Origin of the sequence: Streptococcus sanguinis (genome assembly GCF_013343115.1) — a bacterium.
GTDB lineage: Bacteria > Bacillota > Bacilli > Lactobacillales > Streptococcaceae > Streptococcus > Streptococcus sanguinis_H.
In genome coordinates this window covers 1-57,671 of record NZ_CP054570.1, presented here as the reverse complement: position 1 = coordinate 57,671, position 57,671 = coordinate 1, and the positions used below count along the sequence as shown (strand labels likewise).

The window sequence follows — 57,671 nt, the reverse complement described above, 5'->3', positions numbered from 1 at the left end:
TACGTCACCGAATTGACCTTTACCACCAGATTGGCGTTTGAAGAATCCACGAGCTTGAGTAGAAGCACGGAAAGTTTCACGGTAAGATACTTGAGGAGCACCTACGTTTGCTTCAACCTTGAACTCACGACGCATACGGTCAACAAGGACATCCAAGTGAAGTTCACCCATACCAGAGATAACTGTTTCACCAGTTTCAACGTTTGTTTCAACGCGGAAAGTTGGATCTTCTTCAGCCAGTTTTTGCAGGGCAATACCCATCTTGTCTTGGTCAGCCTTAGACTTAGGCTCAACCATCAATTGGATAACTGGTTCTGGAACGTTGATAGACTCAAGGATGATTTTAGCTTTTTCATCAGTCAGTGAGTCACCAGTAGTTGTATCTTTCAAACCTACGGCAGCAGCGATATCACCAGCGTATACTGTTTCGATTTCGTTACGGCTGTTGGCATGCATTTGCAGGATACGTCCGATACGCTCACGTTTACCTTTAGAAGTGTTCAATACGTATGAACCGCTGTTCAAGACACCTGAGTAAACACGGAAGAAAGTCAAACGACCTACGAATGGGTCAGTCATAATCTTGAAGGCAAGAGCTGCAAATGGCTCTTCATCAGATGCAGGACGAGTTTCTTCTTCTTCAGTGTCTGGGTTGATACCTTTGATTGCTGGGATGTCAAGTGGGCTTGGCAAGTAGTCAATAACTGCATCAAGCATCAATTGAACACCTTTGTTCTTGAAGGCTGAACCACACAATACTGGGAAGAATTCAACGTTGATAGTCGCTTTACGGATACCAGCTTTCAATTCTTCGTTAGTGATTTCTTCACCTTCAAGGTATTTCATCATCAAGTCTTCATCAGTTTCCGCAACTGCTTCCACCAATTTTTCACGGTATTCTTGAGCTTGCTCAAGGTATTCAGCTGGGATATCTTCTTCCAAAATATCTGTACCAAGGTCGTTAGTATAGATTTCAGCCTTCATCTTGATCAAGTCGATAATTCCGCGGAAGTCATCTTCTGAACCAATTGGCAATTGGATTGGATGAGCATTTGCTTGAAGACGATCATGCAAAGTGCTTACTGAGTAAAGGAAGTCAGCACCAATCTTGTCCATCTTGTTAGCAAATACGATACGAGGAACTCCGTACTCAGTTGCTTGGCGCCAAACTGTTTCAGTTTGAGGCTCAACACCTGATTGTGAGTCAAGAACGGTAACCGCACCATCCAAGACACGAAGAGAACGTTGTACTTCGATTGTAAAGTCCACGTGTCCTGGTGTGTCGATGATGTTTACACGGTGGTTGTTCCATTGAGCAGTTGTCGCAGCAGATGTGATAGTGATACCACGCTCTTGCTCTTGCTCCATCCAGTCCATTTGTGACGCACCTTCGTGAGTTTCACCGATTTTGTGGATTTTACCAGTGTAGTAAAGAATACGCTCAGTTGTTGTTGTTTTACCAGCATCGACGTGGGCCATGATACCGATATTACGAGTTTTTTCAAGTGAAAATTCGCGAGCCATTTGGTTATTTCTCCTATTAATTTATTTTACAGTTTATTATAACATTATTTAGCAAAAACGGATAGGCAGGACCTACCCGTTCTCAATGCTTATCTTGTTTTTGTTGGTCTCAACTTGTGAGACAATCAGTTGAATTATAGCTAAGAGCTGACTGAGCTCAATTGAACTCGGGCTAAAAGCTCGGAAAATAGATAAACTTTCCTAATTTTCAGTCGCTTTTTTAACGCCCTTAGTATCTTATTCTTACCAACGGAAGTGTGCGAAGGCACGGTTAGCTTCTGCCATACGGTGAGTGTCTTCACGTTTCTTAACAGCTGCACCAGTGTTGTTAGATGCATCCAAGATTTCTTTTGCAAGGCGGTCAACCATTGTGTGCTCACCACGTTGACGAGCAATAGTTACCAACCAGCGAAGTCCAAGTGTTGTACGACGTTCTGGACGAACTTCAACCGGAACTTGGTAGTTTGAACCACCGACACGGCGAGCACGAACTTCAAGTACAGGCATGATGTTTTCCATAGCTGTTTCAAATACTTCCAGCGCATCGTTTCCAGTTGCTTCTTTGATTTGGTCAAAAGCTCCGTAAACGATAGAAGCCGCTGTACCACGCTTACCATCAAGCATAACGCGGTTGATAAGACGAGTAACTAATTTTGAATTGTAAAGCGGATCTGGCAATACTTCGCGCTTAGGCGCTTGGTTTTTACGACTCATTTATCTTTCTCCCCTTTCCTTATGCTTTTGGTTTTTTAGTACCGTATTTAGAACGGCCTTGTTTACGATCAGTAACACCTGCTGTATCAAGTGCACCGCGGACGATATGGTAACGTACCCCTGGAAGGTCTTTTACACGTCCACCACGAAGAAGCACCACGCTGTGCTCTTGCAGGTTGTGTCCGATACCTGGGATGTAAGCTGTAACTTCAATCAAGTTGCTCAGACGTACACGGGCAAACTTACGAAGGGCAGAGTTCGGTTTTTTAGGTGTCATAGTTCCGACACGAGTTGCAACTCCACGTTTTTGTGGTGAAGATACGTTTGTTTGAACTTTTTTATGGCTGTTGTAACCAACGTTCAAAGCTGGTGATTTAGATTTTTCTACTTTTGATTTACGCGGTTTGCGAACCAATTGGTTAATTGTAGGCATCTACATTCTCCTGTATTTTTTTAATTTTGGTGATGATACACTTGGTGACAGCTACCATCTGCGTGTACTTTTGCAACATTTGTCAGCACGTCTCTGTACACTTTTGAGAGACCAAAAGTAAAAAGTACCGTCTATCATTATAGCACGACGATACTTTTGTGTCAATACATTTTTTCTATTTTAAGCTTATCTCTGCTTATTAGATTGCTGCCAACTTATTGCTGCGGCTGAGCTACTGCTTCTTCTGATGCAGCAGCTGGATTTTCATAAACACCAGCCTGAGCCCCTTCTGGGTCAATCAGGACAGCTATTGCATGAATACGGCTTTGGAATCTAGCCTTAGTAGCTGCATCCTTGACCTTCTCTGCTGCAGTCTTAGCTAGCTGCAAATCTTCCAAAGTTTGCATGGTTTCAAGCTGTTTAACTGCTGCTTCTCCGTCCTGAACTGCTTGCTCCTCTTCCTGAATTTCTTTTTCCTGTGCTTCTTTTTGCGCAGAAGACAGTTGTAAGGAAGAGCTGCTTGATGCGATGCTGGCAGCTGAACTAACAGAATTCCTGTTGGAATTAGACTGTCCCTGCACAAAAATCATGCCAGTAATTAGAATCCCAAATAAAATCGACAATACTCCTAAACGAATCCACAGCGGACTGTGGTCAAACTTTTCTAAAACTGTTTTCATCTATAATCTCCGCCCTTTTCCCTAATCAAATATATTTCCAATTTCCACATCAATGGTATTCGCCTTGACATCAATATTGGTTACTTTCAAGAGCGATTTATAGTCTAGATAATCGCGATTGGCCTGCGCATTGTCCGCAAAGACAGCTACACCTGCCAACTCAGAGTCAAACTCAGATAAGAGGCTAATCATCCCTGTAATGGTTCCCCCACCTTTGAGGAAGTCATCCACAATCAAGACGCGACTGCCAGCCTTGAGACTGCGCTTGGACAAGAACATCTTTTCAATACGATCTCCGCTGGAGCCCGATACGTAGTTGACACTGACCGTCGATCCTTCTGTAATCTTTAAATCCCGACGAACGATGACAAAAGGTACATTAAGTACGTTGGCTACTGCATTGGCCAAAGGTACACCCTTAGTCGCAACTGTCATGACCGCATCAATCTGTTGATCTTTAAAGCTCTTGGCAATAATTCGTCCGATATTATTCAAAATGGATGGGGTACTGAGCAGATCAGATAGGTAAATGTAGCCCCCCGGAAGAATCCGATTGCTTTCAGACAGCTGATCACAAAGACCTTGTACAATAGTCTTAGCTTCTGTATCGGAGATGGATGGGCTGAAAATCACTCCTCCACCGGCACCAGTAATCGTTTCGATAGTCCCAATTTCAATCTCTTCAAAGGCTCGCTTAATAATGACAATATCTTCTGAAATAGAAGATTTGGCAGATTCGTATTTCTCTGCAAATGTATTTAAGCTCGTTAATTCATAAGGATGGTTAATCAAATAATTGGAGATAACCACCATACGCTCACTTCTTCTTAATTTCATTTTTTCACCAATTAAAGTTATTTTATTCATTATACCATAACAGAAACAAAAAAACGAACATTCTTTTCCAAGTAATGTCCATTTTTCGTATTTTACTGTTCAAGTTTTGGTTTGTAGAAGGAACGGCCTTCAAGAGCGAATATTTTATTGCTCATTTCACCTGGATCTACAAGTCCTAAGGCAGCAGTCATCATCATCATCTCCGCATCCAGATTATCAATCATGTGCAGGATTTCTGCCTCCATAATCTTAGGCCGGACAGGACTGCCGTATTCCAAGAGACCGTGGTGACTGAGAAGCACATGCCGCAGGACGATAACCTCTTCCTTGCTATCATCAATTTTCAGCTCCATCAAGGTCTTGGTCAATTCTTCATCAATCAAAGCAATGTGACCAATCAGATTGCCTCGCACGGTGTACTCTGTATTTTCCGGACCGCTGAGCTCAATAACCTTGGCCAAGTCATGAAGCATGATCCCAGCAAAGAGCAAGCTTTTATTAAGCTGAGGATAAATGTCTCCGATAGCATCTGCCAGCTTGACCATAGTAGCGGTATGAAAGGCTAGGCCAGACTCAAAAGCATGGTGATTGGTCTTGGCAGCTGGATAAGAATAAAACTCCTTGTCGTACTTGCTATAAAGCGAGCGGACCACGCGCTGCCAGACCGAATTCTCAATCTTAAAAATCATCTGAGATAAATAATCTCGGATTTCTTTCTGGTCTACTGGCGGTTTTTCCTTGAAATCCGCTGGATCATTGGGCTCTCCAGCCTTAGGAAGACGCAGGGTCAGTTGATTTACCTGGGGCGTGTTATTGTAGACTTCCCGTCGACCTTGCATGTGCACGACCTTGCCAGCAGTGAATTCTTCAACATTATGTGGCTGCGCATCCCAGAGTTTGCCTTCAATTACCCCTGTATCGTCTTGGAAAGTGAAAGCCAGATAATTTTTCCCAGCCCTTGTCTGACGGACTTCTGCTGACTTGATCAGATAGAAACCTTCAAACAGTTCATCTTTTTTCATTTGATTAATCTTCATTGTTTTCCCTTTCTTCTGAAAAATCAAGTAAGTTCAAATCGAGGTCTTGGTCAGACAGCTCAATATGGCTTAAGGTTCTTTCGATAGCTCCTGTCCTACGGGTTAATAGTTCATCAATATTGCCCGAAGCATGCTGCAAATGTTTCTGTGCCTTGGTCAGAATTCCACCGAACTTGTTAAACTCGGATTTGACAGAACCCAGAACCTTGCTTATGTCGTCCGCACTTTTTTGGATATTGAGCGTTTTAAAGCCGACAGACAGTGAATTGAGCAAGGCAGATAAGGTCGACGGTCCCGCCACCACAATCTGCTCCTCCCGCCGCAAACTGTCAAAAAAGGCTGGGTTGCGGACAACTTCCGAATAGAGACCTTCCGTAGGCAGAAACATGATACCAAAGTTGGTCGTAGCCGGCGGTGCCAGATATTTACTTTTAATATCCTTGGCAAAACGTTTAACACTTGCTAAGAGAGACTTGCGATAGAGCTCAATCTCTTCCTTGCTGCCAGACTCATAAGCATCTTCCAAACGGTAGTAATCAGCCAGAGGAAACTTAGAATCAATGGGCAGATAGACATATTCATGCTCCGTCTGTCCCGGCAGTTTAATAGCATATTCGACACGCTCACTGGAGCCAGCCACCGTCACAAACTCTCGCTCATACTGACTGGCCGTCATAATGTCCTCGATAATCTGGCCTAGCTGAAGCTCCCCTAGAATCCCTCGTGTCTTGGTGTTGGAAAGGACCTTGTTCAGTGTGCCGACATCTCGGGCAACACTCTGCATTTCTCCTAGACCGCGATTAACAGACTCCAATTGCTTAGAAACAGTTTCAAAAGAAGTCTGAAGACGAGTCTGAAGTGTTTTCTCCAGTTTCTCTTCAACAGTCTGCCGCATCTGCTCTAGACGGGTTTCGTTGGACTCTTGGATCTGCCGCATACGCTCGTCAGTTTTATCCCGATTCTTGGTCAGGTTGTCACTGATTTCCAAGCGCAGCTCTGTCAAGTTGCGGTGCAAATCTGTCCTGACCTCGCTCAAACGGTCTCCCAGAGCTAATTCCAGCTCTTTCTGAGACATTTCCTTTTTCTGGCTTTCTTGCTCCAAGCGATAGTCCAACTGATCCGATAGATGATCTGCCTGATTTTCCAAGACTTGCTTTAGCGTCTCGGTCTGCTGACTAAGCTTTTGCCATAAAAGAAAGGTCAGCACTAGATTTCCCAAAAGAATGAGGATGATTATAAACTCCATATCAGCTCCTGTCTTTGCTGTAAATGACGACTGTATAGCCGCTATCAAAGTCCAAATAAATGGGCTTACCTATAAATTCGTTAGAAGCATACACTTTTTTGAAAAAAAAGTTATCTTTATTGAGCGGATATTTGGCGCCCTCAATTGTTAAGGCAGCATCATCCGACGGCAGAAAGGCTAGATAACGCATGCCAGCTACTGGTTTGATTTCATGGCGCCCCTTGGGAACATAGGTCAGCAGATTCTGTTCGTCTTCCAGAAAAATCTTCTCCATATAAGGTGCAATTTTTTCATTACTGGGCAGGAAGACATTGGCCAAGGCATGATCCAGACGGCCTCCAAAGGCGCCGAAAATGGTCAAACGGGCATCTGGATACCGTTCAAAACAAGCCAGAACAGCCAACTCCAGGTCTGTATCATCCTTTTCAGGATGGGCCTGAACGACTTCCTTGACCCTATCTTTTATGCGCAGCAATTCTTCCTTGCTCACAGAGTCAAAATCCCCTACAGCCAAGTCAGGACAAACTCCTTGCTCAAGCAGAAAGAGGCTCCCACGGTCTACTCCGACCAACACATCGAAATCCAAGCTAAAATGCTCCAAGCTTCCGCCAGCAAACAGCGCAACCTTAGTCATGCAGGGCATCCCGTAAGGTCTGAACTTGATGATTGACATCACCCTTGAAGACATAGCTGCCAGCCACGAAAACATTGGCACCAGCCTCTTTAGCAATTCCAATGGTCTTATCGTCAATACCGCCATCCACTTCAATATCAAAATTCAGCTGATTGACTTCGCGCAGAACGACCAGTTCACGAATCTTATCCATGGTTTCTGGCAGAAAGGCCTGACCGCCAAAGCCTGGATTAACTGTCATCACAAGGACTTGATCAACCAAATTCAAAACATTTTTGACTGCTTCAACTGGTGTTCCCGGATTAATCACAACACTAGGTTTGACTCCCGCTGCCCGAATCTTCTGCAGTGCTCCGTGGATATGAGGTGTCGCTTCGGCATGGATGCTGATAATATCTGCACCGGCACGAGCGAATTCTTCAATATGATGTTCAGGATTGGAAACCATCAGATGGCAATCAAAGACTAGCTTGCTGTGAGGACGCATACTGGCAACAACCCCAGCCCCAAAGCTGATATTGGGTACAAAATGACCATCCATAATATCAATATGGGCATACTCAGCGCCTGTTGCTTCTAACTTTTTCAGTTCTGATTCAAAATTAGCATAGTCCGCACTTAAGATTGAAGGGGCAATTTTGAATGAAGTCATAGTTCTTCTCCTTATTTAGAATTTTTTTTGGCAACTTTTTTATAGGTCTCCCGACGATTCTTGATCTCGCTGAGAAACTGCAGGTAATTATCAAAGCGGAATGACGCTATCTGGCCGGACTCGACTGCTGGCTTAACGGCACAAGCTGGCTCGTGAGTATGAGTGCAAGTACGAAACTTACAGGACTGGCTAAACTCAGCAATCTCTGGAAAAGCTTGATTGAGATCTTCAGCTGTGCTCACCTCGTAATCCAAAGACGAAAATCCTGGCGTATCAGCAATCTTCCCACCGTTTAGATTGTAAAAGCTGACAGCCCGCGTCGTATGGCGGCCACGGCCCAGACTTTCAGAAATCTCTCCTGTTTCCAACTGCAGGTCTGGGGCAATTTTATTGAGCAGAGTGGACTTTCCAACCCCAGTCTGTCCCATAAAAACAGTGATTTTCCCTGTCAGCAGCGGCAGCAATTCCTCAGTCGACTTAATGACCTCATAGCCGATGGACTGATAGGCCTGTACATAGACATCCAAGCTCTGCTCATCTCCAAGCAGGTCTAACTTGCTGATGTAGATAATAGGATGAATCCTCTTATGCTCTAAAAGCACCAGAAAACGATCTAACAGATTGGCATTGAAATCTGGCTCTTTCGCGCTCATGATTACAACTGCCTGGTCAATGTTGACAATCGGCGGCCGCACGAGACTGTTCTTTCGCTCTGCTATTTTTAAAATATAGCCTTCCGAGTCTTTTTCAGCTGAAAATTCGACTTCGTCACCGACATAAGGTGTCTGCCCTTTTTTGCGAAAATTACCCCGCGCTCTAGTTTGATAAACCTGTCCGTCCGACTCTACATAATAAAAGCCAGCTAGAGCCTTAATGATTTTTCCTTGCAAGATTGCTCCTTAAAAGTTAATACACTCATTATAACAAAAAATGCAAGATTTAGCTTGCTTGTTTTGCATAGAAGGCATTTCTTAAGGTCAGGTTCATTTTTCATAGAAAGCAGCTACTTTAAAATACTTGAGATGAAACTGACATGATAAAAGCGAACAAGTCCAAAAGAACCTGTTCGCTTTTTTATATCAAATGAGACGCTCACTGTAATTTTCAGTAAGTCTCAAAACTGATTAGCTGCGTTTCGCCTTAGCCATCAGCATTCCTCCTGCGAGAAGCGCTGCTAGGAAGCCAAGAATAGTAACAAGGAGATTTTCTTCCTGACCAGTACGAGGAAGAGTTTTCCCTCCGACTTTCGGAGCTTGAACGCCTGGCTTATTATTTACCGCTCCTTCAACAGCATCTTTCTTAGCAGGGATATGACTGAAGGTCAGCTGAGTACCGTTGATCTCAAGCTTGTAGCCATCAACTGGATCAGCCGCAACACTATAGACAATTTCCTTACCATCCTTGTACTTAGGAAGGTCGCTAAAGTTATACTGCCAACCATTTTCTTCTGACACAACTACTTCTTTGATTCGTTTCCCATCTGCCAAGAGGCGAACAGTAATTTTGGAAGGTCGTACCTTATCTTGATTTTCAGCATCTGACCATACCGCAGTTCCCTTAACAGCAATCTGTGTTGGTTTATAGCTGTTAGTCAAAGTGAAGCTGCCATCTGTTGCTTGTTCTTGGCTACTGCTATAACCCTCAACTGTCACTTCTTCAAGGACTGTATAGTTGATTTTCTTGCCCTTCTTATTCTTAGGCAGATCTTTGGACTCAAACTTCCAGTCAGTAGCGGCTGTCACTTCCAGCTCATCTACTACCTTATCTCCGTCCAAAATCTTGACCTTGATAGATGCTGGGCGCTTGCCATCTTGATTATTAGCATCATCCCAAACCTTTTGACCAGAGACTTTAACAGTTTCTGGAGTGTAGGAGTTGGTAATGGTGAACTTATCAATCTTAGTTTCATACTGAGCAACAGCATCTTCCTTAAGTGTGTAGGCAATCTCTTGACCATTTCTATATTTAGGCAGGTCTTTAGATTCAAACTTCCATCCATTAGCAGCTGTTACTTCAAGTGTATCAACAATAGTGCTTCCATCCATTACCTTAACTGTAATAGATGTTGGGCGTTTGCCGTCTTGATCGTCTGCATCATCCCAGACTTTCTGACCAGAAACTTTAACCTGCTCTGGAGTATGAGAGTTGGTAATCTTCTGACCTTCTACTTTCGGACTGTAACCCTTTTCTTTCAAAGCGGCTACTGTTGCATCATCCTCTTTGACAGAGTAGGTAATCTCCTGTCCCTTGTCAAACTGAGGCAGATTGGTGAAGCTTGCTTTCCAAGTGTTAGCAGCTGCCTCATTATCAGCCGTCAAGGTTAATGTCTTACCTGCGACAGCAACTGGCTCTTCACCGTTTACTGAGCGATACAGCTGTACTGTGATGGAAGCCGGACGCTTACCGTCTTGGTTATTAGCATCATCCCAGACCTTCGTAACAGCATACTCCGTACTTTGAGGAGTGTAAGAATTGGTAATGGTGAACTTATCAATCTTAGTTTGATAGTCCGCAACCGCTTCTTCAGTGACAGTGTAGGCAATCTCTTGGCCTGCTGCATACTTAGGAAGAGCTTTAGACTCAAACTTCCAATCGTTAGCAGCTGTTACTTCCAGCTCATCTACAACAGTATCGCCATTTTTCACCTTAACCTTAACAGAAGCTGGACGCTTGCCGTCTTGGTTATCAGCGTCATCCCAGACTTTTTGACCAGAAATCTTAATCATCTCTGGAGTGTAAGAGTTGGTAACTGTGAAATCTTTGATTTCTTTAGTATAGCCAGCTACATCATCTTCCTCGATAGAGTAATCAATCTTCTGACCATTTTCATAAACTGGCAGATTTTCAAATTTGGTTTGCCATTGATCAGCAGCCGTCACTTCCTTGCTAGCGACTTCTGTCTTTACACCGCCGACTGTCTTCATCAGCTTAATGCTAATCTTAGTTGGACGCTTACCGTCTTGATTATCGCTGTCATTCCATGTCTTGCTGGCAGTGATTTCTGTCTTTTCTGGTGTATAAGAGTTAGTGATATTGTAGCCGTTGAGATTAGTTGAATACCCCGGTACAGATTCTTCCGTCACTGTATAGGTAATCCGTTGGCCATCCTTGTAGACTGGCAAGCCAGTAAAGTTGTAAGACCAACCTTCTGCCTCACTGACTGTTTGGGTATTGACTTTTTGACCGTCAGCTAGCAGATTAACTGTGATAGAAGCTGGACGTTTGCCATCTTGGTTATCGCCATCTTCCCAAGTCTTGCTTCCAGACACAGTCGTTGTCTCTGGAGTGTAAGAATTGGTGATGTTGTAACCATCCACTTTGCTAGTATAACCTGGAACAGCTTCCTCACTTACAGTATAAGTGATTTCTTGGCCTGCTGCGTACTTAGGCAAAGCCTTGGACTCATACTTCCAGTCGTTAGCGGAAGTCACATTTTGCTCATCCACAACCGTATCACCATTCAGAATTTTAACCTTAACAGAAGCTGGACGCTTACCATCTTGGTTTTCCGCATCATCCCATTTCTTCTGACCAGAAACCTTGACCGTTTCTGGGGTGTAAGAGTTGGTGATGTTGTAGCCGTCCACCTTGCTCGTGTAGCCCGGTACAGCTTCTTCTGCAACAGTATAAGCAATTTCTTGGCCTGCTGTATACTTAGGAAGAGGATTAGATTCATATTTCCAACCGTTAGCAGCCGTCACTTCCTGCACATCGACAATATCTTGACCTTTCAAGATCTTGACTCTAACAGCATTTGGACGCTTGCCATCTTGGTTTTCCGCATCATCCCACTTCTTCTGACCGGAAATCTTGATTGTTTCTGGTTTGTAAGTGTTGGTCACTACAAAGCCGTCAGTAGCATTGCCAGTTACCTGAGATTGATAGTGAGGAACCGCGTCTTCTTCCAGAGAATAAACAACTTCTTGTCCCTTTTCATATTTGTTCAAGTTGGCGAACTCGGTTGCCCACTGGTCAGCTTCGGTCAGAGTTCTGTTCGCAACTTCTGATTTCTGACCGCCGACTTCTTTATAAAGTTTGACAACAACATTGGCAGGACGTTTGCCGTCTTGATTCTCGGCATCATCCCATTTCTTGCTGGCTTTGATAGAGATTTTCTCTGGCGTACGAGTATTGGTAACAGTGAGATTCCCCTGATCTACTTCTGGAGCATCGTAGCCATCAAGCTGATCTTCACCGATTGTATAGGTGATTTTTTGTCCGTTGGCATCAAAGATTGGTAAATCAGTTGTCTGAGCTGTCCACTCCGCATCAGTACTACCACCAGTTACGGTCACTGTCTTATCAGCCAGTTTTTGACCGTTAGCGTAGACATCTACAGCAATAGAAGCTGGACGCTTGCCGTCCTGATTGTTTTCATCTTTCCAAATTTTCTTGACTGTCAGCTTTTTGCTGGCATTTGGATCCACCGTATTCTTGACTGTTTTGACTGCACCATCAGCCTTGATAGTCACTTTCATCGGATTGCTGTCCAGTACATAGCCTTCTGGAGCTGTGACTTCTTCTACTGTGAATTGGCCTTTCTTGATTTCTTCACTTGAGAAAGGCTGTGTAGAAACCCGACCGTTAGCATCTGTCGGCGGCAGAGTAATCTCTTGGCCGCTAGGAGTTGTCACCTTAAAGACAGCACCTTCCAGCATTTTACCAGTCTTAGAATCTTGCTTGTAGAGAACCAGACTGTTGCTGATATCTGCTGTGATAACACCGCCTTCTGTAATCCGGCTGCTACGCTCTATCGTAGAGCTCGTCTGACCAGGGCGATCATCTCTGAATGGCAGTTTTGTATTATCAACTTCCATCTCAGCCGTATTGGATACCAAAGAACCATCAGCTGGTGAAGTTGTCATATAATTCAACATAAAGGCACGATTGCCTGGGTTATTGATAGTTAGAGTAAACTCTGTATAAGTGTCATTATAGGCAACCGTATAATCTTGACCTTCTTTCAAGATAACAGAATTCGCAATACTTGATAAACTCTGCGTGTACTCCCCTTGGCGAAGGACAAGTTGCTCCGGAACGAATTGCATTGGTGCACTGCTATCTGGAATGACGTCCTTGATAACAATCGGAGAATTATAGGTCTTTTGCTGAGTATTGATACGAACAGTCCAGTTATGTGAGTAGTCACCGCTCTTGCCGAGAATAGCCGAATTATATGGTTTCTTAGCAATGACCCCTCCAATCTTAGCGTAGTTTTCACCGGCTGTTGAAAAACTGCTTTGTTTGCGCTCGTTAATGGTTACCTTATGGCTCATCGCGCCTTGAGTTTCCTCAGGCTTATAATTCCAGTCCTGATCAGCGCCTACTGTCGTCGCCTGAAAATCAAAGAAGAAGCTCCCTCTAACTCCACTAGCAGTTGTCTTGGCCTTGTAATCTGCCAAATTCTGAATAGTAACCGTAATCAGACCGCCCTTACCCGAACCATTCGACGTCATCTTAGCCGCTCCAAGCTGGACCTGCGTTTCATTATCCGTCAGGGTAAAGGTTGTACCATTAGCAATGGTTGCACCGTTTGGTACTGTAAAGGTAAAGGTATCCCCATCCTTGAGCTGGTTATCGTAAGCAGACAAATCAAAAACTAGCTCATAGCGATAATTTCCCCCTTGAACCAAATTGTAAGCACCGTTAACCTTGGTTGCTTCGCGGCCATTAGAGTGGTCCCAAATCTTAATATCTGTGATTGCATTCTTCAAAGCATCAGCTTGAGCAGTTGCAGTAAACAGCTTCAAATCCAGCAAAAACAGAAGGGGCAGCATCAAAAACAGCAGCCATTTTTTCAGTTTCATAACATTCTCCTTTTTTATTTTGTTACCTAAATAAGTAATTAATCTAATTGTAACAAATACTTGCTATAATGGCAATATCATAGAACTATTTTAGTAAAGAAAAAATAGAAATTTTTCTGCTTTTTTCTTACAGTGAAAAAAACTGATATTCTCTATTGGCATTTTCACAAAAATAAGTTATAATAGAATCTCAAGCGGAGGTGGTGGAACGGCAGACACGCATGCTTCAGGCGCATGTGCCCGTACGGGTGTGAGGGTTCAAATCCCTTCCTCCGCATAAAAAGCAATCCTATCATGATTGATAGGATTTTTTGTTATTATGAAGCAGAATTACACTGCTGAGAAAAGCCAGAAAGGTCAGTCCCCCTGTTAAATACTTCTCTAATAGACTCGCGGTCACAAAGAAATTGAAAACAGTAGCCAAAAAGAGAAAAACAGTTCCGCTTAAGATGAACTTTCTCAGAACAGATGACTTTAAACTACTTCTTAGCCAACCGCCAAAAGATAGATAACTGAAACCAAAGAAACCCCACATCAAGAAAAGCAGGAAGTTGACAGGACGCAGCCACAAAGGAAATACTATATAAGTACCGCCAAATACCAAACGTCCCAGCGGAAGTCCTAGCAGTAGAAGGAAATGGAGCAAAGATTGCGAAAACCAGAGCAAGGCAGAAAACAAAGACAGACATTTCACTTTCATATGTACCTCATTAGCAAAATAGAAGACCAGCTATATAGAGCGGATCTTCTATTGTTTTATAATCCTTCAGACTTCAGAGCGTCTGCCAAGCGCGCAAATTCCTCTAAACTCAGAGCTTCTCCCCGAACACTTGGAGATAACTCCGCTCGTTCTAGAGCCGCTGTCAATTTGCCTTTAGTCTCCTCAGACTTCCCGAAACAACTGGTCAGGTTATTCCAGAGAGTCTTCCGACGGTGGACAAAGCTGGCCTTGGAGACCTTGAAAAAGAATTTCTCGTCCTGTACCTCAACAGCTGGCTGGTCTCTGCGCACCATCTTGAGAATCGCCGAATCCACATTAGGCGCTGGTACAAAGACTGTCCGCGGCACGATAAAGGCAACCTTGGCCGTCATATAATACTGCACCGCAATCGACAAACTGCCGTAGGCCTTGGTATTAGGCTGAGCTGAAATCCGATCTGCTACTTCTTTTTGCATCATAACGACAAACTCACTAAAAGGAATTCCGCTCTCAATCAAATGCATGAGAATCGGCGTCGTGATGTAGTAGGGCAAGTTCGCCACTACCTTGATAGGCAGGTCTGGATTTTTAAACTCTGCTATGTACTGAGCCAGATCAACCTTGAGAATATCCTGATTAACCACTGTCACATTGTCAAAATCGCGCAGGGTATCCGCTAAAATCGGTACCAGCCGATCATCAATCTCAAAGGCCATGACTTCTGCAGCACTTTCCGCCAAAAATTCTGTCAATGCCCCAATACCAGGACCAATTTCGATGACATTGACCTTTTTGTCAATCTCAGCAGTATCCACAATCTTCTGGAGGATGTTGGTATCCGTCAGGAAATTCTGACCGAACGATTTTTTAAAAGTGAAACCGTGACGCTCCAGAATGGCACGGGTTACACTATGATCTGCAATACGCATGTATCGTCTCCAATTCTGTATATCCCTATAGAAATGCAAAATATTTTCTATATATATTTGTTAAATAAACAATTTTACTTAAATATTCTGTTTTTTTCTAGTATTTTATACTATTTTTCCTATACCAGAATCAATATTTTTGATTCTACAAACTATATAACAGGATTAATCATTAATATTCTGATAATCTAAAATATTATTTCTTATGCCATCTAGCAAAGGGATAAACTCAGTAAAATCGAATTCTTTATAATTTTTCAGAACATGCTTTGAAAGAATTTCTTTTCCATAATAATTTGCTCCACCATCTTTATGAAATTCCTTTCCTTTTAAAATAGGTGGCGAATTTCGAGACGACGAAAATAATAAATCTTCAATATCAGACGAGTTACCGTCATTCTTATTAGGTATTAGAGGAGTTGCCATTATATATAGGCTATCCTTTTTATTAATTCGCCAAGGTTTTTCTCTTCTAACTTTTTCTAAATTGTCTGAAATCTTATCTTCTAATTTTTTATTCTTTGAACCCTCCGATTCTTCATTCTGAGGATTCATCAAGTCTTTTGCATGACTCGCAAATAAAAATAAGGGCGATTTATCATTGCCATTTCTATTATTCGGTTCATTATCAAATAAAAATATTGTTGGATATTTGGGAATACTATTGGTTAATTGTTTGAAATAAGTAATATAGTTTGTGTATAAAATTCTTTCTTCTGAATTTAGTGCAAAAAATTTTTTCTCTTTTTTCTCATTATAGTAAAATTTATCAGAAAAATAATTATACCAAAATTTAAAACCTTCTCCCCCTTCTGGAATATTAAAAAGATATTCTATCGTATTAGTATGATTCAGAAATTCAATTTTAAATATAAAATCATTTCCATCTTTTTCAACAAGTTCTGGATACTTTTGATAAAGGTTTTTTAAAGCTGCTTTAATATATCGTGGATCGGTCTTCCCCTCTGTTACAATTATCGGTTTGTCATTTCCGAAAAAATATTTATAAAATAGAAATTTCTTGTACTCTTTTTCTCTAGAATTAAATAGAGACATGTACGTTTTCTTTTGTTCCTTACCTATACTGTAGAACTCTGTTGGTAAATTATATGTATTATGTTTTTTATTATCGAATAATTCTTTTCGTAAATCTTTATTATAAAAGATATATTTCCAATAATATTTCGATTCAGATTTTTTTGATGAGTTTCTGCCTAATAAATATTTCTGTGCATCCAGATTATTTTGAATCAGGGACTTTTTATAAAGTAAGTAGTTGTTGTATTGATCTATTTGAAAAATAAAAGCAAAGCGTCCCGTTAATTGATTCAGCGTTCCTGGTTTTTTATCTATTTCAAAAGCACCATCTTTGTATAATTGAAAAGCCATTGCACGAGTATTTTTTATGTACTCTCTTTTTACATTTATCTTCTTGTTTACAACTAGCCCAGTAACTTCTTGGCGCTGCATGTTATTACTCAATCGTGTTTTTTTAGGATTGATTTCAAAACCAGATGAGATGATTACCTTCTCTAATTCAGTTAAAAAGTTATCTAACTCTTTGCTTGCCCTCAATTTATTAGAGTTTAATTCACGATTTGTTGAAAAAGTCATATCATCGGCATATCTAGAATATGTAAAACGATATTTTTTAGCAATTTTGACAATCCGATAATCTAAAATTCTAGTAATTAAATTTGTGATGATGGGAGAAGAAGGGGCCCCTTGTGGTAACTTACCTTGGTAACATGCAATTTGAGCAATTACTGTAGCAATTTCGGGTGAAACAGCAAAATCCCTGTCTTTTATAAAGAAGCCTCTTACTCTTCCAAAATTAAAAGAATCAAAAAAGTTTTTCAAGTCAATGTTCAGAATGTATTTCTTGTTTCGATGCATCTGAGAGTTGGTAATAATGCTTTTCCCCTTTTCAAATGCGTGAGACAGAACAGGTGTTTTAAAGTTCTTATCCTTAGATTTAGATTCTATGCTTTCAAGGTAACATTCCCACAAAACATTAGACAATTTTTTCTGAAGGAACTTCAACCCTTTTTTGGGGGCATGTATAACTCTTTCTCCACCATTCTTTTTAGGGATAGTGAAAGAGTTATATAAATTATCAGTTTGTATATTGTACAATAAATAATTGATGTATTTAGCACTTTTCAAACCAAGTAGCTTAGCAAAATCATCTTTTGTCTGTAGTTGATTAAATTTAGTCATCATTTTTCCTCATAAAAAAAGCGTATGATAACTCTTACGCGAACAAGATTGTCAGTAGAAATTCTAATGTATCCTGAAGCTATTAACACCAGGTGAAGCCAAACATTCCTATAACATTGTTGTTAATACTTGCGAACACACAAGTCAAAAATCTAATCATACGCCTCTATATATTACCATAAAAGCTTTGCGTTTACCAATAATTATATCATTAGTACGTTGTGCAATCTCAATATCGACAAAAACATAACTCTAACGCATGTTTTCTCACAGGCTTGCTCAGCTGCTTCTTTCCGCCGGCAAAATAGGGTCACTGACCAGCCCTTTTCAGCTAACTGTTTAGCAGCCTGATATCCAATCCCACTATTGCCACCCGTAATAATTACTTTTTTCATTTTTGACTCCGTTAGTCTGAATACTTAAGCATGGCTTCTTCCACTTCCGCCAAAGTCACCCCAAACAATTCCAAGCGTTTAAGCAGCTGCTTGCCGTTAGAATAGCCGATACGGAGCTGCTCACCCAGATACTCTCGACGCTGACGGCTGTCGCTTCCCATAAGCAGACCTAGTCGCACAAGATCGCTTTTGGTGATATCAAAATTATCCTCATCATCAAAATATCCGACCAGCCCAGCTAACGCCTGCTGTAAATCCTCAAATGATGCATGCTCTACTCCAAGCGATTTACCTTTGTTCTTAGACTTGGGAGCCGCCTCATCTCGACGGAGAAAGGCATGCTGAGCAGTTGGCACTGTCTCCATAATCATTCGACGGATACGCTCACCGTTGTAGTCTGGATCGGTAAAGACAATAACCCCACGCAGCTGGTGCAGTTTCTCAATCCGCTCTAGGTCTTCTTCATTGATCGCAGACCCTCGCGTCTCGTAAGTATCAACTTGGTAAAATCGCTGCAGATTGGCTGTGTCATCCTTGCCCTCAACGACGATTACCTGAGGGATTTTTATCTTCTCAGTCAAGCCCAAACACCTTCTTTGCATTATCATAGGTCGCTTGTGCTACTTCTTCGACAGTCAGACCACGCAGTTCAGCAATTTTCTCTACCACATAGCGAGTATAGGCTGTTTTGTTTTCTCGGCCACGCTTGGGAACAGGCGCTAGGTAAGGTGCATCAGTCTCAACGAGAATTTTGTCCAAGGGCAGGTTCAGCGCAGCCTCCTGAATGTCTGTCGCTTTTTTAAAGGTGACGACTCCAGAAAAGGAAATCATCATTCCTAGCTCGATAAAGCGCTCTGCCATTTCCAAAGAGCCAGAATAAGAGTGCATAATACCGCCTCGAGGGCCGACACCCTCACTCTTGATAATCTCATAGGTATCCTCTAATGCGTCACGTGTGTGAACGACAAAGGGCAGGTTCAGCTCTTTAGAGAGCTGGATTTGGCGTCGGAACACCCGCTCCTGAACATCCTTGGGCGCAGTCATCCAGTGATAGTCTAGCCCAATCTCACCCAGAGCCAGCACCTTGGGGTGACGAAGCTTGCCCAGCAGATAGGCTTCCACCGCCTCATCATAAGTCCCAGCCTCAGTCGGATGCCAACCGATCGTAGCATAAAGCTGATCATAGCTGTCAGCCAACTCCAAGGCGCGCTCAATGGTTGGTCGGTCAAAACCGACAATATTTATTTTACTGACGCCCATTTCTGCAGCCAGCTGGAGCTCCTCTGCCTCTCGACCAGCAAATTCTTCCACATTTAAATGCGTGTGTGTATCAAAAATCTTCATGTTTTACTTCCTTGTATTTCCTGTCCTTTATTATACCAAAAATCAGGCGAAATATTCATCCCATTCCACTCTGTTCATCTCCTGACAAGAAATCCATCTCTATACAATAAGAACTTTTTAGAAACTTTCATCTAGTCCTTAAGACTGATTTTATCTTTTTTCGATAATTTTTTATTGATTATCGATAAGAGTCGTGTTATAGTTACTAAGAAATGAAACGTTGGTCGGAGGAAATTATGACAGACAAAATGAAAAAGACTGCTGAAGATATGAGCATTACTCTTACAAAAATCAGTATCAGCCTTTTATTTATTGCTTCCATTATCCTGATTGCTCTTGGACCTTGGGTCGTCAACCTAGTTATCGAATTTCCCTCTCCTTTCTTTCAAGGAGAGACACGCTTTTGGATTTTGCTGCTGCTCGGCTATGTCCTCGGCTGCCTAGCTCTAGCCTGCATTGTCCATCTCTATCGGCTCCTTAGCCGTATTGGTAAAAATCAGGTTTTTATCACACAAAATGTTCAGTACATGCGCTACCTTGGCTGGGAAGTGGGCACTGTCGCTCTTATCTCCCTCTTTATGGGACTGACAGCCTACTTGCCCATGCTCTTAATCACTGTTTCTTGCAGTATATTGACCCTGATTATCCGTGTCATCCGCAATGCCTTTGGCAAGGCCATTGAGCTACAGGATCAAGTGGACTACACTATTTAGGAGGTCTTATGATTCAGATAAATTTAGACCTTGTCATGGCGCAAAAGCGCATCAGCGCTGGCCGTTTAGCAGAGTTAATTGACCTAACACCAGCCAATCTATCTATCCTAAAAAATAATCGAGCCAAGGCTGTCCGCTTTTCAACACTCAACGCTCTCTGCCGTGAACTAGACTGCCAGCCTGGCGACATTTTGGAGTATATCCCTGATGAGGAGGAGAAATAATTATGGAATATCCAGCACAAGAACAGATGAATGTCCAGCCTTGTCTGCCCACAGAGGAGGAAAGACAGACCATCTTCACTGGCCTAGAGGACAAGCAACTGCGATTCTTTAAAATCAGCTATCTAATCCTCTATCTTTTAACCTACTTTTACTCTGCAGTATTTTTTAATTATCAAACTGCATCCTTTTTCCCTTTTGCAATCGGTCTTATATTATTAAGCGAAGCCTTAATCAGGAAATTGGCCTATCCATCACTGCAGATAAAAAATCTTGACAGCAGATTAGAGGCTAGAAGCTTTCTGATCATGACGCTAGCTCAAGCTCTGGCTTTAAGTCTCTGGGGGCTTCATCGTCAGCTAGAATTTTTCCAATTTCTAGCCATCCACATCTCATTTGCTTTCTATATTTTGTCCCGCACCGGCTGGTTAAGCCAGGGGCGTTTGGGTATCCTGGTCTGGTTTGATGCCATTCAAGCCTTCTGCATCCTGCCCTTTAAAAATTTCATTGCTGCCATTTTAGTCTTTATAGAAGGTAAGCAGCAGGACTCTTCTGACAGCTCTGACAGTATGTCTTCGAAGAAAACCCAACAGCTCGCTATTATCGTTAGCAGCTTCTTTGTCGCAGGAATCTTGGTCTACTTTGTCTGGTCCCAGCTAAGTCAGGTTTCAGACAGCTTTGCCTCCTTCTTCAGCAATACTGCTGATGTTATCGAAAATCTCCTTGACTCCCTCTTTTCAAGTCTTGATAGCGGCATGATTCTCTTCAAGGCCTGCCTGGCTGTTCCTGTCAGTCTGTACTTGTACGGCCTCCTAGCCGGCAGTCTGTTAGGCAAAAAAGATACTAAACTTAGCTACAAAAAATTCCAAGCAAGTATCCACCCTTTGCGAGTAGCACCCGCTTTCGCAGCCTACATTATCATCGGCAGCCTTTGCCTGACCTATGCTCTCTTCTTCCTAACGGGTCTGGGTGAGCTCGGTCAGCTCCTAAGCGCCGGAACAGTAGCTCAGGCTATTTCTCCGCAGAATGCTTCAACTGTTGCCGTAGCTGGCTTCTGGCAGCTGGTTCGGGTGTCTATCCTTAACTTTGCAGTCCTAGGTGTCTTCTATCTGATTGCCAAAAAACCGCTCTGGGATCAGAAAGGGACGCGATTCGCAGCTACTATTCTCTTTATCTTTACTGGTCTGCTGGCCTTGCTAGCCGGCTGGAAATTATTTGGCATCTACATCTACCTTTACGGACCAACACCGCTGCGCTTGATTTCAGCATGGTTTATCCTAGTTCTCTTGGTTTGGTGCCTACTGACCCTGATTCGCTTCTACAAACCTATCCAAGCTATTCGCATCGGTATCTTTTACGCCCTGATAAGCTTTACCTTGCTCTGCTATCTGTATCCAGTTCTTTTACCAGTAGCAAAATAAGCAACTGTGCTCAACTATACACAAAAAACCAGAAAGAAAAACAGTTTCTTTCTGGTTTTATTCTCCTTTTTTACATCATTTACCAGCATTCAATAATAGACCGCTCACCTTTCCAATTCAAAGAAAAATGATTATATCCTAAAATCACAGGTCAGCAAATGATCATTGACCATGCCAATGGACTGCATAAAGGCATATACAGTCGTAGAACCAACAAAAGAAAAACCTTTCTTTTTGAGTTCTTTACTAATTTTATCGGATAGATCCGTTCGAGCAGGCACCTCTTCAATACTAGACCATGAATTAAGAATCGGTTCATTCTTTACAAAAGACCAAATATAAGAATCCAAACTACCATAGTCTTCTTTTAATTTTAAATAGGCTTTAGCATTTTTTATAACTGCCTTTATTTTCAGCCTATTTCGTATCACTCTTTGATCACTAAGCAATTCTTCAATCTTCTGCTCGTCATAGTTGGAGAGTATTTCAGGATTGAAGTTTTCATAAGCCTCTGTCATAGCATCCATTTTTGACAAAATAGTTTGCCAGCTCAAGCCCGCCTGCTGACCTTCCAAAATCAACATTTTAAAGAGTTTATGCTCGTCATGCACAGGTCGCCCCCAGTCATGGTCATGATAATTTCTCTCAAGCTCACTATTTTCAGCCCAATTGCATCTTTTTATCTCAACCATCTATTTTCTCCTTATAGTTTGATTTTCTCAACTTGATTATTATCTAAGACCAAGAAGGCATTAGAAAAAGATACTTCAAAAAGTTGCAAAGAGTTTATGTATTGCTCAATAATAGCTTGATAATAAGGGTACTTCTGGACAAAAACGCCTCTTATATCCTCAATAGAAAGCTGACTTTCTTTGACTATCCCTTGAATTCGGATATACCTCCCATCACCTTTCGGGATTGTTGTAAGAGCTATACGATTATTGGTTGCCAACTCTTGAATTTTTTGACTATTTTTAAATGAGATAAAGAACAATTTCTTTGTATCCTTATCATAGTAAAAATTTACAATTCTTACATTTGGTATATCCTTTACAGAAGTTGCTAGGGCCATTTCTGTCTGTTCTGCCAATAAGGCCTTAAAATATTGATTCATATTTGACTCCTTTATTATTTTCTCTAAAACTAGTATAATATAAAAAGGTGTCATTTTTTGAAACTATTTAATAAAAACATGGAGTTTCTCATGAATAAATCTCAAAGAATTAACGATATGCTTATTTTTCTCAATAAGAAAAGACGATTCAATCTAAAAGATATTATGAATCGATATCACATTTCAAAAAGCACTGCCCTTCGTGATATTGCCAGCCTTGAAACGTTAGGCATTCCAATTTATTCTGACTTAGGCCGGAATGGCAGTTATAAAATTCTTAGCAACGACTTGTTATCTCCTATTATTTTCTCCATAGATGAAATTTCTGCCTTGTATTTTTCCATGCTGACTCTGGAAAACTACAATATGTGCCCTTTTGATATTGACCTGCAAAAATTAAAAGAAAAATTTGAAAACTCGATTTCAGAACAGCAGTTAAGCAAGATTACAAAAATTGAGAAAATCCTTCAACCAGAAGTCAGAAAAACAATCAACAACTCTCAGTTGCGAATAATTCTCGATATTCTATTGAACAGGCAGGAAGAATTTTTTCCAATTAAGTATGAACAGCAGTCTCTCCAAGTTCAATTTATCAAACTATTTAGCCACAAAGGGGACTGGTATGTGGAGGTCATAAATAAAGACACTAGACGAAGAGAGGAACTTTCCTGCCAATCTATCGACTTTAGTCAATAAATTTAAGACAAAAAAACCAGCGGTCTCGAGTCTCCGCTGGTTTCTTGATAAATCGTTTGGATTAAGCAGCCAAAACTTTGCGTCCTTTACGACGGCGAGCTGCCAATACACGACGACCGTTTTTAGTTGACATACGGTGGCGGAAACCATGTTTACGCGCACGACGGATTTTACTTGGTTGATAAGTACGTTTCACGATGAATACCTCCTCTTAGATTCTTGTATTCGTTTAGCCGGCTAGTTGTGATCAGTTACTAAACATACTTTACTATTCTATATGATTCCGGGGCTTTTGTCAATACTTACTTAAATAACTTTCTCTTTGTAAACGTAATCATATAACCCGAGTCGCTTCATAAAAGGGAATCAAGGCTGTCATGGCCTCCTGCAGCTGGGACAGCACTTGCTCTCTTGAAGCAGCCTGAGAAAGGGGAATATCGTATTTGACTAAGACCTTACGAACCTGACCGGCCGCTAACTGCCGAGTAAGAAACTGGCGATTTTCCTCTGTTCCTTCAAAGCGCTGACTCACACCATCTATCTGAGCAAAATAGTAAGCTGGCGGCTGAATAGGCAACTCCAAGACCCGATTTTGCTTGCTGAGGCTGTGCTCATCTTTCTTGCGCTCCATGAAGCTCACCTCCAGCGACACTCCAAAATCTTCTGCAGTTCCATACAAGCGCAGGGCAAACATTGGCTCTGTGATTTCCCCATAGCCTTTAAGATAATTCCAAAAATGGGGCCGCAGTATCTGCGCCTGATTCATCCACTGGCTGGTTCGCTCCAAGGTCAGCTTAGGATAGAGGCTCTGAAAATCCTTGACCAAGTCTGCAAACTCCTTGCGTGCCGCCTGCCCCTTAGCTCTTAGCTCCAACATAGACTCACGCAGCTGCCCTGCCTTGTCTGGAGATATATACTTAGCCCCTTGATGAGGCAGATAACTTTCAATAGCTGGAAAAAGTGACATAAAAAATCCTTTCTTTTTTACTCTTTATAATAGAATACTTCTGACTTATTAACGTTAACACTTTGCGTGATAAGAATCCTGTCCCTCTTACGATTAGAAGCATCCATTATTTTTTGATTATCCAAAGTCATAGTCATATCTACACCAGCAGGAATAAATAATATTGCTGCACCCGGACCACCATAGGATACACCACCCTCTAAATAGGAGTTGACCATTTTAAACTGATTTCCTAATTTTAGCCCATTAGTCACCAAACCATTTTTATCAAAGGTCAGCTCTTCTCCATTTCCATTTTTCCACGTACCTTCAATACTTGAGAAATCACCGTTTTGAATGCTCGATAAATCCATTTGAGTTGAAATTTCTGGATTGTCCTCTGCTCCTATGGAGCTTTTTGATTGATAAGATTCAATATCTTTCCAAGTTAACGAAGATAGATCAACTTCTTTTTTAGAAGCTAACCCAAAAACTGAATCTACGCTTTTTTCAGAATTTGAATCTACACCTGCTATTTGAAAATCTGCTTCTTTTAGCACATCTATACCACTATTATCAGATCTCAGTCGATAAAGATAACCCTTAGCATCAGGACTTAGAGAGTGCCATTGAGCATAAAAGACTGTTCCATCTGTATATATTGTGGCGCTTTCTCGACTTCCACCTGCTGAAGCTACTTTTGATTGAGCTAAATAAGTTGATGTTCCTTGATTCAAATAATAAATAGCCGCTAAATAATAAGCCCCGTCAGAATGATGTCCTGTGATTAGTTCATTCGTCCCATTTTTATCAATATCATAGAATGTGTATATCTGCGCACGGCCTTCAGAAGTATCTTTTGTTAATTTATCCAAAGTCGAAGCATATAATTTTTCATCTTGTTCTACTGAAATCGAAGAACTCTTTTGCTCTTTGTCCAATGCACTCTTACTCGAATCAGGAGTATTATCCTGATTCTCTATTTTCTTTTGACCACAGGCAGCAAGTAATGCTAACCCTAAAATAATTAGAAAAACTCTCTTCTTCATAATTCTTTCTCCTAGCTTATTACTACAAAAACCAGCATCTCTGCTGGCTTTCTTTTTATTCGCTGTCAATATCCACAACGACATAGCGGTTAGGCTCGTCGCCTTCGGAATAGCTAGTCACGCCATCAATGCGAGAAATGATGCGGTGGATAATCTTGCGCTCGCTGTTAGACATAGGGTCTGTGTGCTGACCGCGTCGGTCTTCCAAAGCCCGCTGAGCCAGTTTCTGCGCATAGCTTTGCAGCACTTCTGCCCGATGCTCAACATAGTCATTGACATTAATTGAAATGTAGAAGCTCTTAGAATATTGGTTATAAAGATAGTTTTGCGCCAATAGCTGCAGAGCTTTCAAGACTTTTCCGTGGTAGCCAATCACGCGCCCCGGTTCATTGGTATCAATCTGCATGTTGATAGTTCGGCGGTTGTGGCTGCTGGAAATGCCCGCTTCAACATCCATCTCATCAACGATTTTCTGAACATAGTTCGTTACATTCTCAACTACTTCTTCAATATCGTAGTCAGCTTCGACTTGGATGCCTAAGTCAGCAAAAGAGCTTTCTTCTGTTTCTGTCGGCTCAGCCTTGTCTTTAGCTGCTTGTTCAAAAGAGATAACCTTGCTATCGTCCGCTTCTGCTTGAGCAACTGCCTCATCAATAGCTTGGTTGGTCTTGAGAAGATCAATGGTGCCTGTCTCTTCTAAAATCGTATTGGCTTGCTTGTCATTTTTGAGAATTTCAGCCTTGACCTCATCTGAGATAACTTCTCCTTCTCCTTCGACCTTCTTGATGGCAGCTACCACACGGCCCAAATCAACCGTTGCTTCACTGACAGACTGCACAGGCTCATTCTGAGCGTTAATCTCTTCGGGAACACCTTTTACAGCCTTTTGATTGGCCTTGACAACTGTCGTCTCAGCAATCGGCTCGACATCCACCTGAGCTGGCTTCTTGCCAAACAGACCTAAAAAGCCTTTTTTCTCACGTGAAATAACAGTGATATGCGCTCTCATACGTGGAATATCCAACGTTTTCAAACCATTTTGAATGGCTTCTTCAACACTTGCTCCTGTAAAAATAACCATTGCAAGAGTCCTCCTTCTTACTTACTTTTTCTTTTTCTGTGCTTTTTTCAGGGCACGTTTCTTTTTCTGTTCCAATTGACGCTCTGACCGTTCCTTGGCTTCCCGCTCGGCAATGATTTTAAAAGGATTGCTCAGCAGCAAGGTCTGAACCACCTGATAAGCATTTGAGACCGCCCAGTAGAGGGCTACCCCGCTCGCCGCATAGAGGGCAAAAAAGAAAATCACAACTGGCATTAGGTACATCATGACTGTCATCCCGCCATTTCTCTCAGGCAAAGCTTTGTTTGAAAGCCACGTACTGAAGAAAGTGAAGAGAGCCGCCAACAGCGGAAGAATAAAGGTCGGATCTGTTGCTCCTAGATTGAGCCAGAGGAAGTGACCTGTCTTCATGAAATCAACCCGAGTTAGGGCTTGAAACAGAGCCAGGAGCACTGGCATCTGGATAAAGAGCGGAATGAATGAAGCATAGGGATTAACACCCTTTTCTTTGTAGAGCTTTTGAGTTTCCTCAGCCAAGGCTGTTCTGCTCTCCATATCCTTACCAGGATACTTTTCCTGCAGGCGCTTGATATGCGGCTGTACTTCCTGCAGCTTGCGAGAAGAAGTCGTCTGGAATTGGAAGACCGGCAGGAGAACTGTCCGGATAATCAAGGTAAAGAGAATAATCCCAATCCCCTTGCTTCCACCAAAGGATAGAAAACGAATGGTGTCCGCAAAGAAATAGACTAACTTCTCCCAAAAGCCATGTGAATCGGCCGTTACTTGACTGGTTCCGCAGGCTGTGAGAAAGAGCAGCGAGGCGACCAGCAAAATCCCTAATTTACTTTTCTGTTTCACAAATGAATCCTTCCTGATAAAGTTTAGCAATCTTTAATACATGCAATAAATTTTGTTCAACTTGGTGGTAGTCCAACTCTTCCACTCCTTTGCGAGCAATAACTACGAAGTCTGCCTGGACTAGATGTTTTTGATGCTGCATCAAGACATGGCGGATTTTTCTTTTAATACGATTACGAACTACTGCATTCCCCAACTTTTTACTGACGGAAATTCCTACTCGAAAATGCTTTTGCTCTTTTTCTAACATGTAAACGACAAATTTTCGATTAGCAAAACTCTGTCCACTTTTAAAAATCGCATTAAAATCTTTTTCGCTCTTGACGCGATAGTTTTTTCTCAAAACTCAACTCCATCCACCAAAATTATATCTATTATACCATATTTTTCGAAAATGCCAATAAGTCCTGCTATGACGCCGTTTTTGCAAATATTTAAAAGGTCGATTCACCAAAAGAACACCGCAATTCCCTTGCGATGTTCCCTATATCTTATTTCTTTTCCAGCTGTTTCTTAGCTCTTTCCAACTCCTGACGAATCTGTGCAAATCCTGTCCCGCCAAGGGAATTCCGCTTTTGTACAGCCGTTTGTGATTCGAGCGCTTGATAAATATCTTCCTCAATCAGTGATGACACTTCTTGATAGCGGCTCAGCGGAATATCCTGTAGATAATAGCCTGCCTTGCTGCATTCCAGCACCAACTTTCCGACAATCTCATGGGCTTCCCGGAAAGGCAGTCCTTTCTTGGCCAGATAGTCAGCCAATTCTGTCGCATTGGAGAAGTCTTGCTGGGTTGAAACCAGCATTTTTTCCTTATTGACTGTCATACTAGACAGCATACCCGCCATAATATCCAGCGATTTTTGGATAGTATCTACTGTATCGAACATGCCTTCCTTGTCTTCCTGCAGGTCCTTATTATAGGCCAAGGGCAGGGATTTCATAACCGTCAGAAGACTGAAGAGATGGCCATAGACCCGGCCGCTCTTACCCCGAATCAGCTCCGCCATGTCCGGATTTTTCTTTTGCGGCATAATGGATGATCCTGTACTAAAGGTGTCTGACAGACTGACAAAGCCGTATTCATAGCTGCACCAATTAATCAGCTCCTCACAGAGACGAGACAGATGCATGATGAGAATACTGCTGTTAGATAGAAACTCCAGGATAAAATCTCGATCACTGACCGCATCCAAAGAATTGTGGTAAATGCCTTTGAAGCCCAATAAATCAGCCGTCAGCTCCCTGTCAATTGGAAACGTTGTCCCCGCCAGAGCCGCTGCTCCTAAAGGAGACAAATCTGTATGCTCTAGATTAAAAGCAAAGCGCTGACTATCTCGGCTGAACATCTGATAATAGGCCAGCAGATGATGAGCAAAGCTAATCGGTTGGGCATGCTGCAGATGGGTATAGCCTGGCATGATGGTCTCTACATGCTCCTCTGCCAAGTCCAATAGAACCTGACGCAGATTCAAGAGTTTATCCGCAATCTGACCGAGCTGATCCTTGAGATAGAGGTGCATATCTGTCGCCACCTGGTCATTACGGGAGCGAGCCGTATGAAGCTTGCCAGCCACTGGCCCAATCTCCTCGGTCAGAAGAGCCTCCATATTCATATGAATATCTTCATTACGCACATCAAACTCAAGCTCTCCAGCCTCATAACGTGCTAACAGCTTTTCTAGGCCTACCTGAATAGCAGCTGCTTCCTCTGGAGCAATGATTCCTGCCTGCCCCAGCATTTTGACATGGGCTAGGCTGCCCTGCAGATCATAAGGAGCCAGACGATAGTCAAAGCCAATGCTAGCGCCAAACTCTTCTACCCATCCCTCCAGAGAGGCTTCAAAACGTCCGCCCCACAGTTTATGATTCACCATAGGAAAGCCCCTTTCTATTCGTCCTTGTGAGCCTGAACCTCTGCGTGAACCTTAGATGGAAGCCCCCACAGCTTGATAAAGCCAATCGCGGCATCCTGATCAAAAGTATCTGCACTGGTATAGGTAGCCAGACTTTCGTCGTAGAGAGAATTGTCAGACTTACGTGCTACGACTGTCGCAGACCCCTTATAAAGCTTCACCTTAGCTGTGCCATTGACCACCTGCTGGGTGGACTTGAGATAGGCAATCAAGGCTTCTGTCGCTGGATTAAACCAGAGACCATTATAGATGAGATTAGACAGCTCATTTTCGATAATCGGCTTGAAATGAGCCAATTCTCTGACTAGAGTCAGATCCTCGATTTCCTTGTGGGCAGCCAAGAGAGTCACCGCCCCAGGGCATTCATAGATTTCCCGAGACTTAATCCCAACCAGACGATTTTCCACATGGTCAATCCGCCCAACACCGTGTTGTCCTGCCAAGTCATTCAGCTCAAGAATCAAGTCCGCCAACTTCATCTTTTTACCGTCTAAAGCAACTGGCACGCCAGCCTCAAAATCAATATTTACATAGACTGGACTGTCTGGCGCTGCTTCTGGTGCAACCGTCAAATCATAGGCGTCTTCAGGTGCTTCATTCCAAGGATTTTCTAATACTCCGCACTCATTGGCCCGCCCCCAAAGGTTTTGATCAACTGAGTAGGGGCTGTCCAGATCTGCTGGAATTGGCACACCATTAGCTTTAGCGTAATTAATCTCTTCTTCCCGAGACCATTTCCACTCCCGAACCGGAGCAATCACCTTGAGCTTGGGATCTAAGGAGGCGATAGCGACTTCAAAACGTACCTGATCGTTTCCTTTTCCGGTACAGCCATGGGCAATGGTTGTCGCCCCCGTCTTGTGGGCAATTTCAACCAATTTCTTAGAAATCAAAGGTCGGCTCAGAGCGGACACTAGAGGATATTTTCGTTCGTAGAAGGTGTGTCCTTGCAGAGCAACCAAGACGTAGTCTTCCGCAAACTCGTCTTTAACATCAATAACATGTGATTCGATAGCGCCTACTTTCAGCGCCTTGTCATGAATGAAATCCAAATCATTTCCTTCACCTACGTCCATACAGACCGCGATCACATCATAATCCTTGTTCAGCCAAGTAATGGCCACCGAAGTGTCCAAGCCACCGGAATATGCTAAAATGACTTTCTCTTTAACCATATGATTACCTCTATCCTTCTACATTTTATTTTTAAACATTCTACTGTATGAAAATGCGAATGTCAAGAGAAATTTTAATATTTATTAAAATAAAAACGTTTTATCAATTTTTATTCAAAATCAATATATTATATACTGGACTCAAAACAAGAAAAAAAGAGTCCGTCAAGACTCCTTATTTTACGCGGTAAAAAACATCGGGATGTTCGGAAACGCTCTGGGTGATGATGAAACGATCTTGACTGGTATCAGTCGGATCTGTCCCATTGACAGTCTCCCCGGCTGGCAAACTCTTTCCTGCTGGAATGATAAGAAAGGCAGCACCGGTTTGGTTTTTCCAACGAATCCCTGCTCGGTAAATCCCATTTTCATCTGGCCCAGAGTAATCTCCTGTCTCAAGCTTGGCAACATCTGACTCGATACCAGACTCATCGAAAGTATAACTGTTCCCTTTGGCATCCTGCCAAGTACCAATCATGCTGGAAAAATCTCCAGAAGCAATAGCCTTCATATCCAAACTAGAAGTTGGTGCCGTCTCTTTCTCTCCTTTGCTAGCTTCCTTGGCAGACTTTTCAGCTTCAGTTTCCGAATTCTGCTTAGAGCCTGTATCAGAAGTTTCCTGACTATCTGCGTCGCCAGAAAGTTCGCTCGAATTGCTCTCTCTTTCAGACTTTTTAGAAGATGCAGAGCTAGGCGAACTTACTTTAGAATTGTTGGAAGCTGGAGTCATTTGCTCTTTCTTTTGATTACAGGTTACTAGCACGAGTAAGGCTAGTAATCCTCCAATCAAGATGATGATCCATTTTTTCATTTCTCTCTCCTTAAGGTATTTTCTTATTACAATTGTGACATAAAAACAAAAATTTGCAAAGTAAAAACCAGCTTGAAAGCTGGTTCATCTTATTGAATTTGATTCAGCATGTTTTCGATATGCTGGATAGATTTTTCACGGCCTAGCAGGTAAATCGTATCTGGCAGTTCTGGTCCATGCATTTCACCCGAAACGGCAATCCGAATAGGCATGAAGAGGTTTTTACCCTTGATCCCTGTCTCTTTTTGGACAGCCTTGATTTGCGGGAAGATGTTTTCTGTCACAAAATCTGCATCCGACATAGCTTCTAGCTTTTCCTTGAAAGCTGTCAACACAGTCGGTACCGTTTCACCAGCCATGACCTCATGCTCCGCATTTGTCAACTCTGGGAAGTCCGCAAAGAAGAGGTCTGTCAGCGGCACGATTTCATCTACAGACTTCATTTGTGGTTTGTAGAGCTCTACAAGCTTTTCTGCCTTATCTGTCAAACGACCTGCTTCTTCCAAGTACGGCTTAGCCAGAGCGAAGATTGTGTCAAAATCTGCATTCTTGATGTATTCGTTGTTCATCCAGTCCAGCTTCTTCTGGTCAAAAGCAGCTGGGGACTTACTGAGACGTTTTTCATCAAAAAGCTCGATCAATTCTTGACGAGAGAAAATCTCATGCTCGCCGCCAGGATTCCAGCCCAGCAGTGCAATAAAGTTAAAGACGGCTTCTGGCAGGTAGCCCTTCTTGCGATAATCCTCGATAAATTGCAAGGTATTGGTATCGCGCTTGGACAGCTTCTTACCTGTTTCAGAGTTAATAATCAGGGTCATGTGGCCAAATTCTGGAGCTTCCCAGCCTAAAGCTTCATAAACCATGAGCTGTTTAGGTGTGTTAGCAATATGATCGTCTCCACGAATAACGTGTGAAATTTCCATCAAATGGTCATCAATAACCACAGCAAAGTTATAAGTTGGGTAGCCGTCTTTCTTCTGGATAACCCAGTCACCACCGATATTGCCACCTTCAAACTCAATTTCGCCCTTGACCATGTCCGTCCACTTATAGATACCAGCCTCATTGACAACCAGACGAACCGTCGGAATGATCCCCGCTGCTTCGCGCTCAGCAATATAGGCTGCCTTTTCTTCCTCAGACATACCTAGAAACTCATTGATATAACGCGGTGTTTCGCCAGCCGCTTCCTGACGTTCGCGTTCAGCCGCTAATTCTTCCTCAGTTACATAGGACTTGTAAGCCAAGCCCTTGTCCAAGAGTTCATTAACGTATTTTTGGTAAATATCCAAGCGCTCAGACTGACGGTAGTTTTCGTGAGTCTCAGGACTCTCATCCCAGTCAATACCCAGCCAGCGTAAGTTTTCAAGCTGTGAGCGTTCTCCGTCTTCTACATGGCGCTTGCGGTCTGTATCCTCGATACGGATAATGAATGTTCCACCATAGTGACGAGCATAGAGATAGTTAAAGAGCGCAGTCCGCGCATTTCCGATGTGTAAAAGTCCAGTCGGACTTGGTGCATAACGCACTCGAATCGCTTTTGTCAAAGTTCCATTCTCCTATTTGTATTTCGGGGAATCATTCCCACTCCGATTTTCAAACGTAATCATTATATCATACTCTGAGGGCAGAATACGACTTTACAGTCTATTTTTACGACAGGCGCTCTTCCAGCTGGAAGTCGATAGGAAGCCAGGCCAGCACATTCTCCAGCTGCTTTTCCCAGTAATACCACTCATGCTTACCTGGACTGTGGCTGTAAGTAATCTCCAAACCTAAGTCTTGCAGGTTTTTCACTGCCTTCTGATTGGCCTTGTAGAGAAAATCTTCTTCGCCACACCAAGCCCAAAGCTTGGTTTTTTTATCAGATTGCTTGGCTATACTCTCCAGCGAATGGGGGCTGCTGGTCCAGTCCTTATAGTCTCCAAAAACTCCTCGCCAATAGGCTGGCGTTGCCATTTCAGCATTATCTGGACGAGCATCAAGAAAACTCAAAGCGCCTGAAAGACTAGCCGCGTATGAAAAGCGGTTAGACTTGAGAGCCAGCTTAAAGGCTCCATATCCGCCCATGGAAAGACCAGCGATAAAATTCTTCTCCCGCTTATCTGACATATTTGGGAAAAAGCGCTTGAGCACCCGAGGTAGCTCCTCAGCGATGGCTTCGTAATAGTTAAAACCATACTGAGTATCGGTGTACCAGCCATTGCTGGTATTAGGCATGACAACAATCAAGTTGGTCGAGCGAACCAGACGCTCAATATTTGAGCGCTTGAGCCAGCTATTGTGATTCCCGTTCATACCGTGAAGCAGGTACAAAACAGGAATATCCTTATCATCCGGCTTGTCCACGCGTGCTGCATCCGGATAGAGAACATTGACACCCCATTCCATCTCCAAAGCCTCAGAATAATACTCTATTTTCATCACTGCCATTCGCATTTCTCCTTCGTATCTTCCTGACAAGAAAAAGCCGAAGCCCGACTTTTCTTGTATTTGTGTTCAGATTTTTACCGCACTTCCATAACAACCGGCAAAATAGCTGGGCGACGCTTGGTTTGGTCAAAGAGATATTTGGCCAGACTGTCACGGACAGCACCCTTCAGCTCACCCCAGTCAAAGCTATCCTGCGCCAGATAGTCTTCCACGGTTTTATTGATAATGTCAGAGCTTTCACGCAAAATATCTCTGCTCTTCTTGACATAGACAAATCCACGGGTGTGTACTTTAGCCTTGGAAATGATTTTCTTTTCCTTACGGTTAACTGTGAGTGCCACGATGAAAATACCATCTTCAGACAAGACCTTGCGGTCGCGCAGGACGATATTACCCACATCGCCAATCGCATTTCCATCAATCATGACATCTCCAGCTGATACTGCACCAGCAGGCACAAAATCACCATGGTCGTATTCCATGATGCTGCCCCGCTTAGGAATGAAGATATTTTCCGGCAGCATGCCAACTTCCATGGCAGCCTTGGCATGAGCATCCAGTCCGCGGTACTCACCCTGAATAGGGAAGAGGTACTTAGGCTGCAGCAGGTTAATCATGAGCTGCAAATCACGCGCATTTGCGTGACCCGAAACCCGCAGGTTTTGGGTAATCAACTTGACAATGCCACCCGCCTGATAAATCATATTTTCCACGCGAGCCACGACCGCTTCCTTGGCAATAGACGGTGTCGTTACGATGTAAATCAAATCGCCTTCCTTGATTTCCACATAGCGGTGACGTCCGATCGACATCTTGCGCAGGCCATTGATAGGCTCACCCATCCGGCCAGTCTCCAAAATAATCAGCTCATGGTCTTCAAACTTAGACATTTCCTTGGGCTTGATCAAGAGGCGTTCATCCACCAAGGACAGCTTCTTGAGGCGGATAGCCGTACGAACGATGTTTTCAACATCAAAGCCTGTCAAAACCACTCGGCGGCCAGTCTCTGCAGCTGCATCAAAGACCTGCTGGATACGAGACAGGTTGCTGGCAACCGCTGCAACAATCACACGGCCATCCCAGTCAGCAATCGTATCTTCGATTTCCTTGCTGACCTCGCTCTCACTAGCCACCTGAACAGTGCTGTCGGCATTGGCTGAATCACTGAGCAAGGCCAGAACACCCTCGCGGCCAATCTCAGCCAGACGGCCAAAGTCTGTCGCATAGGATGGGCTGGCAGACTGGTCAAACTTGAAATCACCTGTATAAACAATACTGCCTTTTCTGGTCTTGATGACAATTCCCAAACTCTCAGGAATCGAGTGAGTCGTCCGGAAGAAGGAAACCACGGTTTTACCAAATTCAATCTCGGTATTTTCATCAATCACATGGAAATCATTGAACTTCTTAACCGCATCGTTGTTTTTGACAAAAAGCTTGGCCAGCTCAATCGTCAACTCTGATCCGAAAACCGGCACCTTAGCATCTGCCAAAAGATTAGGCAGAGCACCAATCGCATCCGCGTGCCCGTGTGTCAGAAAGACACCCGCAATCCGCTCCTTGTTTTCAAACAAATAATCCATGTTGGGAACGACATAATCCACACCCAACTGCTCATTTTCTGGGTACTTCAGCCCAACATCCAATACAAAAATGGAATCATCCACTTCAGCAACGTAGAGATTTTTACCATTTTCACGTACGCCGCCCAAAGCAATCAGTTTAACATTGCTCTTGCTCATTTTTTCTCCTATTCAATTTTCAGAACCTTACTTTTATCAAAGATTCTTTATTTTATTACTAACGGTCCTTGGCTAGCCAAGTCGAATTACAGTCTTGCAAACCTTAGGTTTGCATATCTAAGCTATTATAGCATTTTTTCAACCTTTTTTCAAAGTCAAGCGTGCCTTCTTAGCACCCTCTACCACAAAAAACGACCTCTAGCTTTACTCGGCTAGAGGTCTGGTTTACTTCGCTGGTATGAGAGCAATCAGTTCATCCAAGGTGTAACTGAATAACAATTTTTTGATTTATTGTTTTTATTATTTTTTATAAACTTTTAATTCCTTCAACCGCTAATGATTTTCTTTTTATCTTAGCATTGGAAATCTCTATAACATAATAAAGCACTATTGATTGAATTCTCGAAGTTTGAAAACCATCTAAAAGCTTCTACTTTCTATACTATCGTTACAATCAGGCAAGCTAAGCAGGCCTGTCTGACAATTCAACCAATATGTCAAGTAAAGCAACTACTTATGTATTACAAACAACTATACCAACAAAGTAAACTTAAAAGCGAATGAATTTGGTTTCCTTTCTTTCTATTTCCTTAACTCTATTATAGTACTCTATCCAGATTTTTGCAAGCGTTTACAACTAAGAAATTAAAAAACTTTTTAGCTAAGAAAAAAGAAAGGAGACCTTAAAATGATCTCCTTTAAATTCTAGATAATTTTTATCCGTGACTATAGCTAACAAAGACTTTTTATAAGGAAAATCAACTATTGGTTTTATTTATCGTCTTTTTTAACCATATTTTTAACGCCTTCGATGGCGCCTTCAACAGCATCTTTGGCATCTTCTGCAACTTCTTTAACTTTAGAAACTACTTTTTCAGCAGCTCCTTCTTTTTCTGTTTTTTTATCACCAGTTAATTTGCCAAGGCCTTCTTTAACAGAACCTTTAGCTTGGTTGAATTTTTCTTCTGTAGACATAATTAATACCTCCGTTATTAGTTTCAATTTTTAAAGCAATGAAAGAATATAAGAATTCCTAATTTTAGTGAGAGAATTAACGAACGCGAGCTTTTTCACTTGATGCAGCGTCTTTAACAGCCTCTACACCATCGCCAACTTTTTCTTGAACAGCTGAGAAACCGCCGCTAATGCCAGATTTTGCTTTTTCGAATTGCTCTGAAGCAAATTCACCTGTTGATTCAGCAACATCTGTCACTCGGTCTTGAAGGCTTACTGAATCCGCTTCGTGTTGTTCTTTCGTTTTAATATCAACAACATTGACATTTACTTCAACAACTTCCAAATCAGTCATCTTAGAAACTTCTTCTGCAACGACTTTCTTGATTTCTTTGTATAAAGCTGGAACATTCTTTTGATATTCTGCAACCACATTCAGGTCAACAGCTACTTGTTCTTTACCAACTTCAACATTGACACCATGAGTGACATTGTCAGAGTTGACCAATTTATCTTTTATGTTAGAGAAGAAGCCACCGTCAACAGCCAGCAAACCTGAAACTTTCTCTAAAGAGAGACCGATAATTTTTTGAATGACCTTATCATCATAAGTTAATTCACCTTTTACTTCGTGAACTTCTTGAGCAACTTCTTTTTTAGCAACATCTTTAACATCTTTATTTGACATGTTAAACTCCTTTATTTTTATTTAAATATATTATTTTTTTGAATATAATATCCAATTCCTGCCCCTAGAGTAGCGCAAATCAAGACAAATAGAGTCTTAAAGAAGCCAAAGGATAGGATAAAACACGCTAGAATAATGCCTGCTAATCCAGACAAGATTGGATATTGATATTTTTTAAACCATTCCATTTTTTACTTCCTTACTTTACACGACTAGTAGTTTTTTTAGCCGCTTCTTTTGGCTTGAAGTCTGAGACAGAGATTTTAAGCTTGACATTATGATTGATTCCGAAGAATTCTGTCAATCCAGACGCAATTTCTTCTTGAATCAACTGACTTCTCTTGATGATGTTTTCCGAAGGAACGATTGCGCCTTTAACGGAAACCATGCATTTGTTTTTACGGCTATTTACTGAAACTGTAGGATCTTTAATTAAACCGTGTTCTGTTAACAGACTACGAACAAAACCTTCAATTGCTGAATTTTTCAGCATCAGTTTCCCATCCGCATCAGCTAGCTGAATTTCCAAACGTCTCTTAGGATAAAAAGCTATCACTAACATCAGTAGTAAGATTAAGCTTGCTAAAACCACAGTGCCCCAGAAAACATACCTAGAAAGATAGTAGCCCACAAAAGGAATCTGCTTCCAAGTGAATAACTTCCAGCTAAATAACTGGAGCCCCAGACCGCTGACTTTATGAAAGTCTAGCAAAACAGGAATCAAAATTGTCAAGATTAAAATACAGAAAATAAGGGAAAGTATTTTTCTTGATTTTGACATATTGAATCCTCACATCATTAAATTTTAAATTGTATTTTGAACGTAAAAAGACAATTTATGCCTTTTTACCTACAAAAAATGATACAACAGCTACTACAATAACTGCACCAATGATAGAAGGAAGCAAGGCCATACCAGCCAAACTAGGACCCCAAGTTCCCAAAAGTGACTGACCGACAGCAGAACCAACTAAACCTGCAACAACGTTTGCAATAACACCCATTGAGCCGCCTTTTTTAGTGATTGATCCAGCAATAAGACCAATAAGACCTCCAACAATAATAGACCAAAGCATATTGATTCTCCTTTCTAATTTTTTCTAAATCAAAATTGTTTAATAATATTTTTTACTATTATTTTTTGATTAACATAATTATATAATTTTCCAACTTGGAAACATAATAATTCAACTTGGTTTTCTTTCCGTTTATCTGTACTATAGATACGCAAAGATAAGAATTCCTTGTTCTATAGGCTTTTATCAGCATTTTTAGATATATTTTAGAGTTGTTAAACGAGGTTAAATGCATAAAATATGGTATAATTGCCTGATAATAAAAACACTATATAAAGAAAGATAATATTTTAATGCGAGAATTACTGTCTAAAAAGAGCCACAGGCAATTAGAACTATTAGAACTACTATTTAAAAACAAACGCTGGTTTCATATTTCTGAACTGGCTGAACTATTGAATTGTACAGAACGTTCAGTAAAAGATGATTTATCCCATGTCAAGTCTGCGTTTCCTCAATTGATTTTTCACTCGTCCACTAATGGTATACGTATCATTAATACCGATGATAGTGATATTGAGATGGTGTATCACCATTTTTTTAAGCATTCAACCCATTTTTCAATTTTAGAATTCATCTTCTTTAACGAAGGATATGAAACTGAGAGTCTTTGTAAAGAGTTTTATATAAGCTCTTCCTCACTCTATCGTATAATCAGTCATATTAACAAAATCATAAAAAAACAATATAATTTTAAAATTAGTCTCAATCCTGCTCGGATTATTGGAGATGAGATTGATATCCGTTATTTTTTTGCACAATATTTTTCGGAAAAATATTATTTTTTTGAATGGCCCTTTACAGATTTTTCAGTAGAACCTTTGTGTAAGCTGTTAGCACTGGTCTATAAAGAAACTGCATTTCCTGTCAATTTCGCAACTCAAAGAATGTTAAAATTGCTCCTGGTTACAAATTTATACCGAATAAAGTTTGGTCATTTCTTGGAAGTTGAGAAAGATTCTTTTAACAATCAATTGTTAGAATCTTTTATGCAGGCAGAAGGAATCGAAGACATTGTAGCGAGCTTTGATTCTGAATATCATATCTCTTTGAATAAAGAAGTGATAGGTCAACTATTTGTCTCCTATTTTCAAAAAATGTTTTTCATTGATGAAAATCTATTTATGAGCTGCGCAAAAACAGACAGCTATGTAAAAAATTCGTATCAATTATTAAGTGATTTAATTGATCAGATAGAAAGCAAATATAATCTAAAAATAGACAATAATGACAATCTTATTTGGCATTTGCATAATACAGCACATCTGCACCGTCAGGAACTATCTACAGAGTTTATTCTATTTGATCAAAAAGGGAATACAATCAAGAACTTTCAAAATATTTTCCCTCAATTTGTTTCAGATATTAAAAAAGGGATTGAACATTATCTAGAGACTTTGGATATCTATAGCACACCAATGAAAGTCAACCATCTATCCTATACTCTTATCACTCACAGCAAACATTTAGTGCTGAACCTTTTACAAAATCAGCCTAAATTAAAAGTTTTAGTCATGAGTAATTTTGATCAGTATCATGCAAGATCAGTAGCAGAGACACTTTCTTATTATTGCAGCAACAATTTTGAACTTGAAGTTTGGAATAAATTAGAATTATCAATCGATTCTTTAAAAGAATCACCTTACGATATCATCATTTCTAATTTTATTATTCCACCCATTGAGAACAAGAGACTGATCTATTCCAATAATATTAATACGGTCGCACTCATCTCCTTACTTAACGCAATGATGTTTATTCGTTTAGATGAGTGATTTAGACTATTTTGATAAGAAAAAAACCGCAATCAAGCGGTTTTTATTAATCTACGAGAGCCTTTTGAACATTAATTGTCTAACTTTGTGGGAGCAGTACATTATTTAGTACGTATTCTTTCTCTTGGTTTTACAAAACTCTGAGCAAGCCTATTCAAACAAGCCGTAGTAATCTGCGATGGTCATCTTGGCTTTCTCGTTTTTGTTTAAGTCCTGAATAATCTGCCCGTCTTTCATAACGATTAGTCGGTTGCCGTATTTGAGGGCATCCTCCATGTGATGAGTAATCATAAGGGCTGTGAGGCGGTCACGATTGACAAATTCATTGGTCAGCTCCATCAAGGCTACACTGGTCTTGGGATCCAGTGCTGCAGTATGCTCATCCAGAAGTAAAAGTTCTGGGCGCTTGAGCGTTGCCATGAGCAGACTCAAAGCCTGTCTTTGCCCGCCAGAAAGAAATTCAATCGGTGTATCCAGATGCTTGTCCAGACCATTGCCGATTTTCTCAATCGTCGCCTGAAATTCTTCCCTATAACTGTTGAGCCCACGGGGCACCAAGCCACGCTTTTCGCCTCGGAATTTGGCAATGAGAAGATTTTCCGCCACTGTCATACGCGGAGCCGTTCCCATCTTAGGATCCTGAAAGACACGAGACAAGTACTTGGCCCGCTTTTCTGGTGAAAAATGAGTGACATTTTCCCCCAAGATATGAATGCTACCGCTGGTTAAAGGGAGAGTTCCGGCAATGACATTGAACAGGGTTGACTTTCCTGCACCGTTTCCACCTAAAATCGTAATAAAATCATGCTCGTGAATGTCTAAAGAAACATCATTTAGGATGATTTTTTCTTCATCAAAGCCGCTTTTTACAAGCTTGGTTGCATTTCTTAATTCTACAATCGCTGTCATTTGCTTAACTTGGCTCCTTTAAAGAATTTATTTTTCAGGGTTGGAATCATGAGACAGACGGCCAGAATCACCGCGCTGTAAAGACGGAGATAGTTGGTATTGAAGCCGAGAGCAATGACACCCCAGATCAAGAACTGATAGGCAATCGCACCAACTACAATGGTAATCAGCCGCTCTGCCAAGGTCAGACTCCGGAAGAGTACCTCGCCAATGATAAGACTGGCCAGACCAACTACGATTACTCCAATCCCGCGGGAAACATCTGCATAGCCTTCCTGCTGGGCAATCAGCGCTCCAGCCAGAGCAATCAAGCCGTTTGATAGAATCAGTCCCATCAACTCCATACGGCCAGTATTGATCCCAAAACTGCGAGCCATGTCCGGATTATCTCCAGTCGCGATATAAGCCTGCCCTAGCTTAGTATCCAAGAAAAAGAGCAGGGCTGCAATCACTAGGCTGACAAAAATCAAACCAGTCAAGAGGTCATTGACTTCCCCTGAAAAGGGCAGAATATCCTGAATTTTACTGCTGCCTAAAAGCCCCAGATTGGCACGGCCCATCAGCATCAGCATGATAGAGTGGCAGGAGGTCATGACCAAAATCCCAGAAAGCAAGGTCGGAATTTTCCCTTTGGTATAAAGCATACCTGTCACGGCACCCGCAGCACAGCCCGCTAAAACGGCTGCTGTTGTTGCCAGAAAAGGATTGACTCCTTTAGTAATCAAGGTAACAGCCACCGCCCCGCCCAAGGGGAAGGAGCCTTCTGTCGTCATATCAGGAAAGCCCAGAATCCGGAAGGTCATAAAAATACCTAGACCTAGGACGGCCCAAACCAATCCCTGAGAAATAATGGAAAGAATCATAACATTGTCCTAACTAATTAAAATCGTTTCTCTATTTTAACATAAAAAAGGAGCCAATTTCAATGCTGATGCGCAGACAAAGAAATTGACTTCCCAACTATTCCTCAACAACTGTCATCCGGCCAGTATCTACATCGTAAACCGCTCCTGAGATTTCTACATCAGCTGGGATCAGTGGTGACTGCCGCAGCAAGGCCATATCCTCGCGCACACTTTCCTCTACATCTGTAAAGGGCAAAAAGTCCTGATCACTGACATCGACACCTAGTTCTTTATGAAGATAGGCCGTGAAATCCTCATTCTTGAAGGTCTGTGCCCCACAGTCTGTATGATGCAAAACCACGATTTCCCGCGTTCCTAGCTGCTGCTGGGAGATGACTAGCGAGCGAATCATGTCCTCTGTTACCCGACCGCCGGCATTGCGCAAGATATGAGCATCTCCTAGTGCTAGACCCAGAGCCTGAGCCACGTGGAGCCTAGAGTCCATGCAGGTCACGATAGCTACCTTGGTCTTGGGATTAATGGGCAGATGTGCCGTTCCATGCAGATCGACATAAGCTTTATTGGCCTTCATAAAGTTTTCAAAATATGACATTTTGACTCCTGACTAATTATATTATTTGATCTTCAAACGAATTAACCTTATCATACTAGGTTTTGGCTTTAGAACTTCCCTAACTTCAAAAAAGAGAGAACCTATATGAACTGCTCTCTGTGCTAGTTTTTATCACCCACTACAGTTGACAAAGAGCCATGTGTTACAACTTCTTAAAGTAGCGAGCAACGGGCCATTGTTCAAAACCAAAGTTCTCATAGGTTTTACGAGCCGGTGCATGACCTAGATCACCACCCGTCTCAACCATGACCATTTCCATTCCTTTTTGTTTAATCTGATCACAAGCATAGGTCATGAGCGCTTTTCCAATACCTTGACGCTGATATCTTGGAGCAACAGCTAGGATATAAATCTCACCCATCTTATCCTCAGGGTGCAAGCGAATGTGAATCCATCCGACTAATTCTTCCTCCAGAAAAGCTAACCAGGCAAACTGACTCTCTTCATTTAAGACTGCTGTTAGATCATTGATTTGCCTTTTTTCCCACCCTTGAGGATAAAAATTATCATAAACAAACTTAGGAACTCCTTTTTCCATTTTTGGAAAAACTGGAGACCAAGCTTGAATTGATAATTCTAAAACAGCCTCTTTATCCAATTTCTGATAAGGTTTTATAGTAATTGTCACTTTATTCTCCTAACGTTTCTTTAATCCGCCAAAAATGCCACGAACGAGTTCGCATCCGATGGTGCTAACAGCTAAATCATAAAGGCGGCCGTTGCCTTTTCAAGGCTTGATTGGCCTTCATAAAGTTTTCAAAATATGACATTCTTTCCCCTTACTGGTACTTTGATATTCAAATAATTTTATATTATCTTACCATCTTTTCTACTATTTGTCAGTTCTCGGCTTTGTTACAAAAAATAGGACAGTCAAACCCAGCATCTAATCTGGTTTTCTGTCCTAGTTTTATTTGTTATGAGCTTCTTGGAATATACTTGCTGAGTGAGCCTGCAAAGGTTTGAAGATTGAGACTTTGCACATAGACTTCACCAGTACCTTGGAAGGTGTTGACCACTCCTTCACCCGTTCCAATAGACTGCCAGAAGCCATTTTCCAGATGGATATTATAATTCAAAGACTGGCTCCAAGCTACTACATGGGCATTGTCAATAGTCACTTCTTGGTTATGAAGCTCAATTTTCTTAATAGAACCAAAGGCATTAGCCAAAAGAGTGCCCTGTCCTTGGGTCGTCATAACGAAGAGACCGCCTTGACCGCCAAAGAGAGCCTTGCCAACAGACTGACGCTCCATGGTATAGTAAGCCGTACCATCAAGAGCCAGAAAGGCACCGTCATTCAGCCGATATTGCTTTTCGCCTAGCTGAAGAGGAATGACTTGACCAGGAGCATCTGGCGCCAAAGCAAGGTAGCCATTATCAGACTGGGCAACAGCCTGAGTAATAAAGGTACTTTCACCAGAAACCATCGAACGCCCCACAGCCTTGACAAAACGTCCCAAGCCAGAACCGCTTGCATTGAGCTGGGTATTCAGGGTCACATTCGGCGTGTGGTAGACCATGCTGCCACGCTGGATAAAGACCGTTTCACCTTGATTGAGCGACAACTCAACCAAAGGAAACTGCATATTACTATCCATAGAAAATCGCATAAGAAATGCCTCCTTCTTATTATGACTTGATTATAACATTTTCCTACATTTTGAACAAAGGAAAACTGAAGCATCAAAAAAGAAGAGACTGCCTGAGTCTCTCCTAGAAATTTTCAAGAATTATCAATGTGTAGATGTGGACGAAGAACATTTGCAAAGGTTTCAATATTGAGACTTTGGATGTAAATTTCCCCAGTTCCATGAAAGGTATTAACTACTCCTTCGCCAGTCCCCATGGACTGCCATAAACCATTTTCTAAATGAATATCATATTCCAACTCTCGGCTCCATGCTACTACGTGGGCATTGTCAATCGTTATCCTATCATTATGCAACTCTACCTTTTGAATCGAGCCAAAGGAATTTACCAAAAGTGTCCCCTGACCTTGGGTACTCATCACATAAAAGCCTCCTTGACCACCAAAGAGAGCTCGACCTACCGACTGCGTCTCCAAAGTATAAGAGGCAGAGCCATCCATAGCCAGAAAAGCCCCATCATTAAGGCGGTATTGCTTTTCGCCTAGTTCTAGAGCAACAATCTGACCAGGTACATTAGGTGCTAAGGCTAGACGACCGTTATTTGATTGAGCAGTTGCTTCAGTGATAAACACTCCTTCGCCAGAAGCCATAGAACGTCCTACAGCTTGGATTGCCTTGCCAAAGATTGATTGAGACTCTGCATTCACTTTAGCATTCAGGACAACATTGGGAGTGTGGTATATCATGCTCCCAGTCTGAATACGAACAGACTCTGATACATCTAAGGCAATCTCCGCCAAGGGAAATTGAGCATTGTTGGTAATAGAAACATTCATACGATGATCTACCATGGTTGATTATCCTCCTAAAAAATCTGGAAAAACAACTTATAGGAAATTCCAGATAAATCCTATTTTTTCTAGCAATATTATAGCACGCACAACAACTTTTCGCAATACTACTTTAATCAAGAAAATACTTTCTTTAAGACTTCCCCAATCGTCGTCACACCGATGACTTGGATATTGTCTGGAACTTTGAGGCCGTTCAGAGAGTTTTTAGGAGCGTAGACTTTGGTGAAGCCCAGCTTTGCTGCTTCGTTGATGCGCTGCTCGATGCGGTTGACCCGTCGGATTTCGCCAGTCAGGCCAATTTCACCGATAAAGCACTCTTGGGGATTGGTAGGTAAATCCTTGTAGCTGGAAGCAATGGCTACCGCCACCGCCAAATCAATGGCTGGCTCATCTAGCTTGACGCCGCCGGCTGATTTGAGGTAGGCGTCTTGATTTTGCAGGAGGAGCCCTGCCCGTTTTTCCAGAACCGCCATGATGAGGCTGGCTCGGTTAAAGTCCAGTCCAGTTGTGGTCCGCTTAGCATTGCCGAACATGGTTGGTGTCACCAAAGCCTGCACCTCTGCCAAAATCGGCCGCGTCCCTTCCATGGTCACGACAATAGACGAACCTGTCGCGCCATCCAGACGCTCTTCTAGAAAGACTTCACTTGGATTGACAACCTCAACTAGCCCACCAGACTGCATTTCAAAAATGCCAATCTCATTGGTTGAGCCAAAGCGGTTCTTGACGGCTCTCAAGATACGGAAAGTATGCTGACGTTCACCCTCAAAATAAAGCACGGTGTCCACCATGTGCTCTAGTGTTCGGGGACCAGCTAAGGTTCCTTCCTTGGTCATGTGACCAACGATAAAGGTTGCGATATTATTGGTCTTGGCCAGCTGCATGAGCTCAGCCGTTACCTCTCGAACCTGAGAAACAGAACCTTGAACACTGGAAATTTCCGGTGACACCACCGTCTGTATAGAGTCAATAATCAGAAAATCTGGCTTGATTTTCTCAATCTCTGTGCGGATATTTTGCATATTGGTCTCGGCGTAAAGATAAAATTCACTGTCAATATCACCGAGACGCTCCGCCCGCAACTTAATCTGCTCAGCTGATTCCTCCCCACTGACATATAGGACGATGCCCTGGTGGGAAAGCTGGGTGGATACTTGCAGAAGCAGGGTGGATTTCCCGATACCGGGATCCCCGCCAATCAGAACCAGACTACCAGGCACTACGCCACCACCCAGCACACGGTTGAACTCGTCCATTTCCGTCTTGGTCCGATTGACATCAATCGAAGTGACCTCAGCCAGCTTCATGGGCCGGGTCTTTTCGCCTGTCAAGGAAACACGGGCATGCTTGACCTCTGCAGCCTCTACTTCCTCAACGAAAGAAGACCAAGAGCCACAGTTAGGACAGCGGCCTAGGTACTTGGGCGAATGATATTCACAATTTTGACAGACAAAGGTCGTTTTTTTCTTAACGATGGTGATTCTCCTTATTTTCTAATAATCCAAACAAAAGTAGATAAGACCTGACACACCTGCTCTATATTAGTAAAGCCAGCCTCTTCCAGCATGTCCGCAACTTCTTGAGGCGAGAGGGAATTCATCAAACCAGCTTGATTCTCATAAGTACGCTGAACTTGTTGCTGATTAGCTCCTAGCTCTGAAGCAAGTGTTTTCCAATAGCCCAGTTGCTGGTTGGAAAAAAAGCTAAGAATCAGAAGGCCACCTTCACTTAAAGAGTCATAAATTTTTCGAAGAAATAAGCTGGGATTTTCAACAAACTGCAATACTAGCAAGCAAGAACAAATCTGATAAGCAGAAGGCAGCACTGCTTCTTCAAACCGACTATTAAGATACTCCGCTTGAGGCAGATGAACCTGACTTTTAAGCTCTTGTAGCATCGCCTCACTTGGCTCCACAACCGTCACCCCTGCCTTAGGAAATAAGGATGCCAAACCATTCAGCTCATCCGTCTGGCTTGCCAAAGCTAACACCTTATCGACTTTTAAACCGGGTGCTAACCTAAGCAATACTCCTCGGAAAATCACATCTAGCATCACATCATAGCCTGGAATTTTCTGACGAATTTCTGTTGCATAGTCCTTGTTCTTAAATTCTTTCATATTTTCTTCTATCTCAAAATCCTTTTATTAAGATTCTTTTTACAACGAAACATTAAAACTTCAATTCACATTCAACAAACTGGCAAAAATCAATCTGCTGATCAGCCACAAACTGGCGGATGAGCATGCGATGGGCTACAAGAGCTACCGTCTCGTAGTCTCTGTATTTGCTTAAGGTACGCAAAAAGCGGGCTTTCATCTGCTCAGCTGTCTCATACCGGACAGGACTTCCTGCAGGAAGAGAACCATTATTCTCAAAAAATAACTTCCGAGCCTGCTCAAACTTTTCTATCCCACTCTCGTATACCTGCCATTCATGTAGAAAAGGCTCCACAAAAAGCGGCAGTTGGCGGTTTCGAATCAGATAGGAAGCCGTCTCCAAAGCCCGCGTCACAGAAGAGGAAATCAGAATTTCCGCCTGTTCCAGCAAAGGATTAGCAGCTGCCTCTGTCGCCATCTGACGACCAGCAGCCGACAAGGGAGCCAAATCTAGTCCAAATCCAGTATAGCCAGCCTCTTCCAAAAATGAATAATCTGACTCTCCGTGACGGATAAAAATGATTTTCATACTAATGTCCTGTCGACCCAAATCCGCCGGTCCGCACACCTTCCGCTTCATCTCCATCAGCAATCAGAAATGATGCAAAGACAGCCTGCACTACACGTTCGCCAACTTCAAGGACGACTTCCTGATCCGTGATATTCTTCATTTGGGCAAAGATATGGCCTTCGTTTCCAGGATTACCATAGTAGTCGCCATCAATGACCCCAACGGAGTTAATCAAAACCAGACCTTTTTTACGAGGATTGGACGAGCGGTCGTAAAGATAGAGCACCTCGCCCGGCTGCATATAGGCCTTGACACCAGTCGGAACCAGCTTAATCTCCCCTGGCGCAATGAGGGTGCGCTCTGCCACTTTCAAATCGTAGCCAGCTGCGTGAGCCGTCTCTCTCTTGGGCAACAAATCTTCATTTGTAAAGCTGGAAACCAGCTCGAATCCGCGAATTTTCATGTATTTCTCTTTTCTATTTTTGCTGTCCCTATTATACTAAATTCGCAAAAAACAAGCAAAAAAACCGCCAATTGGGCGGTTCTTATAGGGAGATTATTATGAAAAAGAAAAGTTTTAGGATTTCTAAACAAAGTTAGGAGGTCTTTGTTTATAGTCTTAGTATAGAACACTTATCTTAAATTTTCCTAAAAGTAACTTAAAAAAATAAAATAATTTTTACAGCTCTTGCAAGAGGTACTGAAATAGCTCCAAATTGCCCTTTTCTTCGTTTATTAAAAACTCCGGATGCCATTGAAGACCTATGATACGATGATTGTCAACCGATTCAATCGCTTCGATGGTATTGTCTCTGGGATCAAAAGCTGTCGCGCGGAAATTAGGCGCCAAGTCTTTGATGCTTTGGCGATGGACCGAATTAATCTGGCTAGCCTGACCAAACAAACGCTCCACAACGCTGTCTTTCTCCGTACGAATGGAGTGCGAAGTACCAAATGGCAAGCCCTGCCAGTGATTTTCGATATGCTGATTGAGAGTGCCGCCAAAAGCAACATTGACCAACTGCAGACCGCGGCAAATAGCCATGACAGGCTTGTTTTGGCGCAGAGCTTCTTTCAAGAGAGCCAACTCAAACTCATCGCGGACAATATTGTAATCATCGCTGTCAATGGTCTTTTCTTCCCCATAAAACTGTGGGTGAACATTTTGCCCGCCTGATAAAATCAGCTTGTCAATCGTTTCTACATAATCCTGAACTAAACTTTTATCCCCGACGGGAATCACCATCGGCAGGCCACCAACCATTCGTACGCCGTCCACAAACTTGCGTGAAACAGAGGTGTGAATATTTTTTCCAGCTTCATCTACTGGACAAAGATTGGCTGAAATTCCAACAATTGTTCTGCACATACCGTGATTCCCCCTTATTTGATATAGTATATCTTACCACTCCTCTGCGAAGCCGTCCAATAGATTTTTTTAAAGCTGGTTATAAAAATTTTTTATCAGAATATGCAACACTATAAATCTCTTTTTTAAAATTTAGAAAAACATTTCAGAATTATCAGAAAATTATTTACTTTTGACAGAAATTTGTTATAATAAGCAGTGTAAAAACTCATGACTTGGAGGTCCCTATGAGAAAATCAAATATTCTTCTTGCCGCAGGGCTCACTCTGCTCTCTGTCGGCTTACTTACAGCTTGCTCTGGAGGCGGAAGTTCCCAATCCAGCAAAAAAATCTACAGCTATGTCTTTACGTCTGATCCAACGACTTTGGACTACATCCAGTCAGCAAAGGTGTCTACCCACGAGCTGACTACAAATGGTGTAGACGGCTTGCTGGAAAATGATAAATATGGAAACTTAGCTCCGTCTATCGCAGAAGATTGGACAGTCTCTCCAGATGGTCTCGTCTATACCTATAAGCTGCGCAAAGATGCCAAGTGGTATACCGCTGATGGCGAAGAATACGCAGATGTCACGGCTCAGGACTTTGTAACAGGTATCAAACATGCTGCTGATATCAAATCAGACGCCCTCCCTCTTATCCAAGATTCCATCAAGGGACTGAGTGAATATGCAGCTGGTACCAACAAGGACTTTTCAGCTGTTGGAGTTAAGGCACTGGACGATCATACGGTTCAATATACACTCAACAAGCCTGAAACCTACTGGAACTCTAAAACAACATCAGGTGTTATGATGCCGGTCAACGAGGCCTTCCTAGAAAAGCAAGGCAAGGAATTCGGTCAGGCAACCAAAGCCGACTCCATTCTGTATAACGGTCCATTTATCATGAAATCCATTACTTCTAAATCCTCTGTCGAATTTGAGAAGAACCCTAACTACTGGGATAAGGACAAGGTTAAGATTGATGGCGTCAAACTATCTTACTACGATGGTTCTGACCAAGATTCATTAGCGCGGACCTTCGGAGATGGCGGCTACAGTTTGGCAAGACTCTACCCAGCCACTTCCAGTTATTCCTCAATCGCTGAGAAATACAAAGATAATATCTTCATGACAGAAGCAGGAGCGGGTGTCGGTCTAATCAGCTTTAACATTGACCGTCAAAGTTATAACCATACTTCTAAAACCAGCGATGAACAAAAAGAAGCTACCAAAAAAGCTCTGCTGAACAAAGACTTCCGCCAAGCTCTAGCCTTTGCCCTTAACCGCGAAAGCTATTCAGCTCAGGTCAACGGAGAAGATGCAGCCAAGCCAGCTGTCCGTAATCTCTTTGTTCCGCCAACCTTCGTACAAGCCAATGGCAAGGAATTTGGCACTCTGGTCGAAGAATCACTAGCTTCCTATGGTGACGAGTGGAAAGGTATCAAGCTGGATGACGGCCAAGACGGTCTCCACAATACTGACAAAGCCAAAGCGGAATTTGCCAAAGCCAAGCAGGCTCTTGCAGATGAAGGCGTACAATTCCCAATCCATCTAGACGTTCCTGTCGCTCAGAATTCTACTAACTTCGTCAACCGCATGCAATCTCTGAAACAGTCACTAGAAGAGGCTTTAGGAAAGGACAATGTCTCTGTAGACCTACAGATGCTGGCTGAGGACGAAGCACTAAACATCACCTTCAATGCTGAAGCTGCTAGCCAGGAAGACTGGGATATCAACGGTCTCGTTGGCTGGGAGCCAGACTACCAAGATCCATCTACTTACCTGGACATTTTAGTGCCAGGTAACAGCACTCAGACCAGAACCTACCTTGGATTTGAAGACAAAGACAATGCTGCTGCTAAAGCTGTAGGACTGGATGAGTACAGCAAGCTGATCGAAGAGGCCGGAAACGAAACACAAGATGTTGACAAGCGTTATGAAAAATATGCTGCAGCTCAAGCATGGCTGACAGATAGTGCCCTCGTTGTGCCAACTATGAGCAGCAGAGGAGCAGCACCGTTCATTTCTCGGATTGTGCCATTTACCAACTCTTATGCTCAGACAGGTACAAAAGATGCCAACTACCATAAATACGTGGAAATCAGTGATGAGATTGTCACGACTAAAGACTATCAAAAGGTCCAAGAAAAGTGGAAAAAAGAAAAAGAGGAATCCAATAAAAAGGCCCAAGAAGATCTGGCTAAACATGTGAAATAATCACTACTTTGATGTTAATTAAAATCCAGCAGGAAAAGAAACCTGCTGGATTTTTTAAATTTTCTATTTAATATTTTAAAAGCCTGGCTGATTATCCAGCTGCAAAACCAACCAGCTACTCAAAGACAAACTGGTTGTGATAGAGCTCTGAGTAGAAGCCACCGAGTTTAAGGAGCTGGTGATGATCGCCCTGTTCGATAACCTCTCCGTCTTTGAGGACGATAATCTGGTCGGCATTGAGAATTGTCTTGAGGCGGTGAGCAATGACAAAGCTAGTTCGGCCAGCCACAACGGCTTCCATGGCTTGCTGAATCTTGCTCTCCGTCACCGTATCGACATTGGAAGTCGCTTCGTCCAAAATCAAGACTTGCGGATCAGTCAGCAAAGTTCTAGCGATGGAAATCAGCTGTTTCTGCCCAGTTGAGAAAATATTCTGGTCATCATCTACCAGAGTATCGTATTTGTCTGGCAGACTTTCAATATAGTCATGAATATGGGTCGCACGCGCAGCCGTTTCTACCATCTCCTGACTGGCATCCGGCACACCGAATCGGATATTGTCCCGAATCGTACCGCTAAAGAGCACCGAATCCTGCAAGACAATGCCCACATGACTCCGTAAGCTGTCCAGCTCATAGTCACGAATGTCGCGACCGTCAAACTCAATGCTGCCACTATCCACATCATAAAAGCGATTGAGCAGGTTCATAATGGTCGTCTTACCTGAACCAGTAGGGCCAACAACAGCCGTCATCTTGCCCTTAGGGGCTAAGATAGACACGTCTTTGAGAATGGGCTTGCCTTCAACATAAGAGAAGTCCACATGCTTGATATCCACGGAGTCTGTGAGCTCTGTGAAAGCAGGGGCATTCTCCGGCCGGACTTCCTCCGGCGCATCAAACATCTCCTGAATCCGGTCAGCCCCTGTAAAGGCCAACTGCAAACTGCCCCAGCTGGCCGCAATCTGGATGATAGGCTGATAATACTGCTGAGAGAACTGAGTGAAAGTGGTAATCAGGCCAACTGCAACAGCCGTTTCAACATTAGGGTCGCTCAGTAAGACAGCTGAACCAACAAAAATAACAATGGCTGTATTAATCAAATTCATCCCGTTCATGATAGGGAAGAGAAGCCCTGAAAAGGTCCGTCCTTTAAAGGTTGCCGAGCGTACGCGGTCATTCTGCTCAATGAAACCTTTGATGACCTCCTCCTGCATTCCCTGAACGATAACAGCCTTCTGACCGGAAATGGTCTCGTCCATATAAGCATTGAGGCGACCGACTTCTTTTTGCTGAAGATTGGTGTATTTCCGAGCCAGCCTAACAATGACCACTAGAAGAAGAAAAGCAACCGGCGTGCTAGCTACCGTTATCCAGGCCAATCTAGCATTTTGAACAAACATGATAATCACGAGGCCCAGATAGAGTAAGGCATTGCTCATAACCTGGATCATACTCTCGTTTAGAGCCTGCAGGATATTGTCCAAGTCGCTGGTAAAGCGCGACAGAATGTCTCCATCCTGATGGCGGTCAAGAAAGCAACTGTCATCTTGGACAGCTTGCCAAACAGGCCCTTGCGCATCTCATTGGTCGAATGGGCAATAACTCGGGTCATCAAAACCATGTAAATCAAGCTGGAAACAGACAGGCAGACAAAGGACACCAATACACTGCCCATGACGCTGCCAAAAGTTGACAGAATCTGATCAGTCTCACCCTTCTCCGCAAAGCCCGTCCAACTCAACCAAATGCTGAACAGCCTGACCGACATAAACCGGAAAAAGGACCTGAAAAACAGTCGCTGTTATCATCATCAAAAGGACAACGACAAAGGATAATTTGTAACGCTTAAAATATTGCCAAAAAATGCAATCGTCCGCATCTTAGTCCTCCTTTCCTTTCTGAGTTTCGTAGATTTCACGGTAAACATCGTTAGTGGTGACCAATTCCGCATGCGTCCCTTGGCCAATCAGCCGTCCTTGATCCAAGACCAGAATCTTATCTGCATGAACGACGGAGCTAATCTTTTGAGCAATGATAATCGTTGTCGTTCCTTGCAGCTCCTTGTTCAAGGCTTCTTGAACCAGCTTTTCTGACTTGGCATCCAAGGCTGAGGTCGAATCATCTAAAATCAAAATATTGGGATTGTTGACAACACCTCTGGCAATCGACATCCGCTGCTTCTGACCGCCAGAGAAGTTGCTGCCACGCTCCTCCACTGCACTGTCAAAACTCTCTTCCATACGGCTGATAAATTCACTGGCTTGGGCAATACGAGCCGCCCGCTCCATTTCAGGCAGCGAAGCGTTGAGCTTGCCCTGACGGAGATTATCCGCAATGGTCCCGCTAAATAGAAGCGCCCGCTGCAGCACGATAGAAACATTTTTGCGAAGAGTTCCCTGACTAAGCTCTCGCAAATCTCGGCCGCCAATCTTGACAGAACCTTCCTGCGGGTCAAAAAGACGGGGAATCAGCTGGGCCAAGGTAGATTTCCCAGCGCCTGTCGCACCGACAACGCCAATCATTTGCCCCGGCTCAACCTCAAAGCTGATATCCTTTAGCATTGGATCGTCATCATTGGGATAGGAAAAAGTCACATGCTCAAAGCTGAGGCTGCCTTCTAGTTCTTCATCTGGCGAGTCTGGGAAAGTCATGGCTGGCTCCGTCGCCAATACCTCCTTGATCCGACGGATAGAAATGATCCCCTCGTCACGCCATTTCCCAAGAAGCCAACCATAATGATGGTGAAATAATCTGACTCAGATAACCGATAAAGAAGCGATAGAGCTGACCAGGCCTGGTTCCGCCTGAATCATGCCAGATAGAGTCCAGATAGCCAAGTAAACTGAACTGTAGCCAACCAACATCATCAGCGGCTCAATGATTGAAAATGCATAGCCAATGTAGAGATTTCTGATAAAAGCTCATCAGACACCTGACTGAACTTATAAACTGGTCTTCCTCCCGAACGAAGGATTTGACCACTCGCACACCACGAAGATTTTCTTTGGCAATGGCATTGATCTTATCCAAAGAGTCTGGAATTTCTTAAAACGAGGCCCATCATCCCATCATGACAGCCGTTAAACCAGCTATGAGCACAATCAGTAAGAAGATAATCCACCAGAGAGAGGGCATGGTCACAATGGCCAGGATGACTGAACCAATAAAAGGATGGGCATCGAAGAAGAATTTGAAAGAGCATCATAGTCACATTTTGAATCTGATTGATGTCATTCGTCATCCGCACGACTAGATTTCCAGCGTTGAATTCCTCGATATTGGCATAAGAAAGGTCTGAATCTTGCGGAAAGTCTCCTCACGGAGATCTGATGAAACAGCTGGGCAATGTAAGCCGCCAAGGTCACATTAATCCTCCTGCCACCAGTCCAACAAAACCGATGCCAATCAGCCAGCCGCCCATACTGTAGATGGTCTGGCTATTTTGCTCCTGCAGAGCATCTAAGATGTGCTTTAAAACCAAGGCAGCAAAAGTGAGCTGGCAATCATCAGCGAGGTCATCAAAAGCGAACTCAGGGCATACCATTATACCGTAATAGACTTTTAAAAACATGCTTCCTCCTACTTTTTTCATATTTGGCTTAGTTTCCTTACTATATCATAGATAAAAACAATGTCAAGCAAGAAATTTCTTATATTATATGGTAAATGAGATATAGACTCTAAAACCGATTTAAATTCAGACTCGGAATTTCATCATAAGGAGAAGATATGGATAAACAACGAGTTGCTGTGATTGGTCCTGGTTCTTGGGGAACGGCCTTATCACAAGTGCTAAATGACAACGGACATGAGGTTCGTATTTGGGGAAATATCGCTGAGCAAATCAACGAAATCAACGACGAACACACCATAAACGCTATTTCAAAGATATTGTACTGGACGAAAAGATCAAGGCTTATCATGACCTAGAAGAAGCTTTAAAAGATGCGGATGCCGTGCTTTTTGTCGTGCCGACCAAGGTACCGTCTGGTAGCCAACAAGTAGCCCAGGCTCTAGACCACAGGTGAAATCATGCAGCCTCCAAGGACTGGAGCCCAATACTCACGAACGGATTTCAACTATCCTAGAAGAAGAAATCCCTGCAGAGCTACGCCACAGATTGTCGTCGTCTCAGGTCCCAGCCATGCTGAGGAAACCATTGTACGCGATATTACCCTAATTACTGCTGCTTCTAAGACCTAGAAACAGCTAAGTATGTGCAGGAGCTCTTCAGCAATCACTACTTCCGCCTCTACACCAACACCGATGTCATCGGAGTAGAGACTGCAGGCGCTCTGAAAAACATCATCGCAGTTGGAGCTGGTGCTCTCCATGGACTTAGGCTATGGTGATACGCCAAGGCAGCTATTATCACACGCGGTCTGGCCGAAATCACGCGTCTAGGTGTCAAGTTAGGAGCCAACCTCTAACCTACAGCGGTCTATCTGGTGTCGGTGACCTGATTGTCACAGGGACCTCTGTCCACTCCCGCAACTGGCGGGCCGGCAATGCTCTAGGACGCGGCGAGAAATTATCTGATATTGAAGCCAATATGGGCATGGTTATCGAAGGATTTCCACCACCAAGGCTGCCTATGAACTGGCCCAGGAGCTGGATGTTTATATGCCGATTACCCAGGCTATTTACAAGGTTATTTATCAAAATTGTAATATCAAAGATGCCATTTATGAAATCATGAACAATGAATTCAAGGCTGAGAACGAATGGACTTCGTTCTAATAGAAAGGAAATAATTATGTCAAAAGTTAAGAAAGCCGTCATCCCTGCAGCTGGTCTCGGAACCCGCTTCCTGCCAGCTACTAAAGCACTGGCCAAGGAAATGTTGCCAATCGTTGACAAGCCAACCATCCAGTTTATCGTTGAGGAAGCTCTCAAATCTGGAATTGAAGATATTCTAGTTGTCACAGGTAAGTCAAAACGCTCCATCGAAGACCACTTTGACTCAAACTTTGAATTGGAATACAACCTCAAAGAAAAGGGTAAAGACGACTTGCTCAAATTGGTCGATGAAACCACTGGTATCGGTCTGCACTTTATCCGTCAGAGCCATCCGCGCGGACTGGAGATGCTGTCCTTCAAGCTAAGGCTTTCGTAGGAAACGAGCCTTTCGTTGTCATGCTGGGCGATGATCTCATGGACATCACCAATGATAAGGCTGTGCCGCTGACCAAGCAATTGATTGATGACTACGAAGCTACTCATGCTTCTACCATCGCTGTCATGCAGGTGCCTCATGATGAAGTTTCCTCTTATGGTGTGATTGCCCTCAAGGTGAAGGTGTCAAAGGTCTCTACAGCGTAGAAACTTTCGTCGAAAGCCAAAACCTGAGGATGCACCGAGTGATTTGGCTATTATCGGCCGTTACCTGCTGACACCAGAAATTTTTGAAATCTTGGAAAAGCAAGCACCAGGTGCTGGAAATGAGATTCAGCTGACCGATGCGATTGATACTCTTAACAAGACGCAGCGCGTGTTCGCTCGCGAATTTAAGGGCGATCGCTATGATGTCGGTGACAAGTTCGGCTTTATGAAGACTTCTATCGACTACGCCCTCAAGCATCCGCAGGTCAAAGACTCCTTGAAGCAGTATATCATTGACTTGGGTCATACGTTAGAGAAAAAACAAAGTAAAAAATAATTGATTCAAACAACTAACTTTGAAAATAAAATTTTAGCTATAAAAAAGAGGTTCCCAACCTCTTTTTTGATATTTCATCAGTTATTTTCTAAAGATTCATTAAATCAAGGAATGATGAAAGCCAAGAAAAATCAGAGGGCAGCCAAGGCTAGATAACCAAATAGGACTAGCCAGCGCTGAGTAGGTTTAAAGGCATTGCTTGAGCTTTTGACAGAAGAATGACCGCGCAGAGTATACCACCAATCAAACCACCCAAATGCCCAGCCAGACTGATGCCAGGCATGAAACTAAAGATGATATTGACCACAATCAAGGTCATATAAGACTGCCCCAGCTGCTGAATATAGCTGTCGCGAACGACATATTGCAAGGTCACGATAGAGGCAAAAAGTCCAAACAAGGCTGTAGAGGCTCCTGCTGACAGAGTATCCGGACTGAAAAAGAAGACAAAGATATTTCCCATCAGGCCTGACATCATATAAAGCAGAAAGAAATTTCGCGAGCCAAAAATATCTTCTGCCTGCCGTCCAATAAAATAAAGAGTAATAACATTTACCACAAAGTGCTCCAAGCCAATATGCACAAAGATAGCAGAAAAGAGGCGCCATATCTGAATGGATTCATGATAATAGTTGGAGAATACACTGCTCCAAATTCAAAGACCGTTTGTGCTTCAGCATAAGAAAAGCCACGTAAAATAAGCATCCCACAAAGACAAGTGTTGTCAAAATAGCAAAATACTGGTCACAGGATATTTTTATCATAGATGTAGTTCATAAGTCAACACTTCCTTTACTGCTATATCGTGATAATCGGGTTCAAAATCAGACTGTTGAAAAAACTATAGATGCTGCTGATAGACGCTCCAGCAAAATCAACCAGATAACGGTCATAGTAGCCGCCGCCGTAACCAATCCGAAAGCCTTGAGAATTGAAGACCACACCCGGCACATGAATCAGATCAATCTCCGTCTTCTCCACAGCCTCTTCGCTCATCGGCTCCATAAGGCAAAAGAGCTCTTTTGCAGGTGGCTTTCATCATAATCCACAAAATATTCATTCCGACCTTGGCCATAGGTTTTGGGCACTAAAAACCGCTTACCCATACTAACTGAGCCTGCTTGATAAAGGCTGCAG

General features: G+C 42.6%; 52 protein-coding genes, 1 tRNA gene and 7 pseudogenes (1 of these 60 running past the window's edge). 9 read left to right on the top strand and 51 right to left on the bottom strand.

Annotation, left to right across the window (positions count from 1 at the left end):
* From fusA to FOC72_RS00250, 11 genes are all read right to left on the bottom strand, one after another.
* A protein-coding gene (gene fusA, locus FOC72_RS00300; protein ID WP_002893862.1) for an elongation factor G crosses the window boundary here: on the bottom strand, positions 1 to 1,524 show its 5' portion. 558 nt of this gene lie to the left of the window's left edge; only the first 1,524 of its 2,082 coding nucleotides appear in the window; its start codon is at positions 1,522 to 1,524; the stop codon falls past the left edge of the window.
* Positions 1,525 to 1,767: 243 nt separating this feature from the next.
* Positions 1,768 to 2,238, bottom strand: coding sequence for a 30S ribosomal protein S7 (gene rpsG, locus FOC72_RS00295; protein ID WP_002893865.1), 471 nt, complete (start codon positions 2,236 to 2,238; stop codon positions 1,768 to 1,770).
* Positions 2,239 to 2,257: 19 nt separating this feature from the next.
* Positions 2,258 to 2,671: a 30S ribosomal protein S12 gene (gene rpsL, locus FOC72_RS00290; RefSeq protein ID WP_002893867.1), complete on the bottom strand. Its 414-nt coding sequence runs from the start codon at positions 2,669 to 2,671 to the stop codon at positions 2,258 to 2,260.
* Between the two features lie 215 nt (positions 2,672 to 2,886).
* The gene (locus tag FOC72_RS00285; protein WP_002893869.1) at positions 2,887 to 3,351 is read right to left on the bottom strand and encodes a hypothetical protein; all 465 of its coding nucleotides are present in this window, start codon (positions 3,349 to 3,351) and stop codon (positions 2,887 to 2,889) included.
* Positions 3,352 to 3,372: 21 nt separating this feature from the next.
* Complete coding sequence (gene purR / locus FOC72_RS00280) at positions 3,373 to 4,188, bottom strand: pur operon repressor (protein WP_032905583.1); 816 nt, start codon at positions 4,186 to 4,188, stop codon at positions 3,373 to 3,375.
* 92 nt (positions 4,189 to 4,280) lie between these two features.
* Positions 4,281 to 5,225, bottom strand: coding sequence for a 3'-5' exoribonuclease YhaM family protein (locus FOC72_RS00275; protein WP_002893873.1), 945 nt, complete (start codon positions 5,223 to 5,225; stop codon positions 4,281 to 4,283).
* Positions 5,215 to 6,471 carry a DNA recombination protein RmuC gene (locus tag FOC72_RS00270; RefSeq protein ID WP_002893875.1) on the bottom strand — a complete coding sequence of 419 codons (1,257 nt, stop codon included), beginning with the start codon at positions 6,469 to 6,471 and terminating at the stop codon, positions 5,215 to 5,217. Before FOC72_RS00270 ends, FOC72_RS00275 begins: the two co-directional genes overlap by 11 nt.
* A 1-nt stretch (position 6,472) precedes the next feature.
* Positions 6,473 to 7,105: a thiamine diphosphokinase gene (locus FOC72_RS00265; RefSeq protein ID WP_002893877.1), complete on the bottom strand. Its 633-nt coding sequence runs from the start codon at positions 7,103 to 7,105 to the stop codon at positions 6,473 to 6,475.
* Positions 7,098 to 7,757 (bottom strand): ribulose-phosphate 3-epimerase, encoded by a 660-nt coding sequence (gene rpe, locus FOC72_RS00260; protein ID WP_002893879.1) that lies wholly within the window; start codon positions 7,755 to 7,757, stop codon positions 7,098 to 7,100. Before rpe ends, FOC72_RS00265 begins: the two co-directional genes overlap by 8 nt.
* 11 nt (positions 7,758 to 7,768) lie before the next feature.
* Entirely contained in the window at positions 7,769 to 8,647 is an 879-nt protein-coding gene (rsgA, locus tag FOC72_RS00255) for a ribosome small subunit-dependent GTPase A (RefSeq protein WP_002893880.1), read from the bottom strand.
* A gap of 234 nt (positions 8,648 to 8,881) precedes the next feature.
* Positions 8,882 to 13,564 (bottom strand): Cna B-type domain-containing protein, encoded by a 4,683-nt coding sequence (locus FOC72_RS00250; protein WP_002893883.1) that lies wholly within the window; start codon positions 13,562 to 13,564, stop codon positions 8,882 to 8,884.
* Positions 13,565 to 13,758: 194 nt separating this feature from the next.
* Between FOC72_RS00250 and FOC72_RS00245 the strand changes: the two genes are divergently transcribed.
* Positions 13,759 to 13,841 (top strand) — tRNA-Leu (locus FOC72_RS00245).
* A gap of 15 nt (positions 13,842 to 13,856) precedes the next feature.
* Here FOC72_RS00245 and FOC72_RS00240 read toward each other — a convergent pair.
* From FOC72_RS00240 to FOC72_RS00215, 6 genes and pseudogenes are all read right to left on the bottom strand, one after another.
* Positions 13,857 to 14,264: a hypothetical protein gene (locus FOC72_RS00240; protein WP_002893885.1), complete on the bottom strand. Its 408-nt coding sequence runs from the start codon at positions 14,262 to 14,264 to the stop codon at positions 13,857 to 13,859.
* Positions 14,265 to 14,320: 56 nt separating this feature from the next.
* A complete protein-coding gene (gene rsmA, locus FOC72_RS00235) occupies positions 14,321 to 15,193 on the bottom strand; it encodes a 16S rRNA (adenine(1518)-N(6)/adenine(1519)-N(6))-dimethyltransferase RsmA (protein ID WP_002893886.1) in 873 nt (290 codons plus the stop codon).
* A gap of 165 nt (positions 15,194 to 15,358) precedes the next feature.
* Entirely contained in the window at positions 15,359 to 17,413 is a 2,055-nt protein-coding gene (locus FOC72_RS00230; protein WP_032913980.1) for a retron Ec67 family RNA-directed DNA polymerase/endonuclease, read from the bottom strand.
* Between the two features lie 263 nt (positions 17,414 to 17,676).
* Positions 17,677 to 17,808: pseudogene (locus FOC72_RS00225) on the bottom strand (SDR family NAD(P)-dependent oxidoreductase); the annotation flags it as partial.
* 11 nt (positions 17,809 to 17,819) lie between these two features.
* Positions 17,820 to 18,389, bottom strand: a complete 570-nt coding sequence (gene rnmV / locus FOC72_RS00220) for a ribonuclease M5 (protein ID WP_002893890.1) — start codon at positions 18,387 to 18,389, stop codon at positions 17,820 to 17,822.
* Complete coding sequence (locus FOC72_RS00215) at positions 18,382 to 19,152, bottom strand: TatD family hydrolase (RefSeq protein ID WP_002893891.1); 771 nt, start codon at positions 19,150 to 19,152, stop codon at positions 18,382 to 18,384. The genes rnmV and FOC72_RS00215 overlap by 8 nt, the downstream gene beginning before the upstream one ends.
* 236 nt (positions 19,153 to 19,388) lie before the next feature.
* On the opposite strand from FOC72_RS00215, the gene FOC72_RS00210 reads away from it, so the two are divergent.
* From FOC72_RS00210 to FOC72_RS00200, 3 genes are read left to right on the top strand one after another with little or no spacing between them, the layout of a single operon-like run.
* A complete protein-coding gene (locus tag FOC72_RS00210; RefSeq protein ID WP_032913983.1) occupies positions 19,389 to 19,865 on the top strand; it encodes a DUF2975 domain-containing protein in 477 nt (158 codons plus the stop codon).
* A gap of 8 nt (positions 19,866 to 19,873) precedes the next feature.
* Entirely contained in the window at positions 19,874 to 20,089 is a 216-nt protein-coding gene (locus tag FOC72_RS00205; RefSeq protein ID WP_002893895.1) for a helix-turn-helix domain-containing protein, read from the top strand.
* Positions 20,090 to 20,091: 2 nt separating this feature from the next.
* Positions 20,092 to 21,507: a DUF4153 domain-containing protein gene (locus FOC72_RS00200; protein ID WP_002893897.1), complete on the top strand. Its 1,416-nt coding sequence runs from the start codon at positions 20,092 to 20,094 to the stop codon at positions 21,505 to 21,507.
* Positions 21,508 to 21,638: 131 nt separating this feature from the next.
* Here the strand turns inward: FOC72_RS00200 and FOC72_RS00195 are convergent, their stop codons facing one another.
* Together FOC72_RS00195 and FOC72_RS00190 are read right to left on the bottom strand one after the other, a co-directional pair.
* Complete coding sequence (locus tag FOC72_RS00195; RefSeq protein ID WP_002893899.1) at positions 21,639 to 22,199, bottom strand: DNA-3-methyladenine glycosylase I; 561 nt, start codon at positions 22,197 to 22,199, stop codon at positions 21,639 to 21,641.
* A gap of 11 nt (positions 22,200 to 22,210) precedes the next feature.
* Positions 22,211 to 22,675 (bottom strand): pyridoxamine 5'-phosphate oxidase family protein, encoded by a 465-nt coding sequence (locus tag FOC72_RS00190; protein WP_002893900.1) that lies wholly within the window; start codon positions 22,673 to 22,675, stop codon positions 22,211 to 22,213.
* 24 nt (positions 22,676 to 22,699) lie between these two features.
* On the opposite strand from FOC72_RS00190, the gene FOC72_RS00185 reads away from it, so the two are divergent.
* Positions 22,700 to 23,317, top strand: coding sequence for a helix-turn-helix transcriptional regulator (locus tag FOC72_RS00185; RefSeq protein ID WP_002893902.1), 618 nt, complete (start codon positions 22,700 to 22,702; stop codon positions 23,315 to 23,317).
* Between the two features lie 61 nt (positions 23,318 to 23,378).
* Here FOC72_RS00185 and rpmH read toward each other — a convergent pair whose 3' ends face one another.
* From rpmH to FOC72_RS00100, 17 genes are all read right to left on the bottom strand, one after another.
* Complete coding sequence (rpmH, locus tag FOC72_RS00180) at positions 23,379 to 23,513, bottom strand: 50S ribosomal protein L34 (RefSeq protein ID WP_002893904.1); 135 nt, start codon at positions 23,511 to 23,513, stop codon at positions 23,379 to 23,381.
* Between the two features lie 138 nt (positions 23,514 to 23,651).
* Complete coding sequence (locus FOC72_RS00175; protein WP_002893906.1) at positions 23,652 to 24,284, bottom strand: hypothetical protein; 633 nt, start codon at positions 24,282 to 24,284, stop codon at positions 23,652 to 23,654.
* Between the two features lie 17 nt (positions 24,285 to 24,301).
* Positions 24,302 to 25,396, bottom strand: a complete 1,095-nt coding sequence (locus tag FOC72_RS00170; protein ID WP_002893910.1) for a DUF6287 domain-containing protein — start codon at positions 25,394 to 25,396, stop codon at positions 24,302 to 24,304.
* Positions 25,368 to 26,393, bottom strand: coding sequence for an RNA-binding cell elongation regulator Jag/EloR (jag, locus tag FOC72_RS00165; RefSeq protein ID WP_002893912.1), 1,026 nt, complete (start codon positions 26,391 to 26,393; stop codon positions 25,368 to 25,370). Before jag ends, FOC72_RS00170 begins: the two co-directional genes overlap by 29 nt.
* 21 nt (positions 26,394 to 26,414) lie before the next feature.
* Positions 26,415 to 27,230 (bottom strand): YidC/Oxa1 family membrane protein insertase, encoded by an 816-nt coding sequence (locus tag FOC72_RS00160; RefSeq protein ID WP_002893913.1) that lies wholly within the window; start codon positions 27,228 to 27,230, stop codon positions 26,415 to 26,417.
* Positions 27,214 to 27,573, bottom strand: coding sequence for a ribonuclease P protein component (rnpA, locus tag FOC72_RS00155; RefSeq protein ID WP_002893914.1), 360 nt, complete (start codon positions 27,571 to 27,573; stop codon positions 27,214 to 27,216). Before rnpA ends, FOC72_RS00160 begins: the two co-directional genes overlap by 17 nt.
* 148 nt (positions 27,574 to 27,721) lie before the next feature.
* Positions 27,722 to 29,107 (bottom strand): argininosuccinate lyase, encoded by a 1,386-nt coding sequence (argH, locus tag FOC72_RS00150; RefSeq protein ID WP_002893915.1) that lies wholly within the window; start codon positions 29,105 to 29,107, stop codon positions 27,722 to 27,724.
* 14 nt (positions 29,108 to 29,121) lie between these two features.
* On the bottom strand, positions 29,122 to 30,321 hold the full coding sequence (locus FOC72_RS00145; RefSeq protein WP_002893917.1) for an argininosuccinate synthase: 1,200 nt from the start codon (positions 30,319 to 30,321) through the stop codon (positions 29,122 to 29,124).
* Positions 30,322 to 30,496: 175 nt separating this feature from the next.
* Positions 30,497 to 31,132 carry a DUF6287 domain-containing protein gene (locus tag FOC72_RS00140; RefSeq protein WP_002893920.1) on the bottom strand — a complete coding sequence of 212 codons (636 nt, stop codon included), beginning with the start codon at positions 31,130 to 31,132 and terminating at the stop codon, positions 30,497 to 30,499.
* A gap of 89 nt (positions 31,133 to 31,221) precedes the next feature.
* Positions 31,222 to 32,679, bottom strand: coding sequence for a glutamate--tRNA ligase (gltX, locus tag FOC72_RS00135; RefSeq protein WP_002893922.1), 1,458 nt, complete (start codon positions 32,677 to 32,679; stop codon positions 31,222 to 31,224).
* A gap of 106 nt (positions 32,680 to 32,785) precedes the next feature.
* Positions 32,786 to 33,565 (bottom strand): alpha/beta hydrolase, encoded by a 780-nt coding sequence (locus FOC72_RS00130; RefSeq protein WP_002893923.1) that lies wholly within the window; start codon positions 33,563 to 33,565, stop codon positions 32,786 to 32,788.
* A 74-nt stretch (positions 33,566 to 33,639) separates the two neighbouring features.
* Positions 33,640 to 35,307, bottom strand: coding sequence for a ribonuclease J (locus FOC72_RS00125; protein WP_002893925.1), 1,668 nt, complete (start codon positions 35,305 to 35,307; stop codon positions 33,640 to 33,642).
* A 771-nt stretch (positions 35,308 to 36,078) separates the two neighbouring features.
* Positions 36,079 to 36,282, bottom strand: coding sequence for a CsbD family protein (locus tag FOC72_RS00120; RefSeq protein ID WP_002893927.1), 204 nt, complete (start codon positions 36,280 to 36,282; stop codon positions 36,079 to 36,081).
* Positions 36,283 to 36,358: 76 nt separating this feature from the next.
* Positions 36,359 to 36,949, bottom strand: coding sequence for an Asp23/Gls24 family envelope stress response protein (locus FOC72_RS00115; RefSeq protein ID WP_002893928.1), 591 nt, complete (start codon positions 36,947 to 36,949; stop codon positions 36,359 to 36,361).
* Between the two features lie 17 nt (positions 36,950 to 36,966).
* Positions 36,967 to 37,137, bottom strand: coding sequence for a DUF2273 domain-containing protein (locus tag FOC72_RS00110; protein WP_002905455.1), 171 nt, complete (start codon positions 37,135 to 37,137; stop codon positions 36,967 to 36,969).
* An 11-nt stretch (positions 37,138 to 37,148) separates the two neighbouring features.
* The gene (amaP, locus tag FOC72_RS00105) at positions 37,149 to 37,730 is read right to left on the bottom strand and encodes an alkaline shock response membrane anchor protein AmaP (protein WP_002893930.1); all 582 of its coding nucleotides are present in this window, start codon (positions 37,728 to 37,730) and stop codon (positions 37,149 to 37,151) included.
* 55 nt (positions 37,731 to 37,785) lie between these two features.
* A complete protein-coding gene (locus tag FOC72_RS00100) occupies positions 37,786 to 38,025 on the bottom strand; it encodes a GlsB/YeaQ/YmgE family stress response membrane protein (protein WP_002893931.1) in 240 nt (79 codons plus the stop codon).
* A gap of 293 nt (positions 38,026 to 38,318) precedes the next feature.
* Here FOC72_RS00100 and FOC72_RS00095 point away from each other — a divergent pair, with 293 nt between their 5' ends.
* Positions 38,319 to 39,800, top strand: a complete 1,482-nt coding sequence (locus FOC72_RS00095; RefSeq protein ID WP_002893933.1) for an AcpB/EbpR/MafR family transcriptional regulator — start codon at positions 38,319 to 38,321, stop codon at positions 39,798 to 39,800.
* 150 nt (positions 39,801 to 39,950) lie between these two features.
* Here FOC72_RS00095 and FOC72_RS00090 read toward each other — a convergent pair whose 3' ends face one another.
* The 11 genes from FOC72_RS00090 to FOC72_RS00040 all read right to left on the bottom strand — a co-directional run bounded on the left by FOC72_RS00090 (position 39,951) and on the right by FOC72_RS00040 (position 48,672).
* On the bottom strand, positions 39,951 to 40,709 hold the full coding sequence (locus tag FOC72_RS00090) for an ABC transporter ATP-binding protein (RefSeq protein WP_002893934.1): 759 nt from the start codon (positions 40,707 to 40,709) through the stop codon (positions 39,951 to 39,953).
* Complete coding sequence (locus FOC72_RS00085) at positions 40,706 to 41,572, bottom strand: ABC transporter permease (protein WP_002893936.1); 867 nt, start codon at positions 41,570 to 41,572, stop codon at positions 40,706 to 40,708. Before FOC72_RS00085 ends, FOC72_RS00090 begins: the two co-directional genes overlap by 4 nt.
* A 97-nt stretch (positions 41,573 to 41,669) precedes the next feature.
* A complete protein-coding gene (locus FOC72_RS00080; RefSeq protein WP_002893938.1) occupies positions 41,670 to 42,167 on the bottom strand; it encodes a beta-class carbonic anhydrase in 498 nt (165 codons plus the stop codon).
* 163 nt (positions 42,168 to 42,330) lie between these two features.
* Positions 42,331 to 42,816, bottom strand: coding sequence for a GNAT family N-acetyltransferase (locus FOC72_RS00075; RefSeq protein WP_002893940.1), 486 nt, complete (start codon positions 42,814 to 42,816; stop codon positions 42,331 to 42,333).
* 289 nt (positions 42,817 to 43,105) lie between these two features.
* Complete coding sequence (locus tag FOC72_RS00070; protein WP_002893942.1) at positions 43,106 to 43,801, bottom strand: TIGR00266 family protein; 696 nt, start codon at positions 43,799 to 43,801, stop codon at positions 43,106 to 43,108.
* Positions 43,802 to 43,914: 113 nt separating this feature from the next.
* Positions 43,915 to 44,631, bottom strand: coding sequence for a TIGR00266 family protein (locus FOC72_RS00065; protein WP_002893943.1), 717 nt, complete (start codon positions 44,629 to 44,631; stop codon positions 43,915 to 43,917).
* A 116-nt stretch (positions 44,632 to 44,747) separates the two neighbouring features.
* Entirely contained in the window at positions 44,748 to 46,115 is a 1,368-nt protein-coding gene (gene radA / locus FOC72_RS00060) for a DNA repair protein RadA (protein WP_080557372.1), read from the bottom strand.
* 5 nt (positions 46,116 to 46,120) lie between these two features.
* Positions 46,121 to 46,753: a class I SAM-dependent methyltransferase gene (locus tag FOC72_RS00055; RefSeq protein ID WP_002893945.1), complete on the bottom strand. Its 633-nt coding sequence runs from the start codon at positions 46,751 to 46,753 to the stop codon at positions 46,121 to 46,123.
* 52 nt (positions 46,754 to 46,805) lie between these two features.
* Positions 46,806 to 47,321 carry a histidine phosphatase family protein gene (locus FOC72_RS00050; protein WP_002893946.1) on the bottom strand — a complete coding sequence of 172 codons (516 nt, stop codon included), beginning with the start codon at positions 47,319 to 47,321 and terminating at the stop codon, positions 46,806 to 46,808.
* A gap of 1 nt (position 47,322) precedes the next feature.
* Entirely contained in the window at positions 47,323 to 47,766 is a 444-nt protein-coding gene (locus FOC72_RS00045) for a dUTP diphosphatase (RefSeq protein WP_002893947.1), read from the bottom strand.
* Between the two features lie 216 nt (positions 47,767 to 47,982).
* Positions 47,983 to 48,672 carry a gamma-glutamyl-gamma-aminobutyrate hydrolase family protein gene (locus FOC72_RS00040; RefSeq protein WP_002893948.1) on the bottom strand — a complete coding sequence of 230 codons (690 nt, stop codon included), beginning with the start codon at positions 48,670 to 48,672 and terminating at the stop codon, positions 47,983 to 47,985.
* Between the two features lie 227 nt (positions 48,673 to 48,899).
* Between FOC72_RS00040 and FOC72_RS00035 the strand changes: the two genes are divergently transcribed.
* A complete protein-coding gene (locus tag FOC72_RS00035) occupies positions 48,900 to 50,873 on the top strand; it encodes a peptide ABC transporter substrate-binding protein (protein ID WP_002893950.1) in 1,974 nt (657 codons plus the stop codon).
* Between the two features lie 115 nt (positions 50,874 to 50,988).
* Here the strand turns inward: FOC72_RS00035 and FOC72_RS00030 are convergent.
* Positions 50,989 to 52,754 (bottom strand): annotated as a pseudogene (locus FOC72_RS00030) (ABC transporter ATP-binding protein).
* 1 nt (position 52,755) lies between these two features.
* A pseudogene (locus tag FOC72_RS00025) lies at positions 52,756 to 54,394 on the bottom strand (ABC transporter ATP-binding protein).
* Positions 54,395 to 54,604: 210 nt separating this feature from the next.
* Between FOC72_RS00025 and FOC72_RS00020 the strand changes: the two are divergent.
* Positions 54,605 to 55,615 (top strand): annotated as a pseudogene (locus tag FOC72_RS00020) (NAD(P)H-dependent glycerol-3-phosphate dehydrogenase).
* Between the two features lie 16 nt (positions 55,616 to 55,631).
* A pseudogene (galU, locus tag FOC72_RS00015) lies at positions 55,632 to 56,534 on the top strand (UTP--glucose-1-phosphate uridylyltransferase GalU).
* Positions 56,535 to 56,633: 99 nt separating this feature from the next.
* On the opposite strand, the pseudogene FOC72_RS00010 reads toward galU, so the two are convergent.
* A pseudogene (locus FOC72_RS00010) lies at positions 56,634 to 57,311 on the bottom strand (rhomboid family protein).
* A pseudogene (locus FOC72_RS00005) lies at positions 57,295 to 57,669 on the bottom strand (5-formyltetrahydrofolate cyclo-ligase); the annotation flags it as partial. The pseudogenes FOC72_RS00005 and FOC72_RS00010, both read right to left, overlap by 17 nt.
* Between the last annotated feature and the right edge of the window lie 2 nt (positions 57,670 to 57,671).

Excerpts from the sequence above, each read along its gene's own strand:
- rpsG (WP_002893865.1), bottom strand. The coding sequence starts at position 2,238 with ATGAGTCGTAAAAACCAAGCGCCTAAGCGCGAAGTATTGCCAGATCCG.
- rpsL (WP_002893867.1), bottom strand. The coding sequence starts at position 2,671 with ATGCCTACAATTAACCAATTGGTTCGCAAACCGCGTAAATCAAAAGTA.
- FOC72_RS00285 (WP_002893869.1), bottom strand. The coding sequence starts at position 3,351 with ATGAAAACAGTTTTAGAAAAGTTTGACCACAGTCCGCTGTGGATTCGT.
- purR (WP_032905583.1), bottom strand. The coding sequence starts at position 4,188 with ATGAAATTAAGAAGAAGTGAGCGTATGGTGGTTATCTCCAATTATTTG.
- FOC72_RS00275 (WP_002893873.1), bottom strand. The coding sequence starts at position 5,225 with ATGAAGATTAATCAAATGAAAAAAGATGAACTGTTTGAAGGTTTCTAT.
- FOC72_RS00270 (WP_002893875.1), bottom strand. The coding sequence starts at position 6,471 with ATGGAGTTTATAATCATCCTCATTCTTTTGGGAAATCTAGTGCTGACC.
- FOC72_RS00265 (WP_002893877.1), bottom strand. The coding sequence starts at position 7,105 with ATGACTAAGGTTGCGCTGTTTGCTGGCGGAAGCTTGGAGCATTTTAGC.
- rpe (WP_002893879.1), bottom strand. The coding sequence starts at position 7,757 with ATGACTTCATTCAAAATTGCCCCTTCAATCTTAAGTGCGGACTATGCT.
- FOC72_RS00250 (WP_002893883.1), bottom strand. The coding sequence starts at position 13,564 with ATGAAACTGAAAAAATGGCTGCTGTTTTTGATGCTGCCCCTTCTGTTT.
- FOC72_RS00240 (WP_002893885.1), bottom strand. The coding sequence starts at position 14,264 with ATGAAAGTGAAATGTCTGTCTTTGTTTTCTGCCTTGCTCTGGTTTTCG.
- rsmA (WP_002893886.1), bottom strand. The coding sequence starts at position 15,193 with ATGCGTATTGCAGATCATAGTGTAACCCGTGCCATTCTGGAGCGTCAC.
- FOC72_RS00230 (WP_032913980.1), bottom strand. The coding sequence starts at position 17,413 with ATGACTAAATTTAATCAACTACAGACAAAAGATGATTTTGCTAAGCTA.
- FOC72_RS00215 (WP_002893891.1), bottom strand. The coding sequence starts at position 19,152 with ATGAAGATTTTTGATACACACACGCATTTAAATGTGGAAGAATTTGCT.
- FOC72_RS00210 (WP_032913983.1), top strand. The coding sequence starts at position 19,389 with ATGACAGACAAAATGAAAAAGACTGCTGAAGATATGAGCATTACTCTT.
- FOC72_RS00205 (WP_002893895.1), top strand. The coding sequence starts at position 19,874 with ATGATTCAGATAAATTTAGACCTTGTCATGGCGCAAAAGCGCATCAGC.
- FOC72_RS00200 (WP_002893897.1), top strand. The coding sequence starts at position 20,092 with ATGGAATATCCAGCACAAGAACAGATGAATGTCCAGCCTTGTCTGCCC.
- FOC72_RS00195 (WP_002893899.1), bottom strand. The coding sequence starts at position 22,199 with ATGGTTGAGATAAAAAGATGCAATTGGGCTGAAAATAGTGAGCTTGAG.
- FOC72_RS00190 (WP_002893900.1), bottom strand. The coding sequence starts at position 22,675 with ATGACACCTTTTTATATTATACTAGTTTTAGAGAAAATAATAAAGGAG.
- FOC72_RS00185 (WP_002893902.1), top strand. The coding sequence starts at position 22,700 with ATGGAGTTTCTCATGAATAAATCTCAAAGAATTAACGATATGCTTATT.
- FOC72_RS00175 (WP_002893906.1), bottom strand. The coding sequence starts at position 24,284 with ATGTCACTTTTTCCAGCTATTGAAAGTTATCTGCCTCATCAAGGGGCT.
- FOC72_RS00170 (WP_002893910.1), bottom strand. The coding sequence starts at position 25,396 with ATGTCGTTGTGGATATTGACAGCGAATAAAAAGAAAGCCAGCAGAGAT.
- jag (WP_002893912.1), bottom strand. The coding sequence starts at position 26,393 with ATGGTTATTTTTACAGGAGCAAGTGTTGAAGAAGCCATTCAAAATGGT.
- argH (WP_002893915.1), bottom strand. The coding sequence starts at position 29,107 with ATGGTGAATCATAAACTGTGGGGCGGACGTTTTGAAGCCTCTCTGGAG.
- FOC72_RS00145 (WP_002893917.1), bottom strand. The coding sequence starts at position 30,321 with ATGGTTAAAGAGAAAGTCATTTTAGCATATTCCGGTGGCTTGGACACT.
- FOC72_RS00140 (WP_002893920.1), bottom strand. The coding sequence starts at position 31,132 with ATGAAAAAATGGATCATCATCTTGATTGGAGGATTACTAGCCTTACTC.
- FOC72_RS00130 (WP_002893923.1), bottom strand. The coding sequence starts at position 33,565 with ATGGCAGTGATGAAAATAGAGTATTATTCTGAGGCTTTGGAGATGGAA.
- FOC72_RS00125 (WP_002893925.1), bottom strand. The coding sequence starts at position 35,307 with ATGAGCAAGAGCAATGTTAAACTGATTGCTTTGGGCGGCGTACGTGAA.
- FOC72_RS00120 (WP_002893927.1), bottom strand. The coding sequence starts at position 36,282 with ATGTCTACAGAAGAAAAATTCAACCAAGCTAAAGGTTCTGTTAAAGAA.
- FOC72_RS00115 (WP_002893928.1), bottom strand. The coding sequence starts at position 36,949 with ATGTCAAATAAAGATGTTAAAGATGTTGCTAAAAAAGAAGTTGCTCAA.
- FOC72_RS00110 (WP_002905455.1), bottom strand. The coding sequence starts at position 37,137 with ATGGAATGGTTTAAAAAATATCAATATCCAATCTTGTCTGGATTAGCA.
- amaP (WP_002893930.1), bottom strand. The coding sequence starts at position 37,730 with ATGTCAAAATCAAGAAAAATACTTTCCCTTATTTTCTGTATTTTAATC.
- FOC72_RS00100 (WP_002893931.1), bottom strand. The coding sequence starts at position 38,025 with ATGCTTTGGTCTATTATTGTTGGAGGTCTTATTGGTCTTATTGCTGGA.
- FOC72_RS00095 (WP_002893933.1), top strand. The coding sequence starts at position 38,319 with ATGCGAGAATTACTGTCTAAAAAGAGCCACAGGCAATTAGAACTATTA.
- FOC72_RS00090 (WP_002893934.1), bottom strand. The coding sequence starts at position 40,709 with ATGACAGCGATTGTAGAATTAAGAAATGCAACCAAGCTTGTAAAAAGC.
- FOC72_RS00085 (WP_002893936.1), bottom strand. The coding sequence starts at position 41,572 with ATGATTCTTTCCATTATTTCTCAGGGATTGGTTTGGGCCGTCCTAGGT.
- FOC72_RS00080 (WP_002893938.1), bottom strand. The coding sequence starts at position 42,167 with ATGTCATATTTTGAAAACTTTATGAAGGCCAATAAAGCTTATGTCGAT.
- FOC72_RS00070 (WP_002893942.1), bottom strand. The coding sequence starts at position 43,801 with ATGCGATTTTCTATGGATAGTAATATGCAGTTTCCTTTGGTTGAGTTG.
- FOC72_RS00065 (WP_002893943.1), bottom strand. The coding sequence starts at position 44,631 with ATGGTAGATCATCGTATGAATGTTTCTATTACCAACAATGCTCAATTT.
- FOC72_RS00055 (WP_002893945.1), bottom strand. The coding sequence starts at position 46,753 with ATGAAAGAATTTAAGAACAAGGACTATGCAACAGAAATTCGTCAGAAA.
- FOC72_RS00050 (WP_002893946.1), bottom strand. The coding sequence starts at position 47,321 with ATGAAAATCATTTTTATCCGTCACGGAGAGTCAGATTATTCATTTTTG.
- FOC72_RS00045 (WP_002893947.1), bottom strand. The coding sequence starts at position 47,766 with ATGAAAATTCGCGGATTCGAGCTGGTTTCCAGCTTTACAAATGAAGAT.
- FOC72_RS00040 (WP_002893948.1), bottom strand. The coding sequence starts at position 48,672 with ATGTGCAGAACAATTGTTGGAATTTCAGCCAATCTTTGTCCAGTAGAT.
- FOC72_RS00035 (WP_002893950.1), top strand. The coding sequence starts at position 48,900 with ATGAGAAAATCAAATATTCTTCTTGCCGCAGGGCTCACTCTGCTCTCT.